This window comes from Pseudomonas sp. FeS53a (genome assembly GCF_000931385.1).
Lineage (GTDB): Bacteria > Pseudomonadota > Gammaproteobacteria > Pseudomonadales > Pseudomonadaceae > Metapseudomonas > Metapseudomonas otitidis.
The window spans coordinates 1-55,554 of sequence record NZ_JYFT01000068.1; the positions used below are offsets into that span (position 1 = coordinate 1).

Sequence of the window (55,554 nt, forward strand, 5' to 3'; positions counted from 1 at the left end):
CCTGCCCCCAGGTTGTTGGTGAGGCTGCTGTTGACGATGGTCAGGATGCCGCTGCGGGGGGTATCTTCAACGCCAGCAGCGGCATCCTGACCATCGTCAACAGCAGCCTCACCAACAACCTGGGGGCAGGTGGTGGTGGCGGTGGCGGTGTTTCCAGCGACGCGGCCACTGGGCCTGGCAACAGGGTKGGCAATGGCGGGGCGGGCGGTGCCGGGGTCGGTGCCATCTGGAACGCCGGCGGCACCGTGCGCATGGACAGCACCAGCTTCAATACCCTGACCAACGGCAACATCGGCGCAGGTGGCCTGGGTGGCAAGGCGGCCGGCGGCACGAACGTCAACGGCGCCGACGGTGATTCCACCTCGACCCTCTACACCACCAATGGCGGCATTACCGATACCAACTACAACCCCAACGCCGCGCCCACCCTCGGCAACCTCAACGGTGACAGCGTCAACTGGACTGGTGTGGGCAATACCGTGCGCCTCGACGCGGGCAGCAACGCCAGCCTGGCCGATGCCGAGCTGGGCGCGCTGAACGGCGGCAACGGCAACTGGTCTGGGGCCAGCCTGGTGATCCAGCGTAACGGCACGGCGGTGAGTACCGACTTGCTGGACTTCGACACCGCCAGCGCGCTGTTCACCGTCAGCGGCAACAACCTGCAGGCGGGGGGGCTGACCTTCGCCACCTTCACCAACACCGGCGGCGTGCTGACCATCACCTTCACCAGCAGTGCTACCACCGCCACCACGGCGCTGGTCAACGACGTGGCGCAGCGCATCACCTACCGCAGCGACACGCCGGCCGGCGATGCCAACGTCAAGGTCACCCTCAATGACGGTGCCGGAGGCAGCGCCACGGCCAACGTCACGGTGGCCAGCGACACCATCTACGTCACCAGTACCAACGACACCGCGACCATCGACCCGAGCAACGGCACCAGCTTCAGCGAGGCCGTCGCCATCGCCGCTGCCGACAGCACCGGCACCCAGACCATCGTCTTCGCCAGCAACCTGGCCGGCCAGACGCTGAACCTCAACACCGTGTCGATCAACGAGAGCCTGACCTTCGACATGGACCAGGCCAGCGGCCTGGTACTCACCGGCGGCACCATCACCCTGGGCGCGGGCACCACCCAGACCTTCACCCATGGCGCCGGCGACACGGCGACCATCGCCAGCCTCATTTCCGGCAGCGGCGCCGTGACCAAGGCCGGTGCCGGCAACCTGACCCTCTCCGGCGCCGCCAATACCTTCTCCGGTGCCACCACCATCAGCGCCGGCACCCTGACGGTGAGCGGCGGGGATGCGATCTCCTCCAACAGCAGCGTGTCCGTCGCCGCAGGCGCCACCCTGGCCCTGGCTGGCAACGAGGCGATCGGCAACCTCTCCGGCGCCGGCTCGGTGACGCTCGGTAGTTTCAGTCTCACCAGCACCCAGACGGCGGATACCACCTTCTCCGGCTCCATCAGCGGCACCGGTGGAGTGGTTTTCAGTCAGAGCGGTTCCGCCACCTACTCGACCACGCTTTCCGGCACCAACACCTACACCGGCGCCACCCTGCTGGCCAACTACGCCTGGCTGAAGCTCAATGGCGACGCCTCCATGGCCGACAGCAGCACCGTGCGGGTCAACGGCAACAGCGTCCTGACGCTGCTCTCGAATCAGACCATCGGCAGCCTGGCAAGCAACAACGCCAATGCCAGCATCCAGCTGGGCAGCTACACGCTCACTGCCGGGGGCGACAACACCACCACCTCGGTGCTCGGGGTGATTTCCGGGACCGGTTCGCTGGTCAAGCAGGGCAGCGGCACCCTGACCCTGTCCGGCAGCAATACCTACGGTGGCGCCACCACCGTCTCCGGCGGCACCCTGTCGATCTTCGGTGACAGCAACCTGGGCGGCGACACGGTCACCCTGGCGGGTGGAACCGTGCTCGACGTCTCCGGCGCCACCACCATCAACAACGCCATCGTCCTGACCGGCAACAGCAGCATCGGCAACAGCAACGCCGTCACCCTCAGTGGTGCCATCAGCGGTGCCTACGACCTGACGAAAACCGGCAGCGGCACCCTGACCCTGTCCGGCAGCAACAGCTACGGCGCCACCTACGTGAGCGCCGGCACCCTGAGCGTGAGCAGCGACGCCAACCTGGGCTCGGGGGCGGTGAACCTGGCCGCCGGCAGCACCCTGTTGGTGTCCAGCGCCACCACCATCGACAACGCCATCGTTCTCGGCGGCAATGCCACGGTCAGCGCAGCGGCCAACGCCACCCTGTCCGGGGTGATCAGCGGTGCCTTCACCCTGACCAAGTCGGGAGTCAACACCCTGACCCTGTCCGGCAGCAACACCTACGGTGCCACCACCGTGAGCGCCGGCACCCTCAGCGTCGCCAGCGACAGCAACCTGGGCAACGGCACCGTTACCCTGGCCTCCGGCTCGACCCTGGCGGTGACCAGCGCCACCACCATCGACAACGCCATCGCCCTCAGCGGCAGTGCCACGGTCAACACCGGCGCCGACACCACCCTGTCCGGGGTGATCAGCGGCAGCAACAACCTGACCAAGTCCGGTGCCAGCACCCTCACGCTGACCGGCAGCAACACCTTCACCGGCAGCACCAGCGTCAACGCCGGCACCCTGAGCATCGCCAGCGACGCCAACCTGGGCGCCGGTGCGCTCAACCTGGCCAACGGCACCACGCTGCAGATCACCGGCAACACCACCATCGACAACGCCCTGGCGCTGACCGGCCTGGTCACCGTCAATGCCGGCGCGGCCGCCACCCTGTCCGGCACCATCAGCGGCACCGGCAGCCTGACCAAGACCGGCGCCAGCAACCTGACCCTCTCGGGCAGCAACACCAACAGCGGCACCACCACTGTGGCGGCGGGCACCCTGGTGGTCGACGGCAGCACCAACAGCGCCACCACTGTGGCCAGCGGCGCGACCCTGGCCGGCAGCGGCACCCTGGGCGGCGATGTCACCGTGCAGAGCGGCGGCACCCTCTCTCCGGGCGGCACGGGCGTTGCCACCCTGACCGTCAACGGCAACCTGACCCTGGCCTCGGGCAGCACCCTGGCCCTGGACATCAACGGCGCCACCGCCGGCACCGGTTACGACCGGGTGGTGGTGAACGGCGCCGTCGATGTGTCCGGTGCCACCCTGGCGGTCACCCACGGCTACGCGGCCGGCAGCGGTGACAGCTACACGGTGATCGTCAACGATGCCGCCGATGCCGTGACCGGCACCTTCAGCGGCGTCACCGAGGGCAGCAAGTTCAACGCGTCGGGCAACGGCACCGAGCTGACCACCAGCTACATCGGCGGCAGCGGCAACGACCTGACCCTGACCGCGCCCATCGCCCCGACCGTCACCAGCGTCTCGTCCAGCACCGCCAACGGCACTTACAAGATCGGCGACGTCATCACCGTCACCGTGCGCTTCGACAGCGCGGTGAACGTGACCGGCACCCCGACCCTGACCCTGGAGACCGGTGTCACCGACCGTGTGCTCGACTATGTGTCCGGCTCGGGCACCGACACCCTGACCTTCAGCTACACCGTGCAGGCCGGCGACAGCTCAGCCGACCTCGACTACGCCTCCAGCTCGGCCCTGAGCCTGAACGGCGGCACCATCAAGGATGGCGCCAACCAGAACGCCATCCTCACCCTGCCGACCCCCGGCGCCGCCGGCTCCCTGGGCGCCAACAAGGCCTTGGTGGTGGACGGCGTGCGCCCGGCGGCCACCAGCATCACCCTCAGCGACACGGCCCTGCGCATCGGCGAGACCGCCACCGTTACCGTGACCTTCAATGAGCGGGTCACCGGCCTGGACATTGCCGACTTCAGCGTGGCCAACGGCAGCCTGAGTGGGCTCAGCAGCAGCGATGGCGGCCTGACCTGGACGGCGACCTTCACCCCCAGCGCCAACATCAGCGACGCCACCAACCTGATCACCCTCGACAACACCGGGGTGATGGACCAGGCGGGTAACATCGGCAGCGGCACCACCGACTCGGTCAACTACGCCATCGACACCCAGCGTCCGACGGCCACCATCGTGGTCACCGACACCGTGCTGAAAGCCGGGCAGACCACCACGGTCACCATCACCTTCAACGAGGCCGTGGCCGGGCTAACCACGGCGGACTTCAGCGTTGCCAACGGCACCCTGAGCGGCCTCAGCTCCAACGACGGTGGCGTCACCTGGACGGCGACCCTGACGCCCAGTGCCAGCGCCAACGATCCGACCAACCTGATCACCCTGGACAACACCGGCTACACCGATGTCGCCGGCAACGCCGGCAGCGGCACCACCGACTCCAACAACTACGCCATCGACACCCAGCGCCCGACGGCCACCATCGTGGTCACCGACACCGCGCTGAAGGCCGGGCAGGGCACCACCGTCACCATCACCTTCAGCGAGGCGGTGTGCGGGCTGACCACGGCGGACTTCAGCGTGGCCAACGGCAGCCTGAGCGGGCTCAGCTCCGCCGACGGCGGCATCACCTGGACGGCGACCCTGACGCCCAGCGCCAACGTCACCGACCCGACCAACCTGATCACCCTGGACAACACCGGCTACACCGATGCCGCCGGCAACACCGGCACCGGCACCACCGATTCCAACAACTACGCCATCGACAGCCGCGCCCCGGCCGTCACCTCCGTCGGTGTACCGGCCAATGGCACCTACCTGACCGGCAACACCCTCGACTTCACGGTGAACTTCGATGAGGCCGTGACCGTCGACACCACCGGCGGCACGCCGCGCCTGGCCATCACCCTGGACACCGGCGGCACCGTCTACGCCAACTACGTCAGCGGCTCGGGCAGCACCGCCCTGGTGTTCCGCCTCACCGTCGCCAGCGGCCAGCAGGACAGCAACGGCATCGCCGTCGGCGCCAGCCTCGATGCCAACGGCGCGACCCTGCGCGATGCCGCCGGCAACAACGCCCAGACCGTGCTCAACAACGTGGGCTCCACCGCCGGCGTGCTGGTGGACGCCGCCGCCCCGCAGGTCACCAACATCGCCATCGATGGCACCTCGCCGACCCGCGACACCACCCTCAGCTTCACCGTGACCTTCAGCGAGGACGTCAGCGGCGTCGACCTGGCCGACTTCGCCCTGGCCACCAGCGGCAGCGCCAGCGGCACCCTGCTGTCGCTGGTGCAGGTGGATGCGCGCACCTACCGCGTCACCGTCAGCGGCGTCACCGGCCAGGGCACCCTCGGGCTGTCCCTCGCTGCCGCCGGCAGCGGTATCACCGACACCGTCGGCAATGCCATGGCGAACAACTTCGCCACCGTGGGCTACGTGCTTGGCGGGGTCGAGGGCGATCCGGAATTCCGTGCCAACCCGACGCCCAGCGTGCCGACCACGCCGACCGCACCGATCCAGCCCAACGTGCCCAGCGTGCCGCCGTCCAGCACCACCTCGCCGTTGCTGCCGCCGCCGCTGTTCGAGCAGCCGACCCTGGGCAGCGGGGTGCCCACCGTGGGCAACATCTTCATCAACCCGAACGCCCTGGCGCCCAGCTACATCGCCCAGGTCTTCGCCAGCAGCGACAGCTCCGCCAGTGACGGCGGCGCCAACGGCTTCCTCGGCTTCGGCGGGGGCGACGGCGGCGTGTTCGGCACCAGCAGCTTCTCCAGCATGTTCGGCAAGGATGTGCCGCAGCAGGACATGCAACTGAAGGTATTCGACGGCAAGCAGTGGCGCGGTGGCGACACCGGCAAGAACGGGCGGGGCCTGACCGGCGCCCCCACTCTCGGCCAGCAACTGCACGCCATGAAGGAAGCCGACCTGCGCCCGGTGCGCGAGTTGGCCCAGGCCCTCGGGCAGGTGGCGGGGGCCACCACCCGTGGCTGACATGACAAGAAAGGGAATCACCGTGCCGTACCAGGGGGCGGCCGCCAGCATGAACCAGACCTACAAGCTCTTCACTGCCAGCCTATTGGCCTTGGCCATCAGCGGGTGCGCCGTGACCACCCAGCCCATCGACCGCAGCGAGAGCGAGGCCCGTGCACGGGCGGACCTCTCCAGCATGTTCAAGGACCAGGAGCCCCTCAGTGGGCCCCTGACCCTGAACGAGGCCATGGCCCGGGCCATCAAGTACAACCTCGAGGCGCGCCTCAAGGTGATGGAGCATGCCCTGGCCGAGCGCCAGCTGGACCTGGCCACCTTCGACATGCTGCCGCGCATGGCGCTGTCCGCTGGCTACGCCGGGCGCAACAACGTCAGCGCCTCCAGCAGCCGCAGCATCGAGACCGGTTCCCAGTCCCTGGAACCGTCCACCTCCCAGGACCGCGACCGTGGCGTGGCGGACCTGACCATGGTGTGGAACGTGCTCGACTTCGGCGTCAGCTACATGAGCGCCAAGCAGCAGGCCGACCAGCGCCTGATCGTCGAGGAGCGCCGTCGCAAGGTCATCCACACCATCACCCAGGACGTGCGCTCCGCCTACTGGCGGGCCGTGGCCGCCGAGCGCCTGCTCAAGCAGATCGACAGCCTCATGGCCCGCGTCGACAAGGCCCGCGATGACAGCCGCAACCTCAGCACCCAGCGCATCGGCGATCCGGTGCAGGCGCTGAGCTACCAGCGTGCGCTGATCGAGGCCACCCGCCAGCTGGAAGAGCAGCGCCGCGCGCTGTCCCTGGCCAAGACCGAGCTGGCCGCGCTGATCAACCTGCCGCTGAACACCGACTTCCAGCTGGCCGCCAGCAACGACTACGCGGTGCCCGAGCTGAAGGTGAACTTCGCCCAGCTGGAGCAGCAGGCCCTGGCCAGCCGCCCGGAACTGCGTGAGCAGGACTACCAGGCGCGCATCAGCGCTGCCGAGACCCGCAAGGCCATGCTGCGCCTGCTGCCCGGCCTGGAGTTCTCCGCCGGTGGCCACTACGACAGCAACAGCTTCCTGGTGAACCAGAGCTGGGCCGACTACGGCGTGAAGGTCACCTGGAACCTGTTCAACGTGCTCTCTGCCCCGGCGGCCATCGATGTGGCCAAGGCCGGCCAGGACGTCACCGTGGCCCGCCGCCAGGCTATGTCCATGGCCATCCTCGCGCAGCTCTACGTGGCCAGCGCCAACTACGCCGAGGCCCGCCGGCAGTTCCAGACCAGCCAGCAACTGGCCGACCTGGACGGGCAGATCGCCGAGCAGTTGCGCAACCGCTACAGCACCCAGAGCATCGGCGAGCTGGAGCTGATCCAGGGCGAGCTGAACACCCTGCAGGCCCAGCTCAAGCGCGACCTGGCCTATGCCGACCTGCGCAACGCCTACAACCAGGTGTTCGTCAGCGCCGGTGTCGACCCGCTGCCCGGCTCCCTGCCGGACACCCGCCTGAGCACCCTCGCCAACGCCCTGGCCAGCAGCCAGGCGCGCCTCGAACAGGGCGACATCAGCCCGGCCAAGTAAGCGGCCGGCGAGCCTGCCCGGTGGATCGTGCCCCTGCGATCTGCCGGGTGGGCCCGCATGCCTTCCTTCCTCTTCCTGACGATCCTGCGTCCGTCTTGTGAATCCACGAGTGTGATCGGCCTCGCGGATGGCCACCTGCGCCTGTCCGCCTTCCCGGGCTTTCTGCGAGCATGGGCGCCTGCCATTGCCGAGGTGCGCCGATGATCCCCGTTCCCAACCCCACCGTGTTCCTGATCATCGGGTTGATCTACCTGCTCGGCGTGCTGGCCGTGCCCGTGCTGCTGGCCCTGGCGGCCTCCCTGTGCTGGCCGCGCTCGCGTCGGCATGTGCTGGCGCGTCCCTGGCGCTACGGCCTGCTGACGCTGGTGATGCTGGTGCCGGTGGGGCTCATGGGCGCGTTGTGGCTGCAGGAGCGCGAGTTCGCGGCGGAATTCGCCGCCCGTCAGGCGGCGCTCAACCCGCGCCTGGAGCAGCCGCTGACCCTGGGCGACCTGACCTTCCCGGCGGGCAGCCAGGTCAAGCTGGAGACCCTCGATCCGCTGGACTGGCAGGACCAGCCCCAGCCCCACGGGCTGGAGAGCCTGAAGGAGGCCGAGCTGCCCGCGCCCATGGCACTGCTCGGCTTGCAGGTGGACGCCCTCGACCTGCCGACCGGCTATAACTCCAGCCGCGTGCGCCTGGCCCGCGAAGGCCAGGTGGACGGGTGGCCCTGCGCCGCCGGGGAGTGGGTGGAGTTCCGTCGCACCCAGGAGGACCGCCTGAAGCCCGCCGGCTGGCACTTCGAGAGCTGCCCGCTGACCCCCGGCCACTCCGTGCAGGGTATCGACTGGCCGACCGGCACGACGCTGCGGCAGCTGGGCGAGCACTGGGTGCTGCGCAACGACGGCCCCGCCGACCTGCCGTTCGATGGCCTGCACTGGCTGTCCCTGGTGCTGGAGCTGGATGCCCGGCGCGAGCCGGTGTTCTGGGAGGGCGAGCTGGCCCGGCCGCTGGTGCTGGGTGGCTGGCACTACCCGGTGGGCACCCGCGTGCGTCACGAGGGGGATGGCCTGTCGCTGTTCAGCCCCACCGACCGGGCCGTGGCGGTCCGCGAGGCAGACGGCCTGAAGCAGGGCGCCGGTCGCTCGATCCTGCAGCGGCGCAGCGACGGCCAGGTGCTGAAGATGCCGGCCAACGACGAGGTGGGTGTCATCGACTGGATGGTCCTCGAATAGCCCCGGGGCCCCTTTCGGACCGGGCTTTCCGACCTTTCGCCCGCGCCCGTCACTGGGTCCCGATTGCCCGATGCAGCCGACTCTGGGAGGGTAGCCGCTGCCCTGAGGCGTTGGAATTTTCGGGAGTCAGTCATGAAACTCGTTCTGCACTTCGACGGTTCTGTCGCGATCAATACCCTGCGCCAGGTGCTCCTGGCCGCTGGTGAAAACACCACCGTGCACTACGGGGCCGCCCACGGCCTGGATGCGGGGGCGCTGCTGTCGGTGGTGAGCGCCGCCGGCAGCGACCGCCGCCTGGTGCTCGGTTTCGACGGGGCCCGCGCCGAGACGCGCAACCTCCAGCAGGCGGTGAGCTTCGCCGGCCCGCACACGGCGGTGGAGATCAACGCCGCCCAGGCGGTGAACCCCGCTGCACTGCGCTCGACCCTGGCGGCGGCCGGTGATGGTCGCCAGGTCCGCGCCACCTTCACCGGCGGCCGCGCCAGCGCAGAAGCGCTGCTGGCCGCGCTGGGCGTGGCGGGTGAGCGGGTCGACATCGGCATCGGTGCCGCCCAGTCGCTGGCCCCGGAAGCGCTGCTGGCGGCCCTGGAAGCGGCCGGTGACGGGCGCAACCTCGCCGTGGAGCTCAGCGGCACGCAACCGGCCGCGCACCTGCTGCAGGCGGTCGAGGCGGCCGGGGCGAGCACCGGCATCGTCATCGGTGGCGCCCAGGCCCTGACGGCGGACGAGCTGCGCGACACGCTGGGCGCCGCAGGCAACGGCCGCCACCTGAGCCTGGTGTTCAACGGCGCGCAGGCCGGCGAGACCGACCTGGCGAGCGTGGTGGCGGGCGCCGGCACCAACACCCTGGTGCGGGTGAACACTGCCGAGTCCCTGGACAGTGCCAGCCTGCTGGCCTGCATCGGTGCCACCGGCAACACCCGCCAGCTCTCGGTGGAATTCAACGGCGCCCTGCAGGCCGAGGTGAACCTGGCCCTGGCGCTGGAGGCGGCCGGGGTGAGCACCGCCGTGGCGGTGAACACGGCCCAGGAGGTGGCCGAGCCCAGCCTGCTGGCCGCCTTCGAGGTGGCAGGCGACCAGAAGCGCTTCGACGCCGCGTTCAACGGCGCACAGCTGACCCCGGAAGCCCTGCAGCGTTACGCCGGGGCTGCCGGCCAGCAGGTGACCCTGAGCATCGGTGGCGCCCATGCGCTGCCGCTGCCGGCGTTGCTGGAGGCCGTTCGCCTGGCAGCCTGACCGCTGGTTTGGCCGCACCACGAAGCCGCCTTGCCCTGATGGGCAAGGCGGCTTTTTTGTGGGCAGGCAGGGGAGGGGCTGGCTAGACCTGGAAGCGCGACACCGAGGACTGCATGGCGGCGGCCACCTGGTCCAGCCGCTGGGCGGCTGCGGCCAGTTCGTGCATGGCCTCGGTGTTGCTGCGGGACATGTGGGCGATGAGTTCGACCCGCTGCGCCACTTCACTGCTGGCCTTGGACTGCTCGCCGATGGTGTGGGAGATCTCGTCCACTACTTCAGCCGCCTTGTGGGCACCCTCGCGGATTTCGCTGATGGAGCTGCCGGCCTGGGTGGCGAGGGTGACGCCGTCCTGCACGCGGGTGACGCCGGTCTGCATGCTGTTCACCGCCTGGTCGGTGCTTTCGCGGATGCGCGCGATCATGCCGGTGATCTCCTGGGTGGACTGGGCAGTGCGCGCCGCGAGGTTGCGCACCTCGTCGGCGACCACGGCGAAGCCACGCCCGGCCTCGCCGGCCCGGGCCGCTTCGATGGCGGCGTTGAGGGCCAGCAGGTTGGTCTGCTCGGCGATGCTCTTGATCACCTGGATGATGGAGTGGATCTCTTCGGACGAGCGGCCCAGGGCGGTGATGGTGTTGGAGGAGCTGTTCACGGCCTCGGCGATGCGGTTCATGCCGTCCACCACGCCTAGGATGACCTGCCCGCCACTGCTGGCCAGGCCTTCGGAATGGGCGGAAATGCCTTGGGCGTTGCGCGCGTGGTCGGCGATCTGGGCGATGTTGGTGATCATCTGCTCCATGGCGGCGGCCATGCTGGCGGCGCTCTCGGCCTGCTGGTTGGCGCCGTCGACGATGCCCCGTGAGGTGTCGCTGAGGGTGGTGGCGGTGCCGCGCAGCTCTTCGCTCTCCAGGCGGATGCTGGCGATCATCTCGCGCAGGCTGTTCTGCATCTGGGCCAGGGCTTCCATCAGCTGGCCGGCTTCGTCGCGGCTTTCCACCTGGATGCTGTTGCGCAGGTTGCCCTGGGCGATGGCACGGGCCACGTCGATGGTCTTCTTCAACGGGCGCATGATGGCGCTCATCAACTGTGCGGTGGCGAGGCAGAGCACGACGCAGACCAGCACCAGCCCGCCCAGCAGCCACCAGGCGGCGCTGTGTACGGCGTCGCTGGCAGTCTGGCGGGCCTCGTCGGCGCGGGTTTCGATCAGGGTGCTGAGCTTCTCGTTGCGCTCCTCCAGCTCGCTGAAAATGCGCTGGAAGTCGCTCAGCTGCGCGCGGCTCGCCTGGGGATCGCGCAGGGCGTCGTCCACCAGCTTGCCGGCTGCTGCGATGTAGGTGTCGATCAGCGGGCGCAGGTCGCGGATGGACTGGCTGAGCTCGGGACTCAGCGGCAGCTTGGCGTTCTCGTCCATGACCTTGCGGAACCACTGGCTGTGCTCGCTGAAGTCGTTGCGCACCTGGCTGGCGGCGGCGCTGTCGCCCGGGTCGGCGACGAAGGCGGCGAGCACGTCGGCGCGCAGGGCGTCGTGCATCATGTCGCCTTCCATGTGGTTGCGCAGGGCCGTGACGCTCAGCTGGTTCTCGGCCAGTGCATCGGCGAGGCGGTTCTGCCCGAGCAGGCCGATGCCCCCCAGCAGTGCGGCGGCGAGCACGCTGATGACGCCCGATGCCACCAGTTTCTGACGGATGTTCATCCCCTTGGCCTCCCTTGCGAAGCGGATCGTTGGCTAAGCGTAGTTCAGTGTTGGCGGGCCAGCGTGCTCGCATCAGGGCCTTTGCGCGGCGTATTCTGGGCGCCCTTTTTCGCGGGTCGTCGTCATGCTGCAGATTTCCTCCAACGTCCAGATCCCCGACGACGAGATCGAACTGACCGCCATCCGCGCCCAGGGCGCCGGTGGGCAGAACGTCAACAAGGTCTCCAGTGCGGTGCACCTGCGCTTCGACAGCCAGGCCTCGTCGTTGCCGCCGTTCTACAAGGAACGCCTGCTGGCGCTGCGGGATGCGCGCATCACCGCCGATGGGGTGGTGGTGATCAAGGCCCAGCAGTACCGGACCCAGGAACAGAACCGTGCCGATGCGCTGGAGCGCCTGGCGACGCTGATCCGCGAGGCGGCGGTGGTGCAGAAGAAGCGCCGGCCGACGCGCCCCACCCTCGGCTCCAAGACCCGTCGCCTCGACGGCAAGAGCAAGCGCGGGGCGATCAAGGCCGGGCGCGGCAAGGTGGATTACTGAGCCGACCGGGCGACCCCATGCAGGGGCCGCCCGGTGCGCTCAGCAGACCTTGGCGATGGCGGCGGCGAGGTCGCCGATGCGGCTGAAGTCCAGCCCGGCGATGTTGGCGCGGCCGGTGCCCACCATGTAGATGCTGAACTCGCTGCGCAGTCGCGCCACCTGCTCCGGCGACAGGCCGGTGTAGGAGAACATGCCGCGCTGCACGCCGATGTGGGCGAAGCGCTCGGCCAGGCCGTAGGGCTGCAGGGCTTCCACCAGGCCCCGGCGCAGGTCGGCGACGCGGCGGCGCATGCCCTCCAGCTCGGTGATCCATTCGGCCTTCAGCTTGGCATCCTCGAGGATGGTGGCGACCACGGCGGCGCCGTGGGCGGGCGGGGTGGACCACAGGTTGCGCGCGTGGAAGGCCAGTTGGCTGCGGACGTCGGCGAGCTTCTCGGCATCTTCGGCGCAGACGATGAGGGCGCCGGTGCGTTCGCGGTAGAGGCCGAAGTTCTTCGAGCAGGAGCTGGTGACCAGCACCTCCGGCAGGTTTTCGGCGAACAGGCGCACGGCCCAGGCGTCGTCGTCCAGGCCATCGCCGAAGCCCTGGTAGGCGAAGTCGATCAGTGGCAGCAGTTCGCGGCGCTTCACCACCTCCAGCACCCGTTGCCAGTCGGCCTGGGCCAGGTCGAAGCCGGTGGGGTTGTGGCAGCAGGCGTGCAGCAGCACCACGTCGCCGACGGGAATGCGTTCGAAGGCTGCCAGCAGGCCTTCGACGTCGAGGCGGTTGGCGGCGTCCACGTAGGGGTAGTGGCTGATCGCGACGCCGACGGCGTTGAAGATGGTTTCGTGGATCGGCCAGGTCGGGTCGCTCAGCCAGATACCACGGCCCGGCAGGTTGCGGGCGATGAACTCGGCGGCCAGGCGCAGGGCGCCGGTGCCGCCCGGGGCCTGGGTGGTGCCGGCGCGACCGGCGCGTTGTACGGGGTTGCCGATGCCCAGCACCAGGTCCTGCAGCAGGCGGCCGAAGGCGGCGTCACCGTGGCCACCGACGTAGGTCTTGGTGGTTTCCAACTCCAGCAGGCGCTGCTCGGCATGCTTCACGGCGTGGGGAATGGGGGTGAGGCCGCGGGCGTCCTTGTAGACGCCGACGCCCAGGTCGAGCTTGTTGGGGTGGGTGTCCTGGCGGAAGGCGTCCATCAACCCGAGGATGGGGTCGCCCGGCACCCGGCCCACGGCGGCGAAGTGGCTCATTTGCGGCCCTCGGCGGTTTCGGCGATGCGGTCGGTACGCGCGGCCATGATGAAGTCGTTGCGGTGCAGGCCCTTGGCTTCGTGGCTCCACCAGGTGACGGTGACCTTGCCCCACTCGGTGAGCAGGCCCGGGTGGTGGCCTTCTTCCTCGGCGGCGGCGCCGACGGCGTTGGTGAAGGCCAGGGCGTGGCGGAAGGTGCGGAACAGGAAGACCTTCTCCAGCTGCATGATTCCGTCGCGGACTTCGATGTTCCAGTCCGGGATCTCCTTGATCAGCGTGGCCAGTTCGTCGTCGGAAACCAGCGGGGCGCCGGCGCGGCAGGCTTCGCAGTGGGCTTGGGACAAGGCGGTCATGGGGTTCTCCGTTGTTCGTTCGGCCGGCGTGGCTCGCCGGCTCCTTGAGTCTGGTTCGGTTCAGGCCGCCTTGGGCGGGAATTTCGGCGCGTGCAGGCCGAGGGCCATGGCCTGGTGGACCAGGGCCATGATGTCCTCGTGGGCCAGCTCGAACAGGCGCTTCAGCTCCGGCAGCACGAAGTACAGGGGTTGCAGGATATCGATCCGGTACGGCGTGCGCATCGCTTCCAGCGGGTCGAAGGCCTGGTGCTCGGGCTCGCTGGACAGCGAGTAGACCGTCTCCTTCGGCGAGGAGAGGATGCCGCCGCCATAGATACGGCGGCCCTGGGGCGTGTCCACCAGGCCGAACTCGATGGTCATCCAGTAGAGGCGGGCGAGGTACACGCGCTCTTCCTTGGTGGCCTTGAGGCCGAGCTTGCCGTAGGTGTGGGTGAACTCGGCGAACCAGGGATTGGTGAGCAGGGGGCAGTGGCCGAAGATCTCGTGGAAGATGTCGGGCTCCTGCAGGTAGTCCAGCTCCTCCGGGGTGCGGATGAAGGTGGCCACGGGGAACTGCTGGCTGGCCAGCAGCTCGAAGAACGTCTGGAAGGGGATCAGCGCCGGGACGCGGGCGACGCGCCAGCCGGTGGCGGCCTGGAGCACGCGGTTGATCTCGTCGAGCTGGGGAATGCGGTCGTGGGGCAGGGCGAGGCGTTCGATGCCGTCCAGGTAGTCCTGGCAGGCGCGCCCTTCGATCACCTTGAGCTGGCGGGTGATGAGGGTGTTCCAGACGGCGTGCTCGCTGTCCGGGTAATGGATGAAGCCGCTGTCGTCCGGCTCGCGGGCCACGTAGTGGGTGGTTTTCATTCGGCCTCCCAGGGCGCGACGTTGTTGTTGTGTTGACCCAGGGATACCGCGTTTCGGTGGGCTGGGGCGGTGCAGGAGGTCGGGCTGGATGGGAAGGTGGGGGTGTGTTTCGTAACGAATTCTTTACGATTTTGCCAGTGGCCGGTGTTTCGGCCTTGCTGGTGCGTCGAAGTGTCACATATTCTTGACGGAAAAATCGGGCAGGACGCTGATTTTCCCGGCACTGCCCCTGGTGTGCACCTCTGAAAACGTAGGCGAGGCCGTCAGCGCAAGGCAAAAACAGGCGAAAAAGCGCAGTTTACGTGGTGTAAATGAGCACTTTGAGTCGGTTTTTAACGCAGCGATGACAACGCAGGTAGTTTTTGGAGGTGCACTGACAAGAGCCCGTTTCGGGGTGCCTCATGCGCATCAAAGTCCATTGCCAGAACCGCGTAGGGATCCTGCGCGACATCCTCAACCTGCTCGTCGACTACGGCATCAACGTCAACCGTGGTGAAGTGGGCGGGGACCAGGGCAACGCCATCTACCTGCTGTGCCCCAACCTCATCAACCTGCAACTGCAATCCCTGCGGCCGAAGCTGGAGGCCATCCCCGGCGTATTCGGCGTGAAGCGCGTGGGGCTGATGCCCAGCGAGCGTCGCCACCTGGAGCTGAACGCCCTGCTGGGGGCGCTGGAGTTCCCGGTGCTGTCGGTGGACATGGGCGGCTCCATCGTCGCCGCCAACCGCGCGGCGGCACAGTTGCTGGGCGTGCGGGTGGACGAGGTGCCGGGCATCCCGCTGTCGCGCTACGTGGAGGATTTCGACCTGCCGGAGGTGGTGCGGGCCAACAAGGCGCGGGTGAACGGCTTGCGCATCAAGGTGCGCGGCGACGTGTTCCTGGCCGACATCGCGCCGCTGCAATCCGAGCACGACGAGAGCGAGGCCCTGGCCGGCGCGGTGCTGACCCTGCACCGCGCCGACCGGGTGGGGGAGCGCATCTACAACGTGCGCAAGCACGAGCTGCGCGGCTTCGACAGCATCTTCCAGAGTTCGCGGGTGATGGCGGCGGTGGTGCGCGAGGCGCGGCGCATGGCACCGCTGGACGCGCCGCTGCTGATCGAGGGCGAGACTGGCACCGGCAAGGAGCTGCTGGCCCGTGCCTGCCACCTGGCGAGCCCGCGCGGGCAGTCGCCGTTCATGGCGCTGAATTGCGCCGGGCTGCCGGAATCCATGGCCGAGACGGAGCTGTTCGGCTACGGCCCCGGGGCCTTCGAGGGCGCCCGGCCGGAGGGCAAGCTGGGGCTGCTGGAGCTGACCGCCGGCGGCACGCTGTTCCTCGATGGCGTGGGGGAGATGAGTCCGCGCCTGCAGGCCAAGCTGCTGCGCTTCCTGCAGGACGGCTGCTTCCGCCGGGTGGGCAGCGACGAGGAGGTGTACCTGGACGTGCGGGTGATCTGCGCCACCCAGGTGGACCTGTCGGAGCTGTGCGCGCGGGGCGAGTTCCGCCAGGACCTCTACCACCGCCTCAACGTGCTGTCCCTGCACATCCCGCCGCTGCGCGAATGCCTGGATGGGCTGGGGCCGCTGGTGGAGCACTTCCTCGACTCGGCCAGCCGGCAGATCGGCTGCCCGTTGCCGACCCTCGCGCCCCAGGCGCTGGAGCGGCTGTCGCGCTACCACTGGCCGGGCAATGTGCGGCAGCTGGAGAACGTGCTGTTCCAGGCCGTCTCCCTGTGCGAAGGCGGCCAGGTGCGTGCCGAGCACATCCGCCTGCCGGACTACGGCGCGCCACAGCCCCTTGGGGACTTCTCCCTGGAAGGCGGGCTGGAGGCCATCGTCGGGCGCTTTGAGCGGGCGGTGCTGGAGCGGCTGTTCGCCGACCACCCCAGCAGCCGGCAACTGGGCAAGCGTCTGGGGGTGTCGCACACCACCATCGCCAACAAGCTGCGGCAGTACGGATTGGGTCGGGAAGAGGCCTGAGCCGGCAGGCCGCTGGGGTTCCAGGCGGGTCAGCACGGGGCGTGTTCAACGGCCTGTTAGACCTTGGTGCAATGGTTGGGCCGGCGCTCGGGGGGTACAAAGGACGCGTCTGAATCTTGCGTGATCGGACACAAGCGTTTCTAGCATTCCCATCCCGGAATGAATTGGGCGGGCGACCAGATGGTCGCCCATTTTTTTGCCTGTGTTCCGGAGGTCACGCGGTGCCAGCGCTGCCTAGAGCAGCACCGAATACCAGAACACCCGGCCAATGACGTTGATGTGCTCGGCCACTTCGGTGGCCTCGTAGCGCTCGTCGGGGTGTTCGTCGCTGTTGAAGCTGCGGATGCGCAGCCCGCCGCCAGGGAGGCGGTAGAGCAGCTTCACCCGCAGTTGCCCGTCGTGGTCGAAGGCGTACATGTCGCCGTCCTTGATGGTGCGCGAGCTGGTGTCCACGCCCACCGTGCTGCCGTCGGGCAGGACCGGTTCCATGCTGTTGCCGTTCACCGTCACGCAGGCCGCGCTGGCCGCGTCGATGTTCTTCTTGCGCAGCGAGTACTTGCCGAAGCGCAGCTTGCGCCCGGTGGTCTGCAGCACCACGGTGCTGCCCTTGCCGCCGGACAGCTCCACTTCCTTGTAGAAGGGCAGCTCGACCTCGTCGGGGTCCAGCGGGGTGTCGTCGTCCCAGGACTCCACGGCGCCGGCCCAGTTGGCGTTCGCGCCGGACGGCGGCATGCGCGTGTCGAGCATGCCGCCGTGGCCTTCGGCGAGCCAGCGCGGGCTGACGCCGCAGACAGTGGCGATCTGCGTGGCAAAACTGGTCGCGCGCGACTTGCCACGCTCCAGATCGGAAATGGAGGCCTGGGTCATGCCAGTCGCCTGGGCGAGCTGGACCTGGCTGAGGTTGGCGTGCTTTCGCGCCGCCCGGATTCGGTCTTTGAGTTCCATGGGGCAGCAGATTAACGGTGCGCCTATTTCATTGCAAGCACCTATATATAGGTATTATTATATGCGCCTGTGCTGCCCCGTTGCCGTGAACCGGTCGACGGGGCTTTTGTTTAGCCCTGCCACGGGGCATGGAAAAGGAGACAGCCCATGTTTAACAGCACCGAACAGGCCCTGGCCGTAGCGTATTGGATGGCTGAACACCGGGTGGGGCCGAAGTCGTCCACGGCGATGGCGATCGATGTGCTGCGCGAGCGTTTCGACACCCAGTTCGTCGAGCGTCTGCCCAGCGGCCTGAGCCCCCACGAATGGCAGGCCCAGGCCACCATGACGATCCGTTTCGCCCAGCGCCTGCTGGCCGACCACCCCCTCGAACTGGCCGTGGTTCAGGCCGAATACGCCCACGGGCGCGACTTCGTGCTGGCCATGGCGGCCCTGCGTGACTGGCTCAAGCCGCAGGCCGATTCGGCCGAGCAGCGTGCCGCCCTGGCACTGCTGATGCGCATGTTCCGCCGCCCGCCCCACAGCATCCGCGAGATCGAGCGCCTGACCGGCCTGTCCAAGAGCACCCTGCACCGCTGGGACCAGGATTGGCGCGCGCGCGTGGCCCTGAAACTTCGCGAGGCCCTGGCGCGCCTGGAGGCGCCGATGAGCCGTGCGGGGATTGTCGTGGCGCATTGAAAATATTTTTGAAAAAAACAGGTTCTCCCATATTGACCTGTTGGGACGATAAAGGTAACCTAGCTCCAAGATCGAAATCAGACCATCAAGAGCCCGCCCACCAGCGGGCTCTTTCGTTTCCGGGCCCGGTCGATCATCGGGCCCTCTTCAAGGAGTCCCATCATGACCGAGCCCAGTGTCGCTGCGGCAATGGCAGGGGGGATGACCGGCGCGGGGTTGGCGATCCTGATCCCCAGCATCGATGGCAACGCGCTGATCGGAGGATTCGGCGGTGCCATCTTCTTCGTGGTGTTCGCCCGTGACTACAAGCCCCTGACCCGCGCCGGCTACCTGCTGGTGTCCTGGGTGGGGGGCTACTACGCCGCCGTCGAGGCGGTCAGTCGCGGGCTGGCCCAGACCAGCGGGGTGGTGGCCTTCGTGGCCGCCACCCTCTGTGTCACCGGAGGGATCGGGATGCTCGAATGGATGCGCGGCGGGCAGTTGCCCAACTGGCTGCGCACCTTGTTGCGCCGAGGCGCGGGAGGCCGCAATGGATGACCCGTTGGCCACCGCGACCCTCTTCGTCTGTTCGGCCATCTGCCTTCGGCTGATCACTTACCGGCGGCGCGGTTCGCGCTTCCGCCCCGGTGTTTCGCTCTGCGCCTACCTGATGGCGCTGTGCACCGGCAGCCAGGCCCTGAGCATCGCGGTCGGCCGCTACCCCGTGGGGCAGCTGTCGCCGTGGATGCTGGGGGTGTTGCTGATCCTGCTGGTCCTGGTCTTCAGGGCCCGCGGCAACCTCGCCCGCATCCTGCGCCTGGGCTGACGCCCGGCGCCCACCTGTTCCATCCCCGGCCTGGCCGGGCGGCCCCGGTCGCCCGCGCTGGGTCGTGCCCTGCATATAAAGGAGAACACCATGAGCATCACCGCCACGCGGCTGGATGTGGCGGCCCTGCGCGAAGCGCTGCGCAGCCTGCTGGAGCTGCCGGCCGGGGCGCTGGTGGCCGCCGACCAGGCCGCTGCGCCGCCGGCGGGCCTGTACGCCAGCCTGCGCGAGCAGCAGTCCGCCGAGGTGGGCGTGTCCCGCCGCGAGTTCAACGGCAATGGCGAGCGGGAAACCGTCGTCACCGCCTGTGAAACCACCTTCCACCTCATCACCCATGGCCCCGGGGCGCTGGATCTGGCGCACGACGCGCGCTCGATCCTGCAGTCCAGCCGGGCCCTGGACAGCTTGCGCCGGCTGGGCGTTGCCCTGCCGCGCATGAAACCCATCGACAACCTGTCCGCCGTCGAGGCGGGCGTGGCCAAGGAGCAGGCCCGTCTGGAGCTGGTCCTCGTCCATGGCCACCAGGTGGTCCTGGAACAGAAACGCATCGCTTCCTCGGTGGTGACCGCCCACACCGATACGGGCCTCACCGCCACCCTTACAGTGAATCCAACGGAGACCTGATATGTCCCTTCCGCTTTCGCAGATCGTCAACGTACAACTCAACGTTCAACCGGTGGCCAGCCCGCGCCGTGACTTCGGCCAGCTCGCCCTGTTCACCCCCGAGGCCGGCAACGTCTTCACCGACGCCGCCACCCTCTATATCAGCTGCGCCAGCCAGGCCGAGGTGGAAGCCGCCTTCGGCAGCACCTCCCAGACCGCCCTGGCCGCCAGCGCCTTCTTCGCCCAGAGCCCGCGACCCAAGCAACTGCTGGTGGCGCGCTGGCTGAAGAACACCCGCAACGTGCCGGCGGTGAAGGCCGCCCTCAACGGCACGCCGCTGGTGGCCACCCTGGACCAGCTCAAGGCCATCAGCGCCGGCCAGTTCTCGGTGACCGTGGACGGCGTCCGCCAGGACGTCACCGGCCTGAACTTCAGCGCCGCCAGCGACCTGCCGGCCATCGCCGCGCTGATCGACGCCAAGCTCACCGCCCAGGCCGTCAGCTGCCGCTATGACGCCGTGGCCAACCGCTTCATCCTCGAAGCCGACGTCGCCGGCCAGACCAAGTCCGTCGGTTTCGTCCAGGACCTGGGCGCCACCGGCGCCTACCTGGGTGGCCTGCTGCGCCTGGAGAACGGCATGGCGCAGAAGGTCGCCGGTCGCGATGCCCTGGTGCTGGCTGCGCAGACCCTGCCCGAGGCCTTCACCGCGCTGCTGGAGGTCAACTCCGGCTGGTACGCCGCCACCGTCGCCGCGTCCCTGACCGACGACGAGATCGAACAGGCGGCCGCCTGGGTGCTGGCTGCGGACAAGAAGGTCTTCGGCGTCACCACCCAGAACCCCAGCCACCTGGAGAATGTGCCGAGCAACCCGTTCAAGCGCCTGAAGGATCGCCAGAGCTACCGCACCGTCGCGGTCTACGACAAGAACGACCCCTACGCCGTGGCCAGCTGGCTGGCGCGTGCGCTGTCGGTGAACTTCGCCGCCAACAACTCCACCCTGACCATGAAGTTCAAGCAGCTGCCGGGCATCAGCGCTGACAACCTGACCCTCACCGAAGCGGACAAGTGCCGGAAGCTGGGCCTGAACTTCTACACCTACTTCGACGAGTCGGCGATGGTCGCCGAGGGCACCGTGATCGGTGGCCGCTTCTTCGATGAAGTGCACATCCTCGACTGGTACGTCGACGCGGTGCAGAAGGAGGTCTTCGCCACCCTCTACCGCTCTTCGAGCAAGGTGCCGCTGACCGACGCCGGTGTGGCGCGCCTGCTGGCCGCCGTGCGCAAGGTCTGCCGCGAGGGCGTGAACAACGGTGCCTTCGCCCCCGGTGTGTGGAACGGCGACCCGTTCGGCAACCTGGTCAGCGGCGAGCGCCTGGACGAGGGCTACTACGTCTGGGCCGACAGCGTCGACAACCTGTCCACCTCCGACCGCGAGCAGCGCAAGGCGCCGCCGATCCAGGTGGCCCTGAAGATGGCCGGCGCCGTTCACTCCGTGGACGTGCTGGTCAACTTCGACCGCTGATCCCGACCCACCCAACGTTTTCCGGCCCCCGCGTGGGGCCTTTTCATTTCCGGAGATTTTCCATGGCTATCTACGACCAGAAACAACTGTCCGTCCTGATCAACGGCTACGAGATCAGCGACTGGGGCGCCGGCGCCGATGTCCTCAAGCTGGCTTTCACCGCCGAATCCGGCTCCATGAAGATCGGCAGCAACGGCACCGGCGTGTTCGTTGCCAACAACGACCGGTCCGCGACCCTCACCCTGAAGCTCAAGCAGCACTCGCGTGACAACAAGTTCCTCAACAGCCTGCGCCTGCTGCAGGAAGGCAACCTCAAGGCCTTCACCCCGCTGACCCTGGAAATGCGCGACCTGCTCAACGAAGACCTGATCAGCGCCACCCGCGGCTATTTCACCAAGCGTCCCGAGGTGACCCGTGGCAGCGAGGCCAACGACACCACCTGGACCATCGTCTTCGAGCGCGCCAACGTGAACCTGGAACAAGGAGTCGCCTGACCATGAACGCCGAACATCGCATCAACCTCGACGGCTTCGACTACGTCATGCGCCCGGCCAACGCCATGCCGGCCTGGAACGCCCTGAAGAAGGCCGCGCGCCTGCTGCAGGGCGTGGAGATCAAGCGCGGCGAGGGCGGCGACAGCCTGGCCATCGGCGCCATCCTGGCCAACCTGGGCGATCCGGTGGTGGCGGAGATCGAAGCGCTGGTGATCCAGCAGACCAACGTGCAACCGGCCGACGGCGCGGCATTCCGCCTCGCCGACCGCGCCGAGGCGCACTTCAACCAACACCGCGGGCACCTGGTGCCGCTGCTGGTGGAGGGGGTGAAGTACCAGTTCGCCGATTTTTTCGCCGCCGCCGCGCCAGCCCTGTCGGCGATTCTGCCGGGACCGGCCGAGGCGGAGTGACCGACTGGTTCCTGTTCACCCCTGTCATGCGCCAGCTCTGCACCCTGCACGAGCTGCGCGCGCTCTACACCCTGGCCGACTTGTGCGACTTCCATGACGCGATAGCCGAATGGGATGACGCACAGCGTCAGGCCCACGAGAGGCAGGCCAATGGCAATTGAAATTGGAATCCAACAACTCAGCACGCAGTTCGCGCTGGGCCTGCAGCAGATCACCAACACTCTGAAGCAGGAGCTGAACGTCATCAGCAATACGCTGGTGCAGGAGATCAGCGTGGTGAACCACCTCAGGCAGAACGTCGAGGTCACCCGCAACACCCTGCTCTCCAGCAACCAGGCCCACTACACCTACATCGAGACCCTCAACCAGGTTCAGGACAAGGCGGCGCAGGTCGAGGGCAGCTCGTCCAGGATCGGCGGCGCCATCTCCCAGGTGGCCTCCAAGCTCTTCGACTTCGTGCAGTCCTCCCTGGGCAGCCTGAAGGACCTCAAGGCCGGGCCGGATGCCCTGGGCGTCGTCACCGACGAGCAGGCCCAGTCGGCCAAGGACTACCAGACGTCCATGGAGAAACTGGACAAGGTGCTGGACGGGGTGAAGGCGCGGGTCGGCCTGGGCCTCGCCCCGCAACTGTCATTCCTGGCGGACCGCTTCCTCGCGGTGGTGGACGCCAACAAGGAGCTGATCACCGAAGGGCTGCAGAAGACCATGACGCTGGTCGCCGAAGGCCTGGACGCGGTCTACAACTTCGGCCGCGCGCTGGACTTCGTGGTCAGCGGAACCGTCGGATGGGACAACGCCCTGATGATGCTCGGCACGGCCCTGCTCTGGGTCGGCCGCGCCAGCCTGATGGCCTTCGCCACCAACCCCATCATGTGGATCATCGCCGCCCTGGTGGTGGTGATCGCCCTGGTGGACGACTTCATGACCTACCTGGACGGCGGCGAATCGGCCTTCGGCGGCGTCTGGGAGCCGCTGGTGAAAGGCTTCAAGGAAGTCGGCGCCATCCTGGCGGACATGAAGGCGCAGTTCGACGCCTTCTGGGCGGAGAACGGCGAGACGGTGATGGCCTTCGCCGACGGCCTGATGATGTTCATCGGCGCGGGCATCAGCAACGTCATCAACCTGTTCAAAGGCTTCTCCGCCTTGCTCAGAGGAGATTTCGACGGCGTCAAGGAGGCGTTCGGCGGGATATTCGAAGGCTTGGCCACGCAGTTCGAAGTGATCGGCAGCCTGTTCTCCTGGGAGCCGTTGCTCAATGGCATCGCTGCGGTAGAGGCCGTGCTGAATGGGCTGAAGGCACGGTTCATGGCTCTCTGGGGGGAAATCAGCGAGTCGGCGATGGCTTTCGCCGACGGCCTGGTGGTGTTCATCGGCGCGGGCATCAGCAACGTCATCAACCTGTTCAAAGGCTTCTTCGCCTTGCTGCGAGGAGACGTCGACGGCGTCAAGGAGGCGTTCGGCGGGATATTCGAAGGCCTGGCCACGCAGTTCGAAGTGATCGGCAGCCTGTTCTCTTGGGAGTCGTTGCTCAACGGCATCGCCGCGGTAGAGCTAGTCCTGAATGGGCTGAAGGCACAGTTCATGGCCCTCTGGGGGGAAATCAGCGAATCGGCGATGGCCTTCGCCGAGGGCCTGATGGCCGGCATCGGTACCAGCATCAACTACGTCATCAACCTGTTCAAAGGTCTGTTCGTCCTCGTCAAAGGCGGCTTCGACGGCATCAAGGAAGTCTTCAACAGCTGGTTCGAAGGCGTGAAGGCCAAGTTCGAGGCACTCGGCGCCGGGTTCAAGAAGGTCGCCGGGATGTTCGGTTTCGGTGACGACAAGGAAGGCGCGCCCGAGGCGGCCAAGGAATCGCCGGGGATGTTCTCCGGCGTGGCCGGGTTCTTCGGCTGGAACAGCACCGACGACCAGGCCGCCACGGCACCTCGCCTGGTGGAAGGCGCCAGCCAGTTCACGGCCGGTGTGCACGACGCACAGAGCCGCGCGGCGCTGGGCGCCGGCGTCGGTGCCGCCTCCCTCGTGGCCCCGGTGAGCAACAACAGCTTCAACCAGTCGGTCACGGTCCACGTGAGCGGAGACAACCCCCAAGCCATCGGACGGGAGGTCGCCGAGCAGGTGGCCTCCAACCAGCAGCGCCTGGCCACCCACAACAACCAGAGTGACATCAGACAGTGAGGTGAATCGATGGTCATGCTGATCAACCGCCGCATCGGCACGATGAGGCTCGATGCGGTCATCAACGAAACCCACACCGCTGAACTCAAGATCACCGAAAACCCGGTGGAGAGCGGCGCCAACATTGCCGACCACGCCTACGCGCAGCCCCGCACATTGAAGATCAAGGGCATCGTGGTCGAGCATTACGACCCCCTGGCGGCCCTGGCCGCCGAGGTCACGCCGGGGCTGCGCAGCAGTGTCGACTTCGTCGACGAGGTGAAGCCGGGGATCCTGGCCAACCTGACCCGGCAGGCCCGCAATCGGGCCCAGCGCGAGCTCAAGAGCTGGCTCAAGCCCCAGGTGGACACACCCAAGGCCCGGCCCCTGGCGCCCTGGATGCTGGAGTACCAGCCGCTGTCGCGCTTCGACAGCTCGCCCAGCCAGTCGCGCCTGCAACAGGTCTACCAATGCCTGCTGGACACCCAGAAGGCCGGTGAACTGCTGCAGGTGCAGACCGGTTTCTACCTGTACAAGAACATGCTGCTCACCACGATTTCCGCCGTGCAGGCCATCGATGGCGCCATCGAGCTGGACCTGACCCTGCGCGAAGTCCTGGTGGTGGATACCCGCGTCATCAATGGCGTGGTCACCCCGGCGGCCGGGACCAAGCGTTCCGGACGCTCCCAGTGCCAGGCAGCGGAGAAGAAGTCCAAGGGCAAGACCACGCCCAAGACCAAGAAGCGCAATGAGAGCTTTGCGCATGCGGTAGGCAGGACGGTGTTCTCATGAAGCAGATCCCCATCAGCAGCGACCCGCTGCAGGAGCAGAGCTTCGAGTTCGCCGGCTACCGCCTGCGCCTGACCCTTCGCTACAACAGCATCGGCGACCACTGGGCCATCGACCTGCTGGACGAGGCCAAGGGCACCTGGCTGGCCCAGGGGCTGACCCTGGTGACCGGCGTGCCGATGCTCTGGCGCAGCACCCTGCCGTTCTTCCTCTGGCTGGAAGATGTCAGCGGCGTCGGCCTCGACCCCATCGGCGGCGATGACATGGGCAGCCGCTGCCTGCTCCACATCGGCGAGAAAGCGGAGGTGCAGCCATGAGGCAGTTCGGCCGGCGTTACCGCCTGATCCTCGGTGCCGACCAGGAAGGATTGGTGATCGACAGCCTGCGGGTGGCCTTCGACTTCACCAAGAGCATCGACAACAAACCCAACCCGGGAACGATCCGCGTCTGGAACCTCAACCCCGAGCACCGCGAACAACTGCAGGACGGCACCCTGCGCAAGGCCTGGCTCTGGGCCGGCTACAGCGAGCTGCGCCTGCTCTACGCCGGCGACATCGCCGAGGCGGCGGTGGAGCGCAAGGGCCTGGACAACATCACCGTGCTCACCTGCGCCACCGGTGCGGTGGATTACCGCGAGGCGCGCATCAGCCGCTCCCTCGCCGCCGGCAGCACTGCCGACGACCACGTCAAGGCAGCGGTGCAGTCGATGAAGTCCACCACGCCGGGGCAGATCACCCTGCCCAAGCAACGGCCCCTGCCGCGCGGCAAGGTGCTGGTGGGGCTGAGCCGCGACGTGCTCAGCCAGGTGGCGGCGGAGCAGGGGGCCGACTGGTCCATCCAGGACGGCGAACTGCTGCTGCTGCCCGCCGGCAACGTGCTGGACGACCAGGCCGTGTTCCTCTCCCAGGAAACCGGCCTGATCGGCTCACCCAAGGAAGTGGAGGGCGGCCTGGAGCTGACCTGCCTGATCGACCCGGCACCCCGGGTCGGTGGCACGGTGCGGGTGAAGTCCATCGAGCCGCGCTTTGACGGCGACTACAAGATCGTCAGGATCATCAGCAAGGGCGACGTCATGGAGAAGGACTGGTTCTGCGTGCTCACCGTGAGCAAGGGCGAGTTCCAGCCGGCCGGCGGCGCCAAGAGCCAATCCGGAGGCAAGAGCAATGGGTAACTACGACTGGCAGACCCCCTCGACCGAGGTCGCCATGGGCACCGCCCTCGACACCCGCATCAAGCGCCTGCACACCGCGCTGCCGGGGCGCATCGTCGCCTTCGATGCCGCCCGCCAGGTGGCCAGCGTGCAGCCGATGATCGAGCAGCAGCTGATGGATGGCTCGCGCCAGCCCCTGCCGATGCTGCCCGACGTGCCGGTGCAGTTCCCTCGGGGGGGCGGCTTCGTGCTGACCTTCCCGGTCAAGCCGGGCGACGAATGCCTGCTGGTGTTCAACGAGCGCTGCATCGACGGCTGGTGGCATTCCGGTGCCTCCAGCGAACCGCTGGACTACCGCCAGCACGACCTGTCGGACGCCGTGGCGGTGATGGGCATCAGCTCGCTGCCCCAGGTGGTGCCGGCCTTCGCCACCGACGCGGTGGAACTGCGTCGGCTGGACGGTTCGGCCTACGTACGCCTGGACGAGGGCGGCACCCTGACGCTGGACGGCGCCAAGGTGCTGATCAAATGCCCGGTGGTGTTCGAGGCGGGCATGACCGGCAAGGGCGACGTGGTGTCCAGCGGCATCAGCCTGGAACGCCACCTGCACGGCCAGGTCATGGCCGGCCCGGCCGTCACCGGCGTGCCGCAATGAGGACACGACAATGAGAGTGAGACGAATAGACAAGGACGGCGACTGGACCTTCGGCCAGGGCCGCAACAACTACGCCGACGGCGGCGAATGCGTGGCCCAGCGTGTGTGCACGCGCCTGCGCTCCTTCCAGGGGGACTGGTTCCTCGACCTGGAGCATGGCCTGCCCTGGCTGCCCCGCATGGAGCGGCCGGCGGACCTGGCGCAGATCGAGGTGGACATCAAGCGCTGCATCCTCACCACCGAGGGGGTGAGCGAGATCCTCGACTTCCAGCTGGACGTCACCCCCGACGACCGGCGCCTGGCCATCGGCGTCACGCTGCGCGACAACCTCGGCAATGACCTGAGCACCCGCGTCCAGCGCTGATCGGCCGCCGCCGTCAAACCGAAGCCCCACCTCGAGTGGGGCTTTTTCTTTGGAGAACCAACATGGGACAACTGACCAACAAGGGCTATGTCGGTGTACGCCTGGACAGCATCCTTGCGGAGCTGGACCAGGGGTTCCGAGCCATCTATGGCAACGACATCGACCTCGCGCCCGACAGCCCCGACGGGCAGATGCTCGGGCTCATCGCCCAGGTTCGTGCGGACCTGGAGGAGCTGGGCGAGGTCATCTACCGCGCCCTCGATCCGGACCACGCCAGTGGCGACTGGCTCGAACAGCGGGTCGCCTACGCCGGGCTGACCCGGCGCCAGGCGCGCTACAGCTACCTGCGCGGCACCGCCCTCACCGGGCGTGCCGGCACCCAGATTCCCGCCGGCGCCGTGCTGCGCGACGCCAACCGCGGGCGCTGGCTGCTCACCGCCGACGTCACCCTGGGTGTCGACGGCTCCGCCCGCGCCGACCTGCGCAGCGAAGAACTCGGCGCCTACAACCTGCCGGCCAACAGCAGCCTCACCCTCGAGACCCTGGTGCTGGGGTGGGACACCGCCACCACCCAGGCGCCCGCCGAAGTGGGCGCCGAGGAGGAGACCGACGCCGAGCTGCGTGCGCGCTTCTTCCGCAGCCGCGCCCGCCCGGCGCAGAACAGCCTCGATGGCCTGGTGGCCGCGCTGCTGCAACTGCCGGACGTGCGCCAGGTGGTGGGGCTGGAGAACACCGGCTCGACTGCGGACGCCGACGGCGTGCCGGGCCACAGCCTCAACCTGATCGTCGATGGCGGCGAGGAGCAGGCCATCGCCCAGGCGATCTTCCAGCGCAAGCCGGCGGGCACCGGACTCATGGGCCAGCAGTCGCACTCCGTGGTGGACGGGCAGGGCATGAAGCGCCTGATCCGCTTCGACCGCCCGGCGGTGGTGGACTGCAAGGCCTTCGTCCAGCTGCGGCGCGACGCCGAGTTCACCGCCATCGACGTGGCGGCGATCAAGGCGCAACTGGCGCAGCTGGACTTCCGCATCGGCCAGGACGTGCAGTTGTCGCGGCTCTACAGCCCGATCAACACCGTCCAGGGCTTCTGGGTCGAGCAGCTGAAGATCAGCCGCCGCAGCGGCACCCCGGCGGCGGACAACATCGCCATCGGTGTGCGTGAGCGGGCGCGGTTCGCCCCGTCCGACATCGAGGTGGTGGTGCTATGAGCTATGACCGCCTGCTGATCTGGCAATACCAGGGCAAGCCCCGGGCCGCCGCCACCGCCGAACTGATCTCGCGACAGTTCGGCGACACCTGGCAAGGCCTGTCGAGCCTGCCCGACGCGCTCGACATCGACCGCGCGCTGGGCGCCAACCTCGACCTGGTGGGCAAGCACGTCGGCCAGAGCCGCGTGCTCAACGGGCTCGCCCCGCGCAGCCTGTTCGGCTTCCACGAAGTCCCCGGTGCCCGCGGTTTCGGCACCGGCAAGTGGTACCGCATGGGCGACCCGCTGGAAGAGTCGGCGGTGCTGGATGACGACGACTACCGCTTCCTCATCCGCTGCCGCATCGCCCGCAACTACCAACTCGGCACCGTCGACGACATCAGCGCAGCCCTGCGCTTCATCTTCGACAGCGAGAGCCTGGTCTTCGACCAGTACGACATGAGCCTGACCGTGGTCATCCGCAGCGACCAGGTCAGCGACTTCAAGCGCTATGCGCTGAACACCCTGGACATCCTGCCGCGACCGGCGGGTGTCCGTATCCAGTTCTACGTCGCTGTGCCCCAACGGGCCTTCGGCTTCCGGGGCGCCGCCGGCGCACTCGGCTTCAACCAAGGAAAATTCGCGAGGTTCCTATGACGCATTACTCCCGTCCTGACGAACTGGTCTTCGCATCCGGCGCCAAGCCGGGCGAGGTCCAGGGTTTCCCCGACATTCCCCGTGGCTGGGGCGTGGCCTACGACCAGACCGCCGGCATCCCGCCGATGGAGTGGTTCAACGCGCTGTTCAAGCGCGGTGACGAAGGCCTGCGCTACCTGCTGCAACGCGGCATCGCCGACTGGTCGGCCACCGAGGACTACCCCGTGGACGCCCACGTTCAGGAGGGGGGTAAGGTCTGGAAGGCCAAGGTGGCAAACCTTGGCAAGCGGCCGTTGGTCAACCCCGGCGAATGGGTGGAGACGGCGCTGACCCGTGAAGCATTGAAGGCCTTGATTCAGGAGCAACTGGGCAAAAGCCGTGTGCGACTTGCTACGACCGGTAATCTTGGCCTCAAGGGGTTGGAGATGATTGATGGCGTAGTGCCGTTTGCTGGTGATCGGGTGTTGGTTAAGGATCAGATTATCGCTTTGCAGAACGGCATCTACATAGCCGCCTCTGATACTTGGATTCGTGATGCAGATGCAGACGCGGCCATTAACGTTACGCCAGGAATGTTCGTTTCAGTCGAGCACGGCGCCGTCAATGCCAACTCGGTTTGGCAGTTAGCGACTGATGAAACTCTTGCCTTAGGCACTTCTGGGTTGGTGTTTGAGTGTGTTGCGAGGAAAGCAGATGCTGCAGTGGGGAGTTTCAATCGAGTCACAGTCGGGAAACGCGGTGAAGTGCTCGGCGGTTCACAATTTATTAAATTCGACCCAGAGCAGAAATTTCCTGTCCAAGTGCATCGAAAAAATCTACTGATCAACGGGGACTTTAACATTTGGCAGCGCGGAACCAGCATCACATCGAGCGCACCCTACGGCATCATGTATACAGCAGACCGTTGGCGGGTGAATCCAGGCACCGTGGGATCTGTGGCCGTTACACGACAAGTATTTAAGCTCGACCAGATAGAGGTAGCAGGCGAGCCGACTTACTTTGCTCAAGTCGTTACGTCGGGTGGCAGTAACTTAAATTTCCGCCAACGCATAGAAAGCGTAAAAACTTTGGCGGGGAAAAAAGTTGCTGTCAGCTTTTATGCCAAAGCTAACAGTGATGTACGCATTGATGTATATCTCAGCCAATTTTTTGGTACGGGTGGCAGTCCCAGTGCGAGGGTTGATTTAATAAATCCGATTAACTTGAGTGCGACTTGGCAGAGGTTCATACTGATCTATGACCTGCCATCAATATCAGATAAGGCTCTCGGTAGTAATGGAGATGACTGCCTTGAACTGCTTTTCTTTAGGCCTGTAACTAATCTCACGTTTAGCCTCGCTCAAGTTCAAGTAGAAGAAGGCCAGGCCGCTACCTCGTTCGACCGCCGTTCGTTGGCAGAGGAACTAGGGCTTTGCCAGCGCTACTTCGAGAAGAGCTATGATCTCAGTGATGCGCCGGGCACTCTTACACGTGCAGGAGCTGCTCTTTATCAAAGTCAGGCGAGTGGCGCAGTCGGATCTTCATTCAATATCTGGTTTAACGTTCGCAAACGGGTTGCCCCTGCAATTACCGCATATAACCCGGATATCTCTAATATGCAAATTCGCAACACATCTGCTTTCGTGGACTGTTCTTCCACATCTTTGGGGAACATTGGTCAAACCTGTTTCTCTCTGAATTTCATGCTGCCATCTTCCGGTGCCGTTAATCAAAATTTGCAGGTCCACTGGACTGCAGACGCCGAGCTATAAGGGGTTCGAAATGTACAAGCTCACCGACAGTCCTGATGTGATTCAACTACTTAGCGGAGTGTTTATTCCACGTGCTCATCCATTGTGGGTGGAATACGAGGACTGGCTAGCTGATGGCAATGAGCCGGAGCCGTTCGAAACACTCAATATCGTCGAGTTGGGCCTAATCGCAGCAATTGACTCTGCTGCAGATGCCGCCCGTAATTCCTTCGTTGTCGATCCGTTACGCGCCCTGGAGTACGAAAAGACTGCAACTGACGCCCGGACTTTTGCTGAGGCTGGGTATCCGTCCGACTCTGTGCCCCGCAGTGTGTCCGCGTGGGTAAACAACGGGCGCAGCGCTCGCCAAGCCGCTGAGAGCATTCTTCTCCGGGCCGCTGCCTACACCGATGTTCTGTATCGGATTCGTGAACTGCGCCTGCAGGCTAAGGAGTCGGTCCGCGCTGCTATTGCGGCCGGTGGCGCGGAACATGCTAAGGCGGTAGCCGCCGAGGCGATCACCGCAATCAGGATCATCGCAAAAGGAGACGAAAGCACCGGCCGCTAGTTTTTTAGAAACCAGCCCGCCCCACGCGGGCTGGGCGTTTCAACCTGAGCCATGGCGAGCATCGATTCGTGATCGGTGGGGCGTTTGCCCCTCCTTTGTTCCCGAGCGCCAGCCCCCTTCCAGAGCGGGCCGCGCTCAATCGCCGGCCGTTGCGCCGGCGATTTTCTAGCCACGAATCGAATGAGGTTTTACCCATGACTCAATACAAACGTCCTGACGAGACGGTCTTTGCATCCGGCGCCAAAACCGGAGAAGTCGAGAATTTCCCCGACATCGCCCGAGGTTGGGGCGTGTCGTTCGACCAGACCAACGGCATCCCGCCGATGGAATGGTTCAACGCGCTGTTCAAGCGCAATGACGAAGCCCTGCGCTACCTCCTGCAGCGGGGCATCGCCGAGTGGTCGGCGACCGAGGATTACCCCGTGAGCGCCCACGTGCAGGAGAGCGGCAAGGTCTGGAAGGCCAAGGTGGCAAGCCTGGGCAAACAGCCGTCGGTCAATCCCAGCGAATGGGTGGAGACGGCGCTGACGCGTGATGCGTTGAAGGTGTTGATCCAGGAGCAGAACTTCGCGCCTATCTCGTCGCCAGCGCTTTCTGGCAATCCGACTGCACCGACTCCGGCTCAGTTTGATAATGACAGCAGCATCGCGACAACAGAGTTCGTCCAGCGTGCGATGGGAGGGTTTGGAAGGACTTTCTCTTATGGCACGGCGGGGCAAAAAATTAGTAGTGATCGTATTAATTCATCAATAAATCTATATGGCAGTTGCACGGATATAACACTCCCGCTTTCAGCCTCGGTTCCGGCTGGAAGTGTTATTCAGATCAGTGCGGCATCGTTGCTATGTTATATAAAGACCCAAGGTGTTGACAGGGTATATGCAAATTCTTCAAATCAGGCATTAACTGGCGCTACTATCGGGGACGGTGATTCTGTTACCTTTGTTTCTTCTGGGGATAATCGCTGGTTCATGTATGGTGTAGGTGCTCTTAGGTACGCGAGTTCATTTGGTTCTAGTCTCTCGAGTAACGGGTATCAAAAACTTCCCAGTGGACTAATTTTGCAATGGGGTGCGGGTATTTCAATGCCGGACGGTACGCTACCGATAAAGTTTCCAGTTGCATTCCCAAACGCCTTTTTCGGCATTCACGGAACACACGTCGGTGAAGGCTCAGCAACTGTGATTGAACTGGCGAGTACCCGATCTAACACAGGGGTAACCACCAAGCTTTTCAATATTTTAGGCGAAACGAATACGTGGTTTTTCACTTGGTTTGCGATCGGGAATTAAGGGGGAGTTATGAGATTCAGCAAATCAACTGGATGTTTTTATCCTGATGAAATTCAATATGCACTCTTGCCGAGTGACCTGGTTGATGTTTCGGAAGAAGATTTCAAAGCCGCCATGGCGAGGGCTCCAGATGAAGTGTTTGACGTCATCAACGGTCGCGTCGTTGTCGCCATGCAGCCAGGTCCGACTGTTGAGGCAATAAAAGCGTCTCAGTGGGAGAGAATTAAGGCGGTACGTGAAAAGCGCAAAGGGGGGGGGATAAAGACTGGGGATAAATGGCTTCACAGCGATACCGAAAGTCGCATGCAACATCTGGCTCTTAAAGACCAGGCCCGTGATTTGCTTGCCGCTGGTGGAGCAGAAAACGATGAAATTGTCATCCTAGGAAAGCCGTTGCATTGGAAGACAATGGATGGCTCATTCATTGCGGTGACAGTGCAGTTAGCTTTCGATGCTGTGTCTGCTGCTGTTGATCTTGATGCAAGGCTGTTCGAGGTCGCGGAATCGCATCGTGCTGCATTGGAGGTTGCACCTGATCCTGCTACCTATGACTTTTCGGGCGGTTGGCCTGAAGCCTTTGGTGACCAATAGGCATGAAGCTATGTAGTTGGAAAATTGGCTGATGGCTAGTCAGGGCTAAATGGGTGGACATATGCCTAATCCTAGCGAGGCTATTAATGACTGAGTTTGATGTTATACCCACCAACGCCCGTTTAAATGCGGGCGTTTTCGTTTCCACCTTCGACAGTGTTTTCTCCCGCTTTTCCCTCACCACCCCCACCCGCCAATCCGCCTTCCTCGCCCAAGCTGCCCACGAGTCCGCCGGTTTCACCCGGCTGACCGAGAATCTCAACTACAGCGCCACGGGCCTGGCCGCTACCTGGCCGGGACGTTTCCGGGGTGCGGATGGGCAGCCCAATGCGCTGGCCCGGGCCCTGCATCGTCGGCCCGAGGCGATTGCCAATGTGGTGTATGCCAACCGTATGGGGAACGGACCCGAGGCTTCCGGAGACGGGTGGCGGTACCGGGGCAGGGGGCTGTTGCAGATCACCGGTCGGGCCCAGTACCAGCGTTGCGGTGCGGCGCTGGGGCTGCCCCTGGTGGAGCAGCCGGATCTGCTCGCCCAGCCGGGGCCGGCCGTGCTCTCGGCCGCCTGGTTCTGGCAGGTGAACGGGCTGAACGAACTGGCGGATGCCGGGGACTTCGAGGCCATCACCCGGCGTATCAACGGTGGGCTCAATGGCCTGGCCGAGCGTCGGGCGCTGTGGGCGAAGTTCCGGGAGGCACTGGCATGAGTGCCTTCCTTTCTAGCCGCTGGCTGGCTTGGGGGCTGTGTGCCCTCGGGTTGGTCGGGTTCGGCGCCTGGATGGCGGGACAGTTCTACCGGCCCCGGTTGGACGAGGCTCGTGCGCAGTTGGTCGCGTTGCAACAGGCCGATCAGGCCAATCGCCTGGCGTTGCTCAAGCAGGGCGAGGCGATGACCGAGCTGGAGCGCCAGGGGCGTGCGCGCAGCGAGCGCGCCGAGGCAGCTGTTGCCGAGGCGCGTTCCCGGTCCGCCCGTGACTACCACGCCGCCGCCCAGGTGATGCTGGAGCCCACGCCTTCGGCCGATGCCTGCGAGGCGGCGAGGCGGGCGTTTGCCGAGGAGCTGCGCCGCGAGCGTGCGCCATGAACGGGGTGTGGTTATTGCCCCTGGGCCTGCTGGCCGGATGTGTCGCGCCAGCTGTGCCGCCGCCCATGGAGGTGCGTGTGCCGGTGCCGGTTCCGTGTCGTGTCGAGCTGCCGGCTGCCCCGGCTTTTGCCGTATCGGCACTGGCGCTGGATGCGCCGATCGATCAACAGATGAAAGCGCTGCGGGCCGAACGCCTACAGCGCATGGGCTACGAGCGAGAGCTTGTGGCCGCCCTGGACGCCTGCCGCTAGCCGGCTGTTGAACACCTGGGCGTTGCTATGGCAACGCCGCGGTTTATTCAGCGGCCTGCTGGGGCGGACGTCCGTTCCCTTCCCATTCCCTGCCTTCCAGGCGCTGCTTCAGCGCCTTCCCTTGACGCAGCCTTGTTCGTCGAACGCGACGACCTGGCTGCGTCCCTTTCCTTTCTTCGGCGTGTAGTGGTAACGGGTCATCCCGTTGCTGCGGGTGATCCGGTCCGGTTTGCCGAGCATGCTTTCCACGTCCCGTTGTGTCATCCCGGTGCGCACCTGTTTGCGCAACATCGCCTGGCGCCGTTCGGTGCCGGTGATCCGATTGCCGCAGCCGTCCTGTCGTTCCCCCACCACCGTTATTTCGCGCCGATTCTCGGCCGCTTCCTTCCGGCTCCTGCGCACGATCCGTTCGGGTTTGGCCGGCGGCAGCAGGTACTCCGCTTCGCCGTGGGCAGGAGCGGTTTCCTGGCTGGCGATGCGCTGGTCGTCGGGGCAACCCAGTTGCGAGTAGGTGATGCGCCCGTCCGGGCCCTTGCAGTGGTAGATGGTGGCGGCCTGGGGCGCGCTGAATGGTGCGGCGAGCAGCAGGGTCAGGGTGGCGATGTATCGAAGCATGAGTGGTCCTCCATGACGATGAGCCTCGAAGGTATCTGCTTTACTTGCTTCCCAACGGTGCCTCGCCAGGGCGTGACGGCGTCCCACGGAAGGTGCAAGCAATCTCAGCTTTATGCCGCAACCGATTGTTCTGGCCACGATTTTGTAACGCGCAAAATGACTGACCGGTGTTATCATTGCGCGGTCAGCCTCGCCGAGGCTTTTGGACACCCCTCATGGACTTACCCAGTAGTTACTCAAGATCTCGATTTGCCAATCGCGTATTGACTGATTGACCCTCCTTGGCGTGCGCCGCCACTGGGGGTGGAGCGCGCTATGACCGAAGTAGAAGTAAAGAAGCCTCAAGAGAGCCTGCAGGATCGCCTGGCCCAGGTGGTCGAACTGCTGCATCGCCACAAGCTGGTGGAAGACCTGACCCACCGTCAGGAAGGCCAGCACCATGACCTGGTGGAAAATCTCGTCCACCGTCAGAACCTCGCCGAACTCCAGCGCAAGCTCGACGAACTTCACCCCGCCGACATCGCCCACATTCTCGAATCCCTGCCGCTCGAAGACCGCCTGACGGTCTGGCAGTTGGTCAAGGTCGAGCGCGATGGCGACATCCTGCTGGAGGTCTCCGACGCCGTCCGCGAGACGCTGATCGCCGACATGGACGATCACGAGCTGCTCGCCGCCGCCAAGGAGATGGACGCGGACGAACTGGCGGACCTGGCCCCCGAGCTGCCCCGCGACGTGATCCACGAGCTGATGGAGTCCCTTGACGCCCAGCAGCGCGAGCGCGTGCGTTCGGCACTGTCCTATGAAGAGGATCAGGTCGGTGCGCTGATGGACTTCGAGATGGTCACCATCCGCGAAGACGTCACCCTCGAAGTGGTCCTGCGCTACCTGCGTCGCCTGAAGGAGCTGCCAGGCCACACCGACAAGCTGTTCGTGGTCGACTACGACGGCATCCTCAAGGGGGTGCTGCAGATCAAACGCCTGCTGGTGAACGACCCGGACAAGCTGGTGGCCGAAGTGATGGCCAGCGACCCGGTGAGCTTCCACCCGGACGAGGACGCCAATGACGCCGCCCAGGCGTTCGAGCGCTATGACCTGGTGTCGGCACCGGTGGTCGACAAGAACGGCAAGCTGATCGGCCGTCTGACCATCGACGAGATCGTCGACCTGATCCGTGAGGAGAGCGAAAGCGAAGTCCTCAGCATGGCCGGTCTGCGCGAAGAGGAAGATATCTTCGCCTCGGTCTGGAAGTCCGTCGGCAACCGCTGGGCCTGGCTGGCCATCAACCTCATCACCGCCTTCGTCGCCTCGCGGGTGATCGGCCTGTTCGAAGGCTCCATCGAGAAGCTGGTGGCCCTGGCTGCACTGATGCCCATCGTCGCCGGTATCGGTGGCAACTCCGGCAACCAGACCATCACCATGATCGTGCGCGCCATGGCGCTGGATCAGCTGAGTCCCGGCAACACCTCGCGCCTGCTGCGCAAGGAGCTGGGCGTGGGCCTGGTGAACGGCCTGGTGTGGGGCGGGGTGATCGGCGTCGTCGCCTTCTACCTCTATGGCAGCTGGTCGCTGGGGGTGGTGATGACCGCCGCGATGACCCTCAACCTGCTGCTCGCCGCCTTGATGGGCGTGCTGATCCCCATGACCCTCGCCCGCGTCGGGCGTGATCCGGCCATGGGCTCCAGCGTGATGATCACCGCCATGACCGACAGCGGCGGCTTCTTCATCTTCCTCGGGCTGGCGACCATCTTCCTGCTCTGATCCCAAGGCCCCGCACCAGCGGGGCCTTTTTCTTCCGGCCTGTTAAACCGCAGGCAATAAAAAGCCGCCTCGAGGGCGGCTCTTGAATGTCGCAACGGACTCACGCTTCTTCGGCGGCGAGTTCCACGTCGTGGGCGATCAGCGCGACCAGGGCGTTCTGCTGGCGGCGGGAGAGTTGACGGAAGCGCTGAAGCAGCTCGCGCTCATGAAGGGAAAGCTCCGGGCTGTCGATCCGCATGCTCAACCCCTCATCCAGCGCGCCTTCCTGGAGCATGCTCTGCTCCAGTCGCGCGATGATTTCGGAGTTCATGCTGCGGTGGTGGTTGCGAGCCACATCGGCGATGCGTTCACGCATGCCTTCGGGCAGACGGACGACGAACTTGTCAGCGGTACGGCTGGAGTAGATAGCCTGTTTCATAGGGCGCATACATTCATAAACCGGTTAGTTCAGGGAGCGATGCTGGCAATGAGCTACGTGATTGTCACCGGTTTGACAATCCTTCGCATCAGGCGTTCCGCCCGACATCGCATTTGGCGTCAGGAGCGACCCGGCGGGTCAGTGCAACGTTTCCTTGACGTCAAAACTGTGTCGTAAATTCTGGTCTGGGTGCAGGCTTTTTGCCAGCACCAATTGTCCGAAATGCGAGTCACTGTGCAATTCGGAGCCCTGGACAGAGCGCTTGCCGGTGAATCGACCGTCAGACAGCCGCATCGTTCCGTAAGGCTGCCGAACGGTTGCCATGATAACGCCGCTGCGCTGGCGTTTTGATACTGTTCGACGTTCGGTGATTCCTGGCGACCGAGGCTGCCAAAACAAGCCCGATCCCGGTATCGTGGCGCCCGTTTCCAGGCCCCTCGGTAGCGCGAGCGAGAACCCCATGAACGGCAGGCTCTTCTATCTCATCGGACCTTCAGGATCGGGCAAGGACAGCCTGCTTGACGCCGTCCGGCCGCAGTTGGCCGAGCGCGGTTGCCGGGTGGTCCGGCGGGTCATCACCCGCTCCGCCGAAGCGGTGGGGGAGGCGGCCGAAGCGGTTACACCCCAGCGTTTCAATGAACTGGAAGCCCAGGGCGCCTTCGCCATGAGCTGGCATGCCAACGGTCTTTCCTACGGCATTCCCAGGGAAATCGATGACTGGCTGGGTAATGGACTGAATGTCCTGGTGAATGGTTCCCGCGGCTATCTTCCCGAAGCGCGTAGGCGCTACCCCCAGCTCCAGGCCATTTTGCTCGACGTGGCGCCGGACGTTCTGCGCCAGCGCCTGCTGCGCCGGGGGCGGGAGACCGCAGACGAGATCGAAGCCCGCCTGGCCCGCAACGCCGCCTTCACCCAGGCCCTGCTGGCCGAAGAAAGTGAAGGGCTGGTGATACTCGACAACTCCGGCGACCTGCAAACCACCCTCGAACGCCTGCTGATGATCCTCGCTACAGCGGACTAACGCAGCACCGGGTCGAACTTGACCCGCTTCCCCACCAGCAGCGCCAGCACCAGCAGCACGCCGCTGGTGGCCAGCCCGATCTTCAGGGCCTGCGCCAGCCACGCGGTTTCACCCGGCTCCAGCCACAGCCCGAACGCGCACAGCACGCACACCATCAGGCAGATCAAGGCCGACTTCGACATTTCGGGCTCCTTGCACTCAAAAGAAAGGGTCATATTCCGAGTCATCCCCATTGGGGCGCTCGGCACGTCGTTGCTTGGCCTGCTGGTCCGGTGAGGTGACGCAGTCGATCACCCAGAACGCCAGGCAGGCCGAACCGGCCAGCACCAGGACCGAGACCGGGAGCGCCAGGCTCCAGAGGGCGTAGTCGAGCTGCATCGCGCCGCCCTCAGAACGACAGGCGCTCGACCGGCGCGGGCACCTGCTGCTCGGTCATGCGCAGAGCCTTGGCCGCAGGCTGGCTGGTAGCGGGTTGCCGTGCGTGCACGAACTCCATCGGTGCGATGCGGATATCGGCGATCGCCTGGCGGGTGGCGTACTGCTGGTACTGCCCGTGCAGGGCAGCGAAACCAGAAGCCACGAGCAGGGTGGCGGCGATGGCGACGAACAGGGTGAAGAGGCTGTTCATGGGAGGGTCCTGCATCCATAGGTCCTTTTGCCATGGATAAGAGCAGGTGTCGTGCCAAGCTGGATTTTATAAAAAATCCATATAAATCAAATACTTAAATACAAAACAAAACGGCCGTTCCGTGCACTTTGCAAGGTGGGGTATTCCTGGTATTGCAAATTGCACGGTGCCGCGCAGGCGCTCTGGAACGGGCCTGTCGCCGGCTCAATCGAGGGGCAGTTCGGTGGTCCGCTTCACTTCGCTCATGGCGATGTTCGAGTGCGCTTCCTGCACGTGGGGGCGCTGCAGCAGATGGTCCCGCAGGAAGCGTTCATAGCCCGCGATGTCCTTGGCCACCACCTTCAACAGGTAGTCCGAGCCGCCGGCCATGGTGTAGCACTCCAGCACCTCCGGGTAGCCGACGATGGCTTCCTCGAACTCCGTCAGGTTGTTGCGGCCGTGGGCCGACAGCTTCACGTTGACGAACACCGTGATGGAAAACCCCAGGCGCTGGGGATTGAGCAGGGCGACCTTGCGCTCGATCAGCCCTTCCTCCTGCAGGCGGTGGATGCGTCGCCAGCAGGGCGACTGGGACAGCTCCACCCGTTCCGCCACTTCGGCGGCGGAGAGGTCGGCGTTGTGCTGCAACAGGCGGAGGATCTTGCGATCGATGGGGCTGAGAAGGGTGTGCATGAATCAGTCCGTAATCTTGTTCTTGTTGGATGGATCATGCGCAAGTCTGGCCTTGGCACCCGAAAATAGAAAGAAAAAAGCAGAACCCTTCGGTCAGATTATTGGGCATGCGTTCCGGGCAGCGATCCTGCCCAGGGACGGGACGATGGCCCCAACCGTGGCCATCCTGGTCGCCATAAAAATAAAAGGAGCGCCCGCATGTCACTGGCCGAGATCCGCCTGGATGACAAATACCGCCTCGAAACCGGTCACCTCTACCTGACCGGCACCCAAGCCCTCACCCGCCTGCCCATGCTGCAGAAGCAGCGGGACAAGGCCCACGGCCTCAACACCGCCTGCTTCATCTCCGGCTACCGGGGCTCGCCGCTCGGCAACCTCGACAAGAGCCTCTGGGAAGCCAAGTCCTTCCTCAAGGACAACCACATCCACTTCCAGCCCGGCGTCAACGAAGAACTGGCTGCCACCGCCGTCTGGGGCAGCCAGCAGACCAGCCTGTTCCCCGGCGCCCGCTACGACGGCGTGTTCGCCATGTGGTACGGCAAGGGCCCGGGCGTGGACCGCTGCGGCGACGTCTTCAAGCACGGCAACTCCGCCGGCGTCTCCGCCCACGGCGGCGTCCTGCTACTGGCCGGCGACGACCACGGCTGCAAGTCCTCCAGCATCGCCAACCAGAGCGAGCACGCCTTCATCGCCGCCTCCATCCCCGTGCTCAACCCCGCCAACGTCCAGGAGATCCTCGACTACGGGATCATCGGCTGGGAACTCTCGCGCTACAGCGGCTGCTGGGTGGCCCTCAAGACCATCGCCGAGAACGTCGACTCCTCCGCCGTGGTGGACGTCGACCCGCTGCGGGTCCAGGTCCAGGTGCCCAAGGACTTCGTCCTGCCCGAGGACGGCGTGCACATCCGCTGGCCCGACCCGCCCCTGGCGCAGGAAAAGCGCCTGAACATGTACAAAATCTACGCCGCCCGCGCCTTCGCCCTGGCCAACAACCTCAACCAGGTCAAGCTCGACTCGCCCAACCCGCGCCTCGGCATCATCACCACCGGCAAGTCCTACCTCGACGTGCGCCAGGCCCTCAACGACCTCGGCATGGACGAAGCGCTCTGCGCCCAGGTCGGCCTGCGGGTGCTCAAGGTCGGCATGAGCTGGCCGCTGGAGCCGGTCTCCGTGCACGAATTCGCCCAGGGCCTGGACGAAATCCTCGTGGTCGAGGAGAAGCGCAGCATCATCGAGGACCAGCTCACCGGCCAGCTCTACAACTGGCCCGTGGACAAGCGCCCGCGCGTCGTCGGCGAATTCGACGAGCACGGCAACTCCCTGCTGCCCAACCTCAGCGAACTGACCCCGGCGATGATCGCCCGCGTCATCGCCAAGCGCCTCGCCCCCATCTACACCAGCGAGCAGATCGAATCGCGCCTGGCCTTCCTCGCCGCCAAGGAGAAGGCCCTCGCCGCACCCAAGCACACCACCGTGCGCACCCCGCACTTCTGCTCCGGCTGCCCGCACAACACCTCCACCAAGCTGCCCGAAGGCAGCCGCGCCCAGGGCGGCATCGGCTGCCACTACATGACCCAGTGGATGGACCGCAACACCGACACCTTCACCCAGATGGGCGGGGAGGGCGCCACCTGGATCGGCCAGGCCCCCTTCACCGACACCCCGCACATCTTCCAGAACCTGGGTGACGGCACCTACTTCCACTCCGGCCAGCTGGCCCTGCGCGCCGCCGTCGCCGCCGGCGTCAACATCACCTACAAGATCCTCTACAACGACGCCGTCGCCATGACCGGCGGCCAGCCCATCGACGGCGAACTGCGGGTCGACCAGCTCAGCCAGCAGGTCTTCGCCGAAGGCGTCAAACGCATCGCCCTGGTCACCGACGAACCCGAGAAGTACCCCACCCGCGCCACCTTCGCGCCCATCGTCACCTTCCACCACCGCCGCGAGCTGGACGCCGTGCAGCGTGAACTGCGCGAGTTCAAGGGCGTCTCGGTGATCATCTACGACCAGACCTGCGCCACCGAGAAACGCCGCCGCCGCAAGCGCGGCAAGCTCGCCGACCCGGCCAAGCGCGCCTTCATCAACCCCGCCGTGTGCGAGGGCTGCGGTGACTGCAGCGTCAAGTCCAACTGCCTCTCCGTGCTGCCCCTGGAAACCGAACTGGGCCGCAAGCGGCAGATCGACCAGAACGCCTGCAACAAGGACTTCTCCTGCGTCGAAGGCTTCTGCCCCAGCTTCGTCACCGTTCACGGCGGCAGCCTGCGCAAGCCCGAGGCCGCCGGAGCCAAGGCGCTCTTCGTCGCCCTGCCCGAGCCGCGCCAACCGAGCCTCGCCCGGCCCTGGAACATCCTCCTGCCCGGCGTCGGCGGCAGTGGCGTCACCACCGTCGGCGCACTGCTGGGCATGGCCGCCCACATCGAAGGCAAGGGCTGCACCGTGCTCGACCAGGCCGGCCTCGCGCAGAAGTTCGGCCCGGTCATCACCCACATCCGCATCGCCGCCAAACAGGACGACATCTACGCCGTGCGCATCGCCGCCGGCGAGACCGACCTGCTGCTGGGCTGCGACCTGGTGGTGGCCGCCAGCGAAGAGGCCCTGGCCAAGCTCAACGACCGCATCGCCACCGCCGTGGTCAACAGCCACGAGGCCGCCACCGCCGAGTTCACCCGCAACCCCGACGCCCAGGTGCCCGGCGCCGCCATGCGTGACGCCTTGGTGGAGGCGGTGGGCGAAGCCAAGACCCACTTCGTCGACGCCACCCGCCTGGCCACCCGCCTGCTGGGCGACAGCATCGCCACCAACCTGTTCATGCTCGGCTACGCCTACCAGAAGGGCCTGGTGCCCATCTCCGCCGCCGCCATCGACAAGGCCATCGAACTCAACGGCGTCGCCGTCACCCTCAACCAGCAGGCCTTCCTCTGGGGCCGTCGCGCCGCCCACGACCTGCCGGCGGTGGAGAAGCTCGCCCGCCCGGCCGAGATCGAAGCCCCGCGCTGCGAAACCCTGGAAGAGATCGTCCAGTACCGCGCCGACCACCTGCGCGCCTACCAGGACGCCGCCTACGCCGAGCGCTACCGCGCCCTGGTGGAGCGCGTGCGCCAGGCCGACATCGGCGAAGACAAGGCCCTGACCCGCGCCGTGGCCCGCTACTACGCCAAACTGCTGGCCTACAAGGACGAATATGAAGTGGCCCGGCTCTACAGCGACGCCAGCTTCCGCAAGCAGCTGGAGGCGCAGTTCGAGGGCGCCTACAGCCTCGAATTCCACCTCGCCCCGTCCTGGCTGGCCAAGCCCGACCCGGCCACTGGCGAGCCGCGCAAGCGTCGCTTCGGCCCCTGGATGCTCAAGGCCTTCGACGTCCTCGCGCGCTTCCGCTTCCTGCGTGGCAGCGCCCTCGATCCCTTCGGCTACAGCCACGAGCGCAAGCTCGAACGCCAGCTGATCGACGAGTACGAAGCCCAGGTGGAACTGATCCTCAAGGAGCTGCGCCCCGGCAACTACGCCGCCGCCGTCGCCCTGGCCGAACTGCCCGAGCAGATCCGCGGCTACGGCCCGGTGAAGGAACGCGCCCTGGCCAAGGTCCGCCAGCAGGAGCAGCAGCTGCGCGCGCGCCTCACCGCCAGCGACGTGCAGGTCTTGCACCTGTTCGACCCGGCAGCCTGACGCCCGATCAGAGGCCCCTCTCCCGGTCCATGGGGGAGGGCGCCCCATCGACTTGAAACACGCCCAACCCGAATCGAGGAACCCCCATGTCCGTCTTCAGCCACGTTGAGTTCGACCACCACGAGCAGGTCGTCTACGGCCACGACAAGGCCAGCGGCCTCAAGGCCATCATCGCCATCCACAACCGCAACCTCGGCCCCGCCCTCGGCGGCTGCCGCATGTTCCCCTACGCCGACGACGAGCAGGCCCTGCGTGACGTGCTGCGGCTGTCCCGTGGCATGACCTACAAGTCCGCCCTGGCCAACCTGCCGCTGGGCGGCGGCAAGGCCGTCATCTTCGGCGACCCGCGCAAGGACAAGACCGAAGCGCTTTTCCAGGCCATGGGCGACTTTGTCGACAGCCTTGGCGGGCGCTACATCACCGCCGCCGACTCCGGCACCGGCCCGACGGAAATGCAGATCATGGCCGAGCGTACCCGCCACGTGGCCGGCGCCAACACCCGCGAAGCCTTCGACGGCGGCACCCGCAGCGGCGACCCCTCGCCGTCCACCGCCTATGGCGTGTTCATCGGCCTCAAGGTCGCCGTGCAGCACCGCCTGCGCCGGGATGACCTCAAGGGCCTGCGCGTCGCCATCCAGGGCGTCGGCCAGGTGGGCTTCCACCTCGCCCGCCTGCTGCATGACGCCGGGGCCGAACTGTGGGTGACCGACATCGTCGAGGCCAACGTGCGCCGCGCCGTCGAGCAACTGGGCGCCAAGGCCGTCGGCCAGCACGAGATCTACGGCCTGGACGTGGACGTCTTCGCCCCCTGCGCCATGGGCGGCATCCTCAACCTGCAGACCCTCGAAGCTTTGCGCGCCCCCGTGGTCGCCGGCGCCGCCAACAACCAGCTGGCCGACGCACAACTGGCCGAGGAACTGCGCCGCAACGGCTGCCTCTACGCCCCGGACTACGCCATCAACGCCGGCGGCATCATCGACGTGCACTACGAGCGCAGCGGCGGCAGCACCGCCGCCCTCAAGGCCCACATCGAAGGCATCGGCGCCACCCTCAAGACCATCTTCCAGCGCGCCGACCAGGAGGGCCGCACCACCACCGAGGTGGCCGACCGCCTGGCCGAAGAGCGCTTCGGGCGGACCTGAAGCGCGCGATGCCGGCGCTACAGGTCCAGGTAGAAACTGACCCCGTGGCGCCGGTACCCCAGGGACTCGTAGAAGGCATGGGCTGCCTCGCGGCCCAGCCCGCTGGAGAGCACCAGCTTGTAGCAGCCCAGCGCCCGGCCGCGTTCCGCCGCCTTCTCCATCAGCGCCTTGCCCACCCCCAGGCCACGGGCCTCGGCGTCCACCACCACGTCCTCGACGATGGCCGAGCGGGCGAAGTTGTGGGCCAGGTGCTCCACCAGGATCACCGTGCAGGTGCCCAGCAACTGGCCCTCCCGCTCCGCCACCAGCACCTCCCGCCCGGCCGGCAGGTTCTCCAGGCGCAGCGCCAGCAGCGTCGGGTCCGGCTGCGGCTCGTCCGGCCCCAGCTGGTGCAGCAGCAGCGCCAGCGCCGGGGCATCGGCCGGGCTGGCGGCGCGCAGCTCAAGGGTCATGAAGGGGGAGTCGGGGAGGGGATCAAGGCGGCTCGGTTGCATGGTGTCGCTCCTTTTTTCCGGAAGTCTGAGCCTAGCCGGTGGCAGTGGCATGACAAAAACGCCGAGCGCCGCTAACATGCCGCCCGTTCCGATGTCCCAGTAGCTCAATTGGATAGAGCATCCCCCTCCTAAGGGGAAGGTTGGTGGTTCGAACCCACTCTGGGACACCATCCCCACGCCGCCCGGCGTCCTCGCCCGTCACCCCTGCGCCAGCACCCATTCCCGCGGACTCGTCCCCGTCTTGCGGCGGAAGGCCCGCGCCAGCGCCGACGGACTTTCATAGCCCACCGCATCCGCCACATGCGGAATCGGTCGACCCTCCCGCAGCAGCTTCTGCGCCAGCCCCACGCGCCACTGCACCAGGTAGTCGGCCGGCGTCTGCCCGGTGACGGTGCGAAAGTGCGCGGCAAAGGCCGCGCGGGACATGGCCGCCGCAGCGGCCAGCTCCGCCACCGTCCACGGGTGTGCCGGAGTCTCGTGCATCAGGTTCAGGGCTTTCGACAGGCGCGGGTCGGCCAGGCCCGCCAGCATGCCGGTGGCGAGCCCGCCGTGGTCCAGCAGGTGGCGCAGCAACTGGATCACCAGCAGCTCGAACAACCGGTCCATCACCGCGCGCCGCCCGCAGGCCTCGCCGAACGCCTCGGCGAACAGCCAGTCCAGGTTGCCGGCCAGCCGGGGCAGGTCCTCCAGGGGCAGCACCAGGTAGTCCGGCAGCGCGGCCGACAGCGGGTTGCCCGACGCCCCGCCGAAGGCCAGGGTCGCGCACACCAGCCGGGTGCCGTCCTGCTCGCTGGCCTCCAGGCGATGGGCATAGGGGCGGGGGAAGAACACCAGGCTGGGCTCCTCCAGCGTCCAGTGGCTGCCGTCATCCATGTGCAACGCCACGCGGCCGCCCTGCAACAGGTGCACGTGGCCGCTGTGGCCGTCCTGGCCGAAGGCCTCCAGGCCGCAGAAGGCCCCGCTGAAGAAGGTCCCCGCCTGGACACCGAAGTGCCCCAGCAGGGCGGAAAGTCGATCCATGGTCAGGCTCCCGTTAAAGGCTGGATTCTGGACGATCGGTTGCAAGATCGCGAGTTTCTGCGTCCACGGGTTCAGGGCGTGCCCCTAGCATGGAAACCGTATCCACGAGGGATACCCACCCCATAGGAGAGTCCGCCATGCCCCGTATCGCCCCCGTCGCCACCGATGCCGTTTCCCCCACCGCCCGCCCGCAGCTGGAGGGCGTGCAGAAGAGCCTCGGTTTCGTGCCCAACCTGTTCCAGACCCTCGCCCATTCGCCGTCCGTGCTCTCGGGCTACCTGCAGTTGTCCCAGACCCTGTCCCGGGGCAGCCTGGGGCCGCGTGAGCGGGAGCAGATCGCCCTCGCCGTGTCCGCCGTCAACGGCTGCGAGTACTGCCTGGCCGCCCATGGCCACTTCAGTGCCCTGGCCGGCTTTTCCGCCGAGGAGATCGAGGCTGCACGCAGCGGCCAGGCCAACGCCCTGGTCCGAGTCGCCCGCCAGTTGGTGGAGAACCGCGGCGCCCTGTCCGACGCGCAGCTGGCCGAGGCGCGCGCCGCCGGTCTCACCGATGCCGCGCTGGTCGAGGTGGTGGCCCAGGTCGCGCTGATGACCCTGACCAACTACCTCAACAACCTCGCCCACACCGACGTGGACTTCCCGCCGGCCCACTGATCCACCCCGCGCGGGTGGGCGACCGCCCGCGCCAGGAGAGCACCATGAACGACGTGATCCTCTACACCACGCGCACCTGTCCGTACTGCGTCGCCGCCAAGGCGTTGCTGCAGCGCAAGGGCGTGGCCGCCACCGAAGTGGATGTGCAACTCGATCCGCAACGCTTCGCAGAAATGCTTGAACGCAGCGGCGGTCGCCGCAGCGTGCCCCAGGTGTTCATCGGCACGCGGCATGTGGGCGGCTTCGATGACCTGGCGGCCCTGGAGCGCCAGGGCCAGCTGGATGCCTGGCTTGGTCGGTAGGGCGGACCGGCATCGCCGGTCCGCTCGGAAGGGAGCCGGGTGGCTCCCCCTGAAATCCGGTGCCGTCAGGCCTCCCGGGCCGCACCGTCCTCCGGCAGGCTGAGGTAGATCAGCACCACCAGCAGCGTGATGAAGAAGCGGAAGGCATCCGGCACGCCGTTCCACTGCTTCGACATCCACATCCCGAACCATTCCCCGCCTACCGACATGAAGCCCACCTGCCAGGTCAGGAAGCCCAGGGTCAGGCCGGCCACTGCCCAGCCCTTGGCCGCGCGGAACGTCTCGGCCGGCGCCTTGATCGCCCGCAGCAGGCGCACGCCGCCGATCCAGCAGAGCAGGGCGGTCAGGCTTTCCAGCGCGATGATGAAGATGTAGCCCGCGTGGTGCAGCCAGGGCGTGGTGATGGAGCGGTACATGATCTGGTTGTCGGGGAACAGCGTGTCCATCAGGAACACGTGGCGCACGAAGGCGAAGTTGGTGCCGTAGTCGGTGATGTTGCCGAAGGCGACCAAGGTGGCGAAGAAAGCCATGGCCAGCACCATGGCGGCCTTGGACAGGCGGATCAGGGTCATGTCGTTTTCCTTGTGGGTAGGGGTGACCGCGCGCCCGAGGCAAGGCAGCCGGGCACCGGGTCGGGTCGAAGGGGGGCGCAGGGCGCGCGGGTGCGGACATCGGGACTGGAAGACCTGAGGCCGGCGCCGCGCGGGGAAGCACGGCGGCTCGGCTGGATGGAACGGCCGCACCGGGAGGCGCGCGGATTCTCGGCAGGCCAGGCCGGAGCGTCAAGGCACCGCTGACGTCCAAAGAAGCATTGCCCTGTGCGCATGGGTTGAGGATGCTGTGCGCATTTGTCGACGGTGCTGCCCATGTCCGAGTTGCCCGCCCCCTCCAGCCCGCTCCCCCTGCGCACCTGGCAGCAGCCGGGCTCCCTCGCCGCCGTGCTGCTTCGGGTCCAAGCCGGCAGCCATGACGCGCCCCGCGAGTGGCCGGGCCTGGCGCACTTCCTCGAGCACCTGCGCTTTCTCGGCGGCCAGCGCTTCACCCAGGGCGAGCGGCTGATGCCCTTCGTCCAGGCCTGTGGTGGCCGCCTCAACGCCAGCACCCAGGCCCACCACACCGACTTCTTCTTCGAGCTGCCCGCCGACCGCCTCCAGGCCGGCCTGGAGCGGCTCGCCGACCTGATCCAGGCGCCACTGCCCAGCCTCGACCTGCAGCGCCGCGAGCGGGAAATCCTGCAGATCGAATACCTCAACCGGGGGCGCGACCCCTGGACCCAAGCCCAATCCGCCCTGGCCGCCGCGCTGGCGCCGGGTCACCCCCTGGCCGACTTCCATGCCGGCCACCGCGACAGCCTGGCCATCGACGCGCCCGCCTTCCAGGCCGCCCTTGGCCGGTTCGCCGAGGCCGGCGAGCGCCAGCTGTGGGTGGTCGCGCCGCAGCCGGCGGAGCAGGTGCAGGCGCTCGTCCGGGAGGCCTTCGCCGGCTGCCCGCCGGGCCAGGCGCTGCCACACCGGGCAGCGCCGTCCCTGTTGCCGTTGGCCTGCCACAGCCTGCGCCTGCAACTGCCCGGCGCTCCGCGCCAGTGGCTGGCCTTCGCCCTGGAGCGCCAGCCCGAGACGCTGCCCGACGCCGTGGCCCTGCTCGGCGAACTGCTGCGGGACGAAAGCCCCGGCAGCTTCCAGGGCTGGCTGTGCGAACAGGGCCTGTGCGACGGCCTCGACCTGCACCTGACCTACCACCACCAGGGCCAGGCCCTGCTGGTGCTGGAGCTGGCCCTGGCGGATGCCAGTGCCGACACCCGCGCCCGCATCGAAGGCGGCCTGCTCGCCTGGCTCGCCGCCCTGCGCGAGCGGGAGCCCTGGGCGCGCCTCCTGCACGAGCGGCCTGCCGCGCCCCGGCAGGCGCCCCTGGACTTCATCCGCGACCAGGCACAGCGCCACGGCACCTTGCCCGCCAGTGCCCTGGCGGCCCTGCTGGCCCAGCTGCAGCCGGCCCGCCTCGTGCGCCTGCTGGGCGAGGCGCGCCCGGTGTCGGCCCGCTGCCTGTCGGCCGGTTTCGAACTGGCGCTGGAGCCCGCGCCCCTGGCGCCGCCCCTGCGCCCGGAGGTGCGCTGGCGCTTCGGCCCCGCACCGGCCTTCCAGACCTTCGTCGCGCCGCCCCAGGCGCCCCGCGTGGCGCCTCCGCTGGTGCGCTGGCCGGGGGACCCCGGGCACGCCCAACTGCTCCTGCGCTGGCGGCTGAACCCCGGCGTCCGCGACCCCGCCCACTACCCGGCGCTGCAGCGCGCCTTGCGCGGGTTGCGCAGCCAGGCCCAGCAGCAGGKCGSCGMCCTGCTGCTGCTGGAGCAGGGGCTGGATTGGCAGCTGCAGGTCAAAGGCCGTTCCGGTGACCTCCCGGCCATGCTCGCCGCCGCCTTGCGCACCCTGCTGGCACCGCCGTTGGCCGCCTGCGAACAAGGGCCCCGGCTGCTACAGGCCGGGCGCAACCGGCTGGCTGCCGAGCTGCCGATCCGGCAGTTACTCCAGCGCCTGCCCGAAGTGCTCGCCACCCCGCGAGGTGGCGCTCCGGCGCAGGCCGTCGTCAGCCCCGCCAGCATCCGCCGCAGCCTCGACGCCAGCCGCTGGGACGTGATCGCCCTCGGCCTGGCCGACGACGACCTGCCCAGCGTGCAGGCCCTGCTCGACGCCCTGCCCGGCGAGGCAATGCCCCACAGCCTCGCGCCACCGACGCTGGCCCCCGCTCACCACTGGCATCACCTGCCGGGCCATGGCGAACCGGCGCTGGTGCTGTTCTGCCCGGTGCCGGATCGCAGCGCCCGCAGCGAAGCTCTGTGGCACTGGCTGGGTCGCAGCCTGGAATCGCCCTTCTACCAGCGCCTGCGCACCGAGCTGAACCTCGGCTACGCGGTGTTCGCCGGCCTGCGCCACGTGGCCGGCCAGGCCGGGCTGGTCTTCGCCGTGCAGGCCGCCGACACGCCGGTGCCCGAAGTGCTGGTGCAGGTCCAGGCCTTCCTCGACCAGGCGCCACCCTTGCTGGCACAGGCCGAGCCCCTGCGCGAGGCGCTCCTGCAGGCATGGCGGCAAGCGGCCGAGGACCTGCCCGGCAACGCCAGCCCCCTGCACCTCGGCGCCCGGCCGGCGGACTGGCACCTGCAACTCGCCCTGGCCCTCGCCACCCTCGGCCCCGACGACCTGCACCGCGCCCTGGCGCGGCTGGCGGCCGGGGAGGGCGGCTGGCACCTGCTGGCCAACGCCCCGTCGCCCGGCCTGCCCTGGCGCTGACCCCTCCCTCCGTCCTACTCCTTCCGCAGCGACCCGCCCCCTGTCCAAGGGGGCGGGCCCTTGGTCGTCCGCCGTCCGCGACCTCCGCCCCGGGCCCGTCCCGCGACCTTCCGCCAGGCCCGCCCGCGCCCCGCCAAGGAACCGGCACAACAGCGCCAAGGCCGCATATGGCGGGGGTTCCGGCGTTTCGATAATCGCCTCCGACACGGCCCGGACGGGTCGTCCCACACCGCGGAGAGCGCCATGCACAACAACAAGAACGCCGTCATCGGATTCCTCCCCCTCGCCCTCACCACCGGCCTGGCCCTGGTCGCCATGGAGCAGGCCAAGGCCGAGATCGTCCTCTACGACAAGGACGGCACCACCTTCGCCACCGACGGCTACGTCAACGCCTTCTACGTCAACAGCGACGTCGACCGCGAAGGCGAACGCTACGACCGCCGGCAGTCCCGCGTGAAGATGGGGTTCCTGCCCAACTGGATCGGTTTCAACATGGGCAAGCAGGTGGATGACCTCACGCTCGGTGGCCGCGCCTCCTTCTGGGTGACCATCAACGACAGCGAGACCAACGGCACCGACACCGCCATCGACGTGCGCCAGTTCTACGGCACCGTCGCCAGCGACTGGGGCGAAGTGCTGGTAGGCAAGGACTTCGGCCTGTTCGCCCGCTCCAACATCCTTCTCGACGAACTGCTCGCCGGGTACGGCCAGGTCAGCGACACCCTCGGCCTGGTGGATGGCGGCGGCGTCTCCTTCGGCAACATCGGCAGCGGCTACCCCTATCCCTTCCCCACCTCGCAGATCACCTACCGCACCCCCAAGTCCGACGGCCTGCGCCTGGCGGTCGGCATCATGGACCCGGTGGACACCAACGACAGCAGCGCCACCGGCAAGGCCTACCAGGAGAACCCGCGCTTCGAGTCCGAACTCACCTACGAATTCGAACTGGGCGGCGCGCAGATCTACTCCTGGCTCAACGGCGGCTACCAGACCTCCGACAACACCGACCCGGCCGTGGACAGCGTCACCTCCAAGGGCCTGGGCTACGGCGTGCAGGCCAAGATGGGCGCCTTCTCCGTGGTCGCCTCCGGCTTCCAGGCCAAGGGCATCAACCCCTTCTTCACCAACAACGCCGGCGAGGCGACCCTGCGTGAAGTGGACAGCGACGGCTACCTGCTGCAGGGCTCCTACCGCTTCGGCAAGAACCGCCTGGCGCTGTCCTACGGCAAGACCAAGGACGACGGCAACGGCGCGGTCAATGCCGGCGCCGACTACCAGACCCGCGGCGTCGCCCTGTTCCACGACGTCAACGACAACCTCAAGCTGGTCGCCGAATACAACCAGTTCGAGATCGACGGCCACGCCGGCAGCACCCAGAACGAAGACACCGACACCCTCGCCCTGGGCGTGGTGCTCAACTGGTAAGCCCCACCCCTCGTTGCTCCCTTGGATTGGCGGGACGGCCTCGGCCTCCCGCCTTTTTTCATGGCACCGTGGCACGTAGCCCGGGCTTCAGCCCGGGAGCCGTTGGCGGATGGAAGTCGAGCCTCGGCGTGATGCGCTTCGTGGCCTCAGCACATCCTACGAACCGGTAGCACCCGTAGGATGGGCTGAGCTGTGCGAAGCCCATCGCGTCCCGGCAGGCGATTCCCGGCGAAGCACCTGCGGCGTCAGGCCGAGCGCCTTGGCGGATGAAAAGAACGCCATCCACCCCATGCCCCGGCGTGATGCGCTTCGTGGCCTCAGCACATCCTACGAACCGGTAGCACCCGTAGGATGGGCTGAGCTGTGCGAAGCCCATCGCGTCCCGGCAGGCGACTCCCGGCGATCCACCTGAGGCGTCAGGCCGAGCGCCTGGGCGGATGGACGGAACGCGATCCACCCCGAGCCCCGGCGTGATGCGCTTCGTGGCCTCAGCACATCCTACGAACCGGTGGCACCCGTAGGATGGGCTGAGCTGTGCGAAGCCCATCGCGTCCCGGCAGGCGATCCACCTGCGGCGTCATGCCGGGCGCCTTGATGGATGGAAAGCACGCCATCCACCCCACAACCCCACAACCCCATGCGCCCCGGCGCCTCCTCCCTTCGAACGAGCCCGCCCGCTACCCAAGAAGGATGGGGCCGGCCTCGGGGGCTCCGTAGAATCGCGCCAACTGCTGTTCGACACGCGAGGCGCGTCATGCAAGAGCTACAGGCCGAAGGCGTGGTCACCGCCATGTCCGCCGCCGCCGACGCGGAGGTCGTCGCCCAGGACCTGGCACGCCAGCTGGTGCACCCGCACCTGGGCTTCGTGCTGTTCTTCTGCTCCGCCGAGTACGACCTCCAGGCCCTGGGCGACGCCCTGGCCCAGTACTTCGGCGGCATCGAACTGGTGGGCTGCACCAGCGCCGGCGAAATTACCCCCCAGGGCTACGGCCGGGGCTGCGTCAGCGCCGTGGGCTTCGACTACCGCAGCTTCTCCATCGCCAGCGCCCTGGTGGACGAGATGGAGCGCTTCAGCCTGATCGACGCCCAGCAACTGGTGGAGCGCCTGGTGGGGGATTGCCGGGGCCACGACCTCGCCCCGATCAAGGACCACAGCTTCGCCCTGACCCTGCTCGACGGCCTCTCCAGCCGCGAAGAAGTGGTGCTCGCCGCCCTCAGCGCCGCCTTCGGCAGCATCCCCCACTTCGGCGGATCGGCCGGTGACGACAACCACCTCACCCACACCCACGTCTACCACGGCGGCCAGTTCCACACCGGCGCCGCCGTGGTGCTGCTGGTCAACACCGCGCTGGACTTCGAAGTCTTCAGCACCCACCACATCGAGCCCAATGGCCAGAAACTGGTGGTTACCCAGGCCGACAGCCACAGCCGCCGCGTCTACGAGCTGGACGCCGAGCCCGCCGCCCTGGCCTACGCCCAGTGGGTCGGCGTACCCGTCTCCGCCCTCGACCACCCGCTGTTCGCCGCCCACCCCCTCGCCGTGCGGGTCAACGACCAGTACTACGTGCGCTCCATCCAGCAGGTCCACGACGACCTCAGCCTCAGCTTCTACTGCGCCGTCGAGACCGGCATCGTCCTCACCGGCATGCGCCCGGGCCCGTTGCTGCCCAACCTCCAGGCCCTGTTCCGGCGCCTGGAAGCGCGCCTCGGCCCGCCACTGCTGACCATCGGCTGCGACTGCTTCCTGCGGCGCCTGGAGGCCGAATGCAACGGCCGCGACGCCGAGATCGGCGACTACCTGCGGCGCCAGCGGGTGATCGGCTTCAACACCTACGGCGAGCAGTACAACGGCATGCACGTCAACCAGACCTTCACCGGCGTCGCCATCGGCCGCCGCAGCCGCCATGGCGGACGCTGAACAGGGCGCCCGGCTCGCCGAGCTGGAGCGGGAGAACGCCAAGCTGCGGCGCATCAATGCCGCCCTGATCGAACGGGTGGAATCCGGCGGAGCCCGCCGCGAAGGGGCCTACGCCGCCTTCGAGCACTCCGTGGTGCTGGCCGAACAGGTGCGCGAACGCACTGACGCCCTGAACCAGGCCATGTCCGAACTCAAGGCCAGCAACCGCCTGCTCAGCGATGCCCGGCTGCGAGCCGAGACCGCCCACCAGCACCTGGTGGACGCCATCGAGAGCATCTCCGACGCCTTCGTCCTGTTCGACGCCCAGCAGCGCATCGTCCTGTTCAACAGCCGCTTCAAATCCTTCTGGGCCCGCAGCCGCGCCCGCATCATCAGCGGCACCCGCCTGGACGAGATCCGACGCCTGGCCCAGAGCACCGGGCTGATCGTCGAAGAACAGCGCAGCAGCGACAACGAGCACAGCCTCTACCGCCTGCACGACGGGCGCTGGGTGCAGGTCAGCGAACGGCCCACCCGCGAAGGCGGGCTGGTGATCCTCTACACCGACATCACCGAACTGAAGGTCAGCGAAACCATGCGCCGCGAGCAGGCCCTGGCGCAGAAGTCGCGCCTGCTGCAGCGTGCCGTGGACAACCTGTCCCAGGGCATGGCCATGGTCAGCGCCGAAGGCACCCTGGAGCTGTGGAACCACCGCTTCCTCGAACTCTGCGGCCTGGCACCGATCCAAGCCCACCGGCCCTTCGCCGAGGTCATGGCCGACAGCGAGCTGGCGCTGCTCACCCCCGCCAGCCGCGACGCCGAAGGGCGCCCCCAGCGGCAGATGGAGCAGCGCCTGTTCGATGGCCGGATGCTGGAGGTGCGCACCCACCCGTTGCCCACCGGCGGCTTCGTCAACACCTTCACCGACATCACCGAGCGCTACCGCCACGCCGAGACCCTGGCCGAGAGCGAGCGCTGGATCCGCCTGATCACCGACCAGGTGCCCGCGCTGATCGCCTACCTCAATGCCGACCTGGTCTACGAATTCACCAACAAGGTCTACGAAGAGTGGTACCGCTGGCCCCGGGGCGGGCTGCTCGGCCAGCGCCTGCGCGACGTCCACAGCGAAACCCACTGGGAGCGCCTGGAGCCCTACGTCGAGCGCGCCCTGTCCGGCGAGAACGTCACCTTCGAAGTGGCCGAGGTCAACCTCGCCGGGCAGGAGCGCTACATGCTGCGCTCCTACGTGCCCAACCGCCTGCCGGGCGGCGAAGTGGTGGGCATCTTCGTGCTGATCCGCGACATCACCGAACGCCGCCGCACCGCCGAAGCCCTGCACCTGGCCTACCAGAACCTCGAGCAGCGGGTGCGCGAGCGCACCGCCGAACTCACCCAGCTCAACGAACAGCTGCTGCGCGAAGTGGGCGAGCGGCGCCAGGCCGAACAGCGCCTGCGCGAGGCCAAGCGCGAAGCCGAGCAGGCCAACCTGTCCAAGACCAAGTTCCTCGCCGCCGTCAGCCACGACCTGCTGCAACCGCTGAACGCCGCCCGGCTGTTCACCAGCGCCCTGCAGGAGCTGCGCGAACCCGCCCGGGGCGACACCCTGGTGCGCAACATCAGCAACTCGCTGGATGACGTGGAGAACCTGCTCGGCACCCTGGTGGACATCTCCAAGCTGGACGCCGGGGTGATCCGCCCCGAAGTGGCACCCTTCGCCCTCGGCGAACTGCTGGACAACCTCGCCACCGAGTTCCGCCAGCAGGCCGCCAGCGAAGGGCTGGCGCTGCACTACGTGCCCTGCTCGGCGCTGGTGCGGAGCGACGTGCAACTGCTCGCCCGCATCCTGCGCAACCTGCTCAGCAACGCCATCCGCTACACCCCCAGCGGCCGCGTGCTGCTGGGCTGCCGGCGGCGTCGCCGCAGCCTGTCCATCGAGGTCTGGGACAGCGGCATCGGCATCCCGGCGGACAAGCTCAAGGAGATCTTCCAGGAGTTCAAGCGCGGCGACTCCCAGCGCCCGCAGCAGGACCGTGGGCTCGGCCTGGGCCTGGCCATCGTCGAGAAGATCGCCGGCATGCTCGGCCACCGCATCCGCGTCAGCTCCCAGCCGGGGCGTGGCTCCTGCTTCGCCCTGGAAGTGC

52 protein-coding genes, 1 tRNA gene and 1 pseudogene (1 of these 54 only partly in view) are annotated in these 55,554 nt (G+C 66.8%); 40 read left to right on the forward strand and 14 right to left on the reverse strand.

Features of this window, described 5'->3' with window-relative positions:
- Positions 1 to 413 precede the first annotated feature (413 nt).
- The 4 genes and pseudogenes from SZ55_RS21695 to SZ55_RS21710 all read left to right on the forward strand — a co-directional run.
- A pseudogene (locus tag SZ55_RS21695) lies at positions 414 to 4,847 on the forward strand (beta strand repeat-containing protein); the annotation flags it as partial.
- Between the two features lie 1,078 nt (positions 4,848 to 5,925).
- A complete protein-coding gene (locus SZ55_RS21700; RefSeq protein WP_044411647.1) occupies positions 5,926 to 7,422 on the forward strand; it encodes a TolC family protein in 1,497 nt (498 codons plus the stop codon).
- 200 nt (positions 7,423 to 7,622) lie between these two features.
- Positions 7,623 to 8,636: a hypothetical protein gene (locus SZ55_RS21705; RefSeq protein ID WP_044411513.1), complete on the forward strand. Its 1,014-nt coding sequence runs from the start codon at positions 7,623 to 7,625 to the stop codon at positions 8,634 to 8,636.
- A 132-nt stretch (positions 8,637 to 8,768) separates the two neighbouring features.
- The gene (locus tag SZ55_RS21710; RefSeq protein ID WP_044411516.1) at positions 8,769 to 9,872 is read left to right on the forward strand and encodes a hypothetical protein; all 1,104 of its coding nucleotides are present in this window, start codon (positions 8,769 to 8,771) and stop codon (positions 9,870 to 9,872) included.
- 82 nt (positions 9,873 to 9,954) lie between these two features.
- Here the strand turns inward: SZ55_RS21710 and SZ55_RS21715 are convergent, their stop codons facing one another.
- Positions 9,955 to 11,562 carry a methyl-accepting chemotaxis protein gene (locus SZ55_RS21715; RefSeq protein WP_044411519.1) on the reverse strand — a complete coding sequence of 536 codons (1,608 nt, stop codon included), beginning with the start codon at positions 11,560 to 11,562 and terminating at the stop codon, positions 9,955 to 9,957.
- A gap of 124 nt (positions 11,563 to 11,686) precedes the next feature.
- Here SZ55_RS21715 and arfB point away from each other — a divergent pair, with 124 nt between their 5' ends.
- Complete coding sequence (gene arfB, locus SZ55_RS21720; RefSeq protein ID WP_044411522.1) at positions 11,687 to 12,100, forward strand: alternative ribosome rescue aminoacyl-tRNA hydrolase ArfB; 414 nt, start codon at positions 11,687 to 11,689, stop codon at positions 12,098 to 12,100.
- Between the two features lie 39 nt (positions 12,101 to 12,139).
- Here arfB and SZ55_RS21725 read toward each other — a convergent pair whose 3' ends face one another.
- The 3 genes from SZ55_RS21725 to phhA are packed head-to-tail and all read right to left on the reverse strand — an operon-like array spanning position 12,140 to position 14,577.
- The gene (locus SZ55_RS21725; RefSeq protein WP_044411524.1) at positions 12,140 to 13,333 is read right to left on the reverse strand and encodes an amino acid aminotransferase; all 1,194 of its coding nucleotides are present in this window, start codon (positions 13,331 to 13,333) and stop codon (positions 12,140 to 12,142) included.
- On the reverse strand, positions 13,330 to 13,686 hold the full coding sequence (locus SZ55_RS21730; RefSeq protein WP_044411526.1) for a 4a-hydroxytetrahydrobiopterin dehydratase: 357 nt from the start codon (positions 13,684 to 13,686) through the stop codon (positions 13,330 to 13,332). Before SZ55_RS21730 ends, SZ55_RS21725 begins: the two co-directional genes overlap by 4 nt.
- 60 nt (positions 13,687 to 13,746) lie before the next feature.
- Positions 13,747 to 14,577: a phenylalanine 4-monooxygenase gene (gene phhA, locus SZ55_RS21735; protein WP_309042769.1), complete on the reverse strand. Its 831-nt coding sequence runs from the start codon at positions 14,575 to 14,577 to the stop codon at positions 13,747 to 13,749.
- Between the two features lie 356 nt (positions 14,578 to 14,933).
- On the opposite strand from phhA, the gene SZ55_RS21740 reads away from it, so the two are divergent.
- Positions 14,934 to 16,493, forward strand: a complete 1,560-nt coding sequence (locus SZ55_RS21740; protein WP_044411533.1) for a sigma-54-dependent phenylalanine hydroxylase transcriptional regulator PhhR — start codon at positions 14,934 to 14,936, stop codon at positions 16,491 to 16,493.
- A gap of 234 nt (positions 16,494 to 16,727) precedes the next feature.
- Here SZ55_RS21740 and SZ55_RS21745 read toward each other — a convergent pair whose 3' ends face one another.
- Positions 16,728 to 17,438: an XRE family transcriptional regulator gene (locus SZ55_RS21745; protein ID WP_044411536.1), complete on the reverse strand. Its 711-nt coding sequence runs from the start codon at positions 17,436 to 17,438 to the stop codon at positions 16,728 to 16,730.
- A gap of 147 nt (positions 17,439 to 17,585) precedes the next feature.
- On the opposite strand from SZ55_RS21745, the gene SZ55_RS21750 reads away from it, so the two are divergent.
- The 23 genes from SZ55_RS21750 to SZ55_RS21845 all read left to right on the forward strand — a co-directional run bounded on the left by SZ55_RS21750 (position 17,586) and on the right by SZ55_RS21845 (position 34,421).
- Positions 17,586 to 18,116 carry a hypothetical protein gene (locus SZ55_RS21750; protein WP_044411537.1) on the forward strand — a complete coding sequence of 177 codons (531 nt, stop codon included), beginning with the start codon at positions 17,586 to 17,588 and terminating at the stop codon, positions 18,114 to 18,116.
- Positions 18,117 to 18,278: 162 nt separating this feature from the next.
- Positions 18,279 to 18,653: a putative holin gene (locus SZ55_RS21755; RefSeq protein WP_044411540.1), complete on the forward strand. Its 375-nt coding sequence runs from the start codon at positions 18,279 to 18,281 to the stop codon at positions 18,651 to 18,653.
- Positions 18,646 to 18,921: a phage holin family protein gene (locus SZ55_RS21760; RefSeq protein WP_044411543.1), complete on the forward strand. Its 276-nt coding sequence runs from the start codon at positions 18,646 to 18,648 to the stop codon at positions 18,919 to 18,921. The genes SZ55_RS21755 and SZ55_RS21760 overlap by 8 nt, the downstream gene beginning before the upstream one ends.
- 90 nt (positions 18,922 to 19,011) lie before the next feature.
- The gene (locus tag SZ55_RS21765) at positions 19,012 to 19,545 is read left to right on the forward strand and encodes a phage neck terminator protein (protein WP_177329742.1); all 534 of its coding nucleotides are present in this window, start codon (positions 19,012 to 19,014) and stop codon (positions 19,543 to 19,545) included.
- Position 19,546: 1 nt separating this feature from the next.
- Entirely contained in the window at positions 19,547 to 21,046 is a 1,500-nt protein-coding gene (locus tag SZ55_RS21770) for a DUF3383 domain-containing protein (RefSeq protein ID WP_044411545.1), read from the forward strand.
- 62 nt (positions 21,047 to 21,108) lie between these two features.
- Positions 21,109 to 21,540 (forward strand): phage structural protein, encoded by a 432-nt coding sequence (locus SZ55_RS21775; protein WP_044411548.1) that lies wholly within the window; start codon positions 21,109 to 21,111, stop codon positions 21,538 to 21,540.
- A 2-nt stretch (positions 21,541 to 21,542) separates the two neighbouring features.
- A complete protein-coding gene (locus SZ55_RS21780) occupies positions 21,543 to 21,950 on the forward strand; it encodes a phage tail assembly chaperone (RefSeq protein WP_044411551.1) in 408 nt (135 codons plus the stop codon).
- Positions 21,947 to 22,111: a hypothetical protein gene (locus tag SZ55_RS28370; RefSeq protein ID WP_160158626.1), complete on the forward strand. Its 165-nt coding sequence runs from the start codon at positions 21,947 to 21,949 to the stop codon at positions 22,109 to 22,111. The genes SZ55_RS21780 and SZ55_RS28370 overlap by 4 nt, the downstream gene beginning before the upstream one ends.
- Positions 22,101 to 24,128, forward strand: a complete 2,028-nt coding sequence (locus SZ55_RS27170; protein WP_052807640.1) for a hypothetical protein — start codon at positions 22,101 to 22,103, stop codon at positions 24,126 to 24,128. Before SZ55_RS28370 ends, SZ55_RS27170 begins: the two co-directional genes overlap by 11 nt.
- A 9-nt stretch (positions 24,129 to 24,137) precedes the next feature.
- Positions 24,138 to 24,899 carry a phage baseplate protein gene (locus tag SZ55_RS21790; protein ID WP_044411553.1) on the forward strand — a complete coding sequence of 254 codons (762 nt, stop codon included), beginning with the start codon at positions 24,138 to 24,140 and terminating at the stop codon, positions 24,897 to 24,899.
- A complete protein-coding gene (locus SZ55_RS21795) occupies positions 24,896 to 25,213 on the forward strand; it encodes a phage baseplate plug family protein (protein ID WP_044411556.1) in 318 nt (105 codons plus the stop codon). The genes SZ55_RS21790 and SZ55_RS21795 overlap by 4 nt, the downstream gene beginning before the upstream one ends.
- Positions 25,210 to 26,067: a phage protein gene (locus SZ55_RS21800; RefSeq protein WP_044411557.1), complete on the forward strand. Its 858-nt coding sequence runs from the start codon at positions 25,210 to 25,212 to the stop codon at positions 26,065 to 26,067. Before SZ55_RS21795 ends, SZ55_RS21800 begins: the two co-directional genes overlap by 4 nt.
- Positions 26,060 to 26,701, forward strand: a complete 642-nt coding sequence (locus SZ55_RS21805; protein WP_052807641.1) for a Gp138 family membrane-puncturing spike protein — start codon at positions 26,060 to 26,062, stop codon at positions 26,699 to 26,701. Before SZ55_RS21800 ends, SZ55_RS21805 begins: the two co-directional genes overlap by 8 nt.
- Before the next feature lie 10 nt (positions 26,702 to 26,711).
- On the forward strand, positions 26,712 to 27,065 hold the full coding sequence (locus tag SZ55_RS21810; RefSeq protein ID WP_044411559.1) for a hypothetical protein: 354 nt from the start codon (positions 26,712 to 26,714) through the stop codon (positions 27,063 to 27,065).
- Between the two features lie 62 nt (positions 27,066 to 27,127).
- Complete coding sequence (locus SZ55_RS21815; RefSeq protein ID WP_044411563.1) at positions 27,128 to 28,273, forward strand: baseplate J/gp47 family protein; 1,146 nt, start codon at positions 27,128 to 27,130, stop codon at positions 28,271 to 28,273.
- Positions 28,270 to 28,908 carry a DUF2612 domain-containing protein gene (locus SZ55_RS21820; RefSeq protein ID WP_044411565.1) on the forward strand — a complete coding sequence of 213 codons (639 nt, stop codon included), beginning with the start codon at positions 28,270 to 28,272 and terminating at the stop codon, positions 28,906 to 28,908. Before SZ55_RS21815 ends, SZ55_RS21820 begins: the two co-directional genes overlap by 4 nt.
- A complete protein-coding gene (locus SZ55_RS28185) occupies positions 28,905 to 30,659 on the forward strand; it encodes a hypothetical protein (protein WP_152644531.1) in 1,755 nt (584 codons plus the stop codon). The genes SZ55_RS21820 and SZ55_RS28185 overlap by 4 nt, the downstream gene beginning before the upstream one ends.
- A gap of 10 nt (positions 30,660 to 30,669) precedes the next feature.
- Entirely contained in the window at positions 30,670 to 31,206 is a 537-nt protein-coding gene (locus tag SZ55_RS21825) for a hypothetical protein (protein WP_044411568.1), read from the forward strand.
- A gap of 194 nt (positions 31,207 to 31,400) precedes the next feature.
- Positions 31,401 to 32,498, forward strand: a complete 1,098-nt coding sequence (locus SZ55_RS28475) for a gp53-like domain-containing protein (RefSeq protein WP_044411572.1) — start codon at positions 31,401 to 31,403, stop codon at positions 32,496 to 32,498.
- A gap of 9 nt (positions 32,499 to 32,507) precedes the next feature.
- Positions 32,508 to 33,089: a DUF4376 domain-containing protein gene (locus tag SZ55_RS27670; protein ID WP_082078313.1), complete on the forward strand. Its 582-nt coding sequence runs from the start codon at positions 32,508 to 32,510 to the stop codon at positions 33,087 to 33,089.
- A gap of 86 nt (positions 33,090 to 33,175) precedes the next feature.
- Positions 33,176 to 33,793 (forward strand): glycoside hydrolase family 19 protein, encoded by a 618-nt coding sequence (locus tag SZ55_RS21835; protein WP_044411575.1) that lies wholly within the window; start codon positions 33,176 to 33,178, stop codon positions 33,791 to 33,793.
- Positions 33,790 to 34,170 carry a hypothetical protein gene (locus tag SZ55_RS21840; protein WP_052807642.1) on the forward strand — a complete coding sequence of 127 codons (381 nt, stop codon included), beginning with the start codon at positions 33,790 to 33,792 and terminating at the stop codon, positions 34,168 to 34,170. The genes SZ55_RS21835 and SZ55_RS21840 overlap by 4 nt, the downstream gene beginning before the upstream one ends.
- Complete coding sequence (locus tag SZ55_RS21845; RefSeq protein ID WP_044411579.1) at positions 34,167 to 34,421, forward strand: hypothetical protein; 255 nt, start codon at positions 34,167 to 34,169, stop codon at positions 34,419 to 34,421. The genes SZ55_RS21840 and SZ55_RS21845 overlap by 4 nt, the downstream gene beginning before the upstream one ends.
- A gap of 108 nt (positions 34,422 to 34,529) precedes the next feature.
- Here SZ55_RS21845 and SZ55_RS21850 read toward each other — a convergent pair whose 3' ends face one another.
- Positions 34,530 to 35,036 (reverse strand): DUF4124 domain-containing protein, encoded by a 507-nt coding sequence (locus SZ55_RS21850; protein WP_044411582.1) that lies wholly within the window; start codon positions 35,034 to 35,036, stop codon positions 34,530 to 34,532.
- Between the two features lie 315 nt (positions 35,037 to 35,351).
- Between SZ55_RS21850 and mgtE the strand changes: the two genes are divergently transcribed.
- A complete protein-coding gene (mgtE, locus tag SZ55_RS21855) occupies positions 35,352 to 36,794 on the forward strand; it encodes a magnesium transporter (protein ID WP_044411585.1) in 1,443 nt (480 codons plus the stop codon).
- Between the two features lie 100 nt (positions 36,795 to 36,894).
- Here the strand turns inward: mgtE and SZ55_RS21860 are convergent, their stop codons facing one another.
- Positions 36,895 to 37,221 (reverse strand): Arc family DNA-binding protein, encoded by a 327-nt coding sequence (locus SZ55_RS21860; protein ID WP_044411587.1) that lies wholly within the window; start codon positions 37,219 to 37,221, stop codon positions 36,895 to 36,897.
- Between the two features lie 451 nt (positions 37,222 to 37,672).
- Here SZ55_RS21860 and phnN point away from each other — a divergent pair, with 451 nt between their 5' ends.
- Positions 37,673 to 38,233 carry a phosphonate metabolism protein/1,5-bisphosphokinase (PRPP-forming) PhnN gene (gene phnN / locus SZ55_RS21865; protein ID WP_044411590.1) on the forward strand — a complete coding sequence of 187 codons (561 nt, stop codon included), beginning with the start codon at positions 37,673 to 37,675 and terminating at the stop codon, positions 38,231 to 38,233.
- Here the strand turns inward: phnN and SZ55_RS21870 are convergent.
- From SZ55_RS21870 to SZ55_RS21885, 4 genes are all read right to left on the reverse strand, one after another.
- Positions 38,230 to 38,415 (reverse strand): PA3371 family protein, encoded by a 186-nt coding sequence (locus SZ55_RS21870; protein WP_044411593.1) that lies wholly within the window; start codon positions 38,413 to 38,415, stop codon positions 38,230 to 38,232. The genes phnN and SZ55_RS21870 overlap by 4 nt on opposite strands.
- 16 nt (positions 38,416 to 38,431) lie before the next feature.
- Positions 38,432 to 38,611 (reverse strand): hypothetical protein, encoded by a 180-nt coding sequence (locus tag SZ55_RS21875; protein WP_044411596.1) that lies wholly within the window; start codon positions 38,609 to 38,611, stop codon positions 38,432 to 38,434.
- Between the two features lie 10 nt (positions 38,612 to 38,621).
- On the reverse strand, positions 38,622 to 38,861 hold the full coding sequence (locus tag SZ55_RS21880; RefSeq protein WP_074971828.1) for a hypothetical protein: 240 nt from the start codon (positions 38,859 to 38,861) through the stop codon (positions 38,622 to 38,624).
- 204 nt (positions 38,862 to 39,065) lie between these two features.
- Positions 39,066 to 39,533 (reverse strand): Lrp/AsnC family transcriptional regulator, encoded by a 468-nt coding sequence (locus tag SZ55_RS21885; RefSeq protein ID WP_044411602.1) that lies wholly within the window; start codon positions 39,531 to 39,533, stop codon positions 39,066 to 39,068.
- Positions 39,534 to 39,731: 198 nt separating this feature from the next.
- On the opposite strand from SZ55_RS21885, the gene SZ55_RS21890 reads away from it, so the two are divergent.
- Positions 39,732 to 43,199: an indolepyruvate ferredoxin oxidoreductase family protein gene (locus SZ55_RS21890; RefSeq protein WP_044411605.1), complete on the forward strand. Its 3,468-nt coding sequence runs from the start codon at positions 39,732 to 39,734 to the stop codon at positions 43,197 to 43,199.
- Positions 43,200 to 43,285: 86 nt separating this feature from the next.
- A complete protein-coding gene (locus SZ55_RS21895) occupies positions 43,286 to 44,341 on the forward strand; it encodes a Leu/Phe/Val dehydrogenase (protein ID WP_044411608.1) in 1,056 nt (351 codons plus the stop codon).
- A gap of 17 nt (positions 44,342 to 44,358) precedes the next feature.
- On the opposite strand, the gene SZ55_RS21900 is transcribed toward SZ55_RS21895, so the two are convergent.
- The gene (locus SZ55_RS21900; protein WP_044411612.1) at positions 44,359 to 44,835 is read right to left on the reverse strand and encodes a GNAT family N-acetyltransferase; all 477 of its coding nucleotides are present in this window, start codon (positions 44,833 to 44,835) and stop codon (positions 44,359 to 44,361) included.
- A gap of 93 nt (positions 44,836 to 44,928) precedes the next feature.
- On the opposite strand from SZ55_RS21900, the gene SZ55_RS21905 reads away from it, so the two are divergent.
- A tRNA-Arg gene (locus SZ55_RS21905) sits at positions 44,929 to 45,005 on the forward strand.
- Between the two features lie 28 nt (positions 45,006 to 45,033).
- Here SZ55_RS21905 and SZ55_RS21910 read toward each other — a convergent pair.
- Positions 45,034 to 45,855 (reverse strand): AraC family transcriptional regulator, encoded by an 822-nt coding sequence (locus tag SZ55_RS21910; protein WP_044411615.1) that lies wholly within the window; start codon positions 45,853 to 45,855, stop codon positions 45,034 to 45,036.
- Between the two features lie 137 nt (positions 45,856 to 45,992).
- Between SZ55_RS21910 and SZ55_RS21915 the strand changes: the two genes are divergently transcribed.
- Together SZ55_RS21915 and grxC are read left to right on the forward strand one after the other, a co-directional pair.
- Positions 45,993 to 46,508, forward strand: coding sequence for a carboxymuconolactone decarboxylase family protein (locus SZ55_RS21915; protein WP_044411618.1), 516 nt, complete (start codon positions 45,993 to 45,995; stop codon positions 46,506 to 46,508).
- Between the two features lie 44 nt (positions 46,509 to 46,552).
- Positions 46,553 to 46,810: a glutaredoxin 3 gene (gene grxC, locus SZ55_RS21920; protein ID WP_044411620.1), complete on the forward strand. Its 258-nt coding sequence runs from the start codon at positions 46,553 to 46,555 to the stop codon at positions 46,808 to 46,810.
- Positions 46,811 to 46,875: 65 nt separating this feature from the next.
- On the opposite strand, the gene SZ55_RS21925 is transcribed toward grxC, so the two are convergent.
- Positions 46,876 to 47,382 carry a DUF2165 family protein gene (locus tag SZ55_RS21925; RefSeq protein WP_044411624.1) on the reverse strand — a complete coding sequence of 169 codons (507 nt, stop codon included), beginning with the start codon at positions 47,380 to 47,382 and terminating at the stop codon, positions 46,876 to 46,878.
- A gap of 294 nt (positions 47,383 to 47,676) precedes the next feature.
- Here SZ55_RS21925 and pqqF point away from each other — a divergent pair, with 294 nt between their 5' ends.
- From pqqF to nahK, 4 genes are all read left to right on the forward strand, one after another.
- Positions 47,677 to 50,091 carry a pyrroloquinoline quinone biosynthesis protein PqqF gene (gene pqqF, locus SZ55_RS21930; protein WP_044411626.1) on the forward strand — a complete coding sequence of 805 codons (2,415 nt, stop codon included), beginning with the start codon at positions 47,677 to 47,679 and terminating at the stop codon, positions 50,089 to 50,091.
- Between the two features lie 243 nt (positions 50,092 to 50,334).
- The gene (locus SZ55_RS21935; RefSeq protein ID WP_044411629.1) at positions 50,335 to 51,516 is read left to right on the forward strand and encodes a porin; all 1,182 of its coding nucleotides are present in this window, start codon (positions 50,335 to 50,337) and stop codon (positions 51,514 to 51,516) included.
- 754 nt (positions 51,517 to 52,270) lie between these two features.
- The gene (gene nosP / locus SZ55_RS21940; protein ID WP_044411632.1) at positions 52,271 to 53,434 is read left to right on the forward strand and encodes a nitric oxide-sensing protein NosP; all 1,164 of its coding nucleotides are present in this window, start codon (positions 52,271 to 52,273) and stop codon (positions 53,432 to 53,434) included.
- Positions 53,421 to 55,554, forward strand: partial view of a hybrid sensor histidine kinase/response regulator NahK/ErcS' gene (gene nahK / locus SZ55_RS21945; protein WP_044411635.1) — the 5' portion only. Its footprint extends 440 nt past the window's final position; the window shows 2,134 of its 2,574 coding nt (coding positions 1-2,134); its start codon is at positions 53,421 to 53,423; its stop codon lies off the right edge, out of view. The genes nosP and nahK overlap by 14 nt, the downstream gene beginning before the upstream one ends.

Excerpts from the sequence above, each read along its gene's own strand:
- mgtE (WP_044411585.1), top strand. The coding sequence starts at position 35,352 with ATGACCGAAGTAGAAGTAAAGAAGCCTCAAGAGAGCCTGCAGGATCGC.
- SZ55_RS21730 (WP_044411526.1), bottom strand. The coding sequence starts at position 13,686 with ATGACCGCCTTGTCCCAAGCCCACTGCGAAGCCTGCCGCGCCGGCGCC.
- SZ55_RS21910 (WP_044411615.1), bottom strand. The coding sequence starts at position 45,855 with ATGGATCGACTTTCCGCCCTGCTGGGGCACTTCGGTGTCCAGGCGGGG.
- SZ55_RS21780 (WP_044411551.1), top strand. The coding sequence starts at position 21,543 with ATGAACGCCGAACATCGCATCAACCTCGACGGCTTCGACTACGTCATG.
- SZ55_RS21875 (WP_044411596.1), bottom strand. The coding sequence starts at position 38,611 with ATGCAGCTCGACTACGCCCTCTGGAGCCTGGCGCTCCCGGTCTCGGTC.
- SZ55_RS21810 (WP_044411559.1), top strand. The coding sequence starts at position 26,712 with ATGAGAGTGAGACGAATAGACAAGGACGGCGACTGGACCTTCGGCCAG.
- SZ55_RS27670 (WP_082078313.1), top strand. The coding sequence starts at position 32,508 with ATGAGATTCAGCAAATCAACTGGATGTTTTTATCCTGATGAAATTCAA.
- SZ55_RS21765 (WP_177329742.1), top strand. The coding sequence starts at position 19,012 with ATGAGCATCACCGCCACGCGGCTGGATGTGGCGGCCCTGCGCGAAGCG.
- SZ55_RS21835 (WP_044411575.1), top strand. The coding sequence starts at position 33,176 with ATGACTGAGTTTGATGTTATACCCACCAACGCCCGTTTAAATGCGGGC.
- arfB (WP_044411522.1), top strand. The coding sequence starts at position 11,687 with ATGCTGCAGATTTCCTCCAACGTCCAGATCCCCGACGACGAGATCGAA.
- SZ55_RS21715 (WP_044411519.1), bottom strand. The coding sequence starts at position 11,562 with ATGAACATCCGTCAGAAACTGGTGGCATCGGGCGTCATCAGCGTGCTC.
- SZ55_RS21820 (WP_044411565.1), top strand. The coding sequence starts at position 28,270 with ATGAGCTATGACCGCCTGCTGATCTGGCAATACCAGGGCAAGCCCCGG.
- SZ55_RS21890 (WP_044411605.1), top strand. The coding sequence starts at position 39,732 with ATGTCACTGGCCGAGATCCGCCTGGATGACAAATACCGCCTCGAAACC.
- SZ55_RS21705 (WP_044411513.1), top strand. The coding sequence starts at position 7,623 with ATGATCCCCGTTCCCAACCCCACCGTGTTCCTGATCATCGGGTTGATC.
- SZ55_RS27170 (WP_052807640.1), top strand. The coding sequence starts at position 22,101 with ATGGCAATTGAAATTGGAATCCAACAACTCAGCACGCAGTTCGCGCTG.
- SZ55_RS21885 (WP_044411602.1), bottom strand. The coding sequence starts at position 39,533 with ATGCACACCCTTCTCAGCCCCATCGATCGCAAGATCCTCCGCCTGTTG.
- SZ55_RS21750 (WP_044411537.1), top strand. The coding sequence starts at position 17,586 with ATGTTTAACAGCACCGAACAGGCCCTGGCCGTAGCGTATTGGATGGCT.
- SZ55_RS21935 (WP_044411629.1), top strand. The coding sequence starts at position 50,335 with ATGCACAACAACAAGAACGCCGTCATCGGATTCCTCCCCCTCGCCCTC.
- phnN (WP_044411590.1), top strand. The coding sequence starts at position 37,673 with ATGAACGGCAGGCTCTTCTATCTCATCGGACCTTCAGGATCGGGCAAG.
- SZ55_RS21760 (WP_044411543.1), top strand. The coding sequence starts at position 18,646 with ATGGATGACCCGTTGGCCACCGCGACCCTCTTCGTCTGTTCGGCCATC.
- SZ55_RS21925 (WP_044411624.1), bottom strand. The coding sequence starts at position 47,382 with ATGACCCTGATCCGCCTGTCCAAGGCCGCCATGGTGCTGGCCATGGCT.
- SZ55_RS21805 (WP_052807641.1), top strand. The coding sequence starts at position 26,060 with ATGGGTAACTACGACTGGCAGACCCCCTCGACCGAGGTCGCCATGGGC.
- SZ55_RS21725 (WP_044411524.1), bottom strand. The coding sequence starts at position 13,333 with ATGAGCCACTTCGCCGCCGTGGGCCGGGTGCCGGGCGACCCCATCCTC.
- SZ55_RS21870 (WP_044411593.1), bottom strand. The coding sequence starts at position 38,415 with ATGTCGAAGTCGGCCTTGATCTGCCTGATGGTGTGCGTGCTGTGCGCG.
- SZ55_RS28475 (WP_044411572.1), top strand. The coding sequence starts at position 31,401 with ATGACTCAATACAAACGTCCTGACGAGACGGTCTTTGCATCCGGCGCC.
- SZ55_RS21775 (WP_044411548.1), top strand. The coding sequence starts at position 21,109 with ATGGCTATCTACGACCAGAAACAACTGTCCGTCCTGATCAACGGCTAC.
- SZ55_RS21900 (WP_044411612.1), bottom strand. The coding sequence starts at position 44,835 with ATGCAACCGAGCCGCCTTGATCCCCTCCCCGACTCCCCCTTCATGACC.
- SZ55_RS21755 (WP_044411540.1), top strand. The coding sequence starts at position 18,279 with ATGACCGAGCCCAGTGTCGCTGCGGCAATGGCAGGGGGGATGACCGGC.
- SZ55_RS21770 (WP_044411545.1), top strand. The coding sequence starts at position 19,547 with ATGTCCCTTCCGCTTTCGCAGATCGTCAACGTACAACTCAACGTTCAA.
- SZ55_RS21800 (WP_044411557.1), top strand. The coding sequence starts at position 25,210 with ATGAGGCAGTTCGGCCGGCGTTACCGCCTGATCCTCGGTGCCGACCAG.
- SZ55_RS21840 (WP_052807642.1), top strand. The coding sequence starts at position 33,790 with ATGAGTGCCTTCCTTTCTAGCCGCTGGCTGGCTTGGGGGCTGTGTGCC.
- SZ55_RS21915 (WP_044411618.1), top strand. The coding sequence starts at position 45,993 with ATGCCCCGTATCGCCCCCGTCGCCACCGATGCCGTTTCCCCCACCGCC.
- SZ55_RS21825 (WP_044411568.1), top strand. The coding sequence starts at position 30,670 with ATGTACAAGCTCACCGACAGTCCTGATGTGATTCAACTACTTAGCGGA.
- SZ55_RS21795 (WP_044411556.1), top strand. The coding sequence starts at position 24,896 with ATGAAGCAGATCCCCATCAGCAGCGACCCGCTGCAGGAGCAGAGCTTC.
- SZ55_RS21700 (WP_044411647.1), top strand. The coding sequence starts at position 5,926 with ATGAACCAGACCTACAAGCTCTTCACTGCCAGCCTATTGGCCTTGGCC.
- nosP (WP_044411632.1), top strand. The coding sequence starts at position 52,271 with ATGCAAGAGCTACAGGCCGAAGGCGTGGTCACCGCCATGTCCGCCGCC.
- grxC (WP_044411620.1), top strand. The coding sequence starts at position 46,553 with ATGAACGACGTGATCCTCTACACCACGCGCACCTGTCCGTACTGCGTC.
- SZ55_RS21815 (WP_044411563.1), top strand. The coding sequence starts at position 27,128 with ATGGGACAACTGACCAACAAGGGCTATGTCGGTGTACGCCTGGACAGC.
- SZ55_RS21740 (WP_044411533.1), top strand. The coding sequence starts at position 14,934 with ATGCGCATCAAAGTCCATTGCCAGAACCGCGTAGGGATCCTGCGCGAC.
- SZ55_RS28185 (WP_152644531.1), top strand. The coding sequence starts at position 28,905 with ATGACGCATTACTCCCGTCCTGACGAACTGGTCTTCGCATCCGGCGCC.
- SZ55_RS21895 (WP_044411608.1), top strand. The coding sequence starts at position 43,286 with ATGTCCGTCTTCAGCCACGTTGAGTTCGACCACCACGAGCAGGTCGTC.
- SZ55_RS21790 (WP_044411553.1), top strand. The coding sequence starts at position 24,138 with ATGGTCATGCTGATCAACCGCCGCATCGGCACGATGAGGCTCGATGCG.
- SZ55_RS21710 (WP_044411516.1), top strand. The coding sequence starts at position 8,769 with ATGAAACTCGTTCTGCACTTCGACGGTTCTGTCGCGATCAATACCCTG.
- SZ55_RS21845 (WP_044411579.1), top strand. The coding sequence starts at position 34,167 with ATGAACGGGGTGTGGTTATTGCCCCTGGGCCTGCTGGCCGGATGTGTC.
- SZ55_RS21850 (WP_044411582.1), bottom strand. The coding sequence starts at position 35,036 with ATGCTTCGATACATCGCCACCCTGACCCTGCTGCTCGCCGCACCATTC.
- SZ55_RS21745 (WP_044411536.1), bottom strand. The coding sequence starts at position 17,438 with ATGGAACTCAAAGACCGAATCCGGGCGGCGCGAAAGCACGCCAACCTC.
- SZ55_RS21880 (WP_074971828.1), bottom strand. The coding sequence starts at position 38,861 with ATGAACAGCCTCTTCACCCTGTTCGTCGCCATCGCCGCCACCCTGCTC.
- SZ55_RS21860 (WP_044411587.1), bottom strand. The coding sequence starts at position 37,221 with ATGCGCCCTATGAAACAGGCTATCTACTCCAGCCGTACCGCTGACAAG.